Annotated in this window: 47 protein-coding genes and 1 tRNA gene (1 of these 48 running past the window's edge); 19 read left to right on the forward strand and 29 right to left on the reverse strand. The window is 69.2% G+C overall.

Translation table 11 applies throughout. The features are described 5' to 3' along the window. Positions 1–95 precede the first annotated feature (95 nt). The 5 genes from hslU to JGU66_26285 all read left to right on the forward strand — a co-directional run bounded on the left by hslU (position 96) and on the right by JGU66_26285 (position 6,848). A complete protein-coding gene (gene hslU, locus JGU66_26265; protein ID MBJ6764296.1) occupies positions 96–1,493 on the forward strand; it encodes an ATP-dependent protease ATPase subunit HslU in 1,398 nt (465 codons plus the stop codon). Between the two features lie 45 nt (positions 1,494–1,538). Then, positions 1,539–2,753 (forward strand): aspartate aminotransferase family protein, encoded by a 1,215-nt coding sequence (locus tag JGU66_26270; GenBank protein MBJ6764297.1) that lies wholly within the window; start codon positions 1,539–1,541, stop codon positions 2,751–2,753. A gap of 100 nt (positions 2,754–2,853) precedes the next feature. Further along, a complete protein-coding gene (locus tag JGU66_26275; protein MBJ6764298.1) occupies positions 2,854–4,215 on the forward strand; it encodes a DnaJ domain-containing protein in 1,362 nt (453 codons plus the stop codon). 17 nt (positions 4,216–4,232) lie between these two features. After that, complete coding sequence (gene dnaK / locus JGU66_26280; GenBank protein ID MBJ6764299.1) at positions 4,233–6,077, forward strand: molecular chaperone DnaK; 1,845 nt, start codon at positions 4,233–4,235, stop codon at positions 6,075–6,077. Next, positions 6,078–6,848, forward strand: a complete 771-nt coding sequence (locus tag JGU66_26285) for a tetratricopeptide repeat protein (protein MBJ6764300.1) — start codon at positions 6,078–6,080, stop codon at positions 6,846–6,848. A gap of 9 nt (positions 6,849–6,857) precedes the next feature. On the opposite strand, the gene JGU66_26290 is transcribed toward JGU66_26285, so the two are convergent. From JGU66_26290 to JGU66_26320, 7 genes are all read right to left on the reverse strand, one after another. Next, on the reverse strand, positions 6,858–7,337 hold the full coding sequence (locus tag JGU66_26290; protein MBJ6764301.1) for a MaoC family dehydratase N-terminal domain-containing protein: 480 nt from the start codon (positions 7,335–7,337) through the stop codon (positions 6,858–6,860). A gap of 2 nt (positions 7,338–7,339) precedes the next feature. Then, complete coding sequence (locus JGU66_26295; protein MBJ6764302.1) at positions 7,340–7,738, reverse strand: MaoC family dehydratase N-terminal domain-containing protein; 399 nt, start codon at positions 7,736–7,738, stop codon at positions 7,340–7,342. 88 nt (positions 7,739–7,826) lie between these two features. Next, a complete protein-coding gene (locus tag JGU66_26300) occupies positions 7,827–12,413 on the reverse strand; it encodes a myxosortase-dependent M36 family metallopeptidase (GenBank protein ID MBJ6764303.1) in 4,587 nt (1,528 codons plus the stop codon). 679 nt (positions 12,414–13,092) lie between these two features. Further along, positions 13,093–14,019, reverse strand: a complete 927-nt coding sequence (locus tag JGU66_26305; GenBank protein MBJ6764304.1) for a hypothetical protein — start codon at positions 14,017–14,019, stop codon at positions 13,093–13,095. A 1-nt stretch (position 14,020) separates the two neighbouring features. Continuing rightward, entirely contained in the window at positions 14,021–15,184 is a 1,164-nt protein-coding gene (locus tag JGU66_26310) for an SDR family oxidoreductase (GenBank protein ID MBJ6764305.1), read from the reverse strand. A 23-nt stretch (positions 15,185–15,207) separates the two neighbouring features. Then, on the reverse strand, positions 15,208–15,804 hold the full coding sequence (locus tag JGU66_26315; GenBank protein MBJ6764306.1) for a dephospho-CoA kinase: 597 nt from the start codon (positions 15,802–15,804) through the stop codon (positions 15,208–15,210). Between the two features lie 2 nt (positions 15,805–15,806). Beyond that, positions 15,807–16,274 carry a hypothetical protein gene (locus JGU66_26320; protein ID MBJ6764307.1) on the reverse strand — a complete coding sequence of 156 codons (468 nt, stop codon included), beginning with the start codon at positions 16,272–16,274 and terminating at the stop codon, positions 15,807–15,809. A gap of 130 nt (positions 16,275–16,404) precedes the next feature. On the opposite strand from JGU66_26320, the gene JGU66_26325 reads away from it, so the two are divergent. The 7 genes from JGU66_26325 (at position 16,405) to JGU66_26355 (ending at position 24,922) form a co-directional block, all read left to right on the forward strand. Beyond that, complete coding sequence (locus JGU66_26325) at positions 16,405–16,911, forward strand: hypothetical protein (GenBank protein ID MBJ6764308.1); 507 nt, start codon at positions 16,405–16,407, stop codon at positions 16,909–16,911. 6 nt (positions 16,912–16,917) lie between these two features. Beyond that, positions 16,918–17,538, forward strand: coding sequence for a YihA family ribosome biogenesis GTP-binding protein (locus JGU66_26330; GenBank protein MBJ6764309.1), 621 nt, complete (start codon positions 16,918–16,920; stop codon positions 17,536–17,538). A 44-nt stretch (positions 17,539–17,582) separates the two neighbouring features. Continuing rightward, positions 17,583–19,244 (forward strand): hypothetical protein, encoded by a 1,662-nt coding sequence (locus JGU66_26335; protein ID MBJ6764310.1) that lies wholly within the window; start codon positions 17,583–17,585, stop codon positions 19,242–19,244. Positions 19,245–19,403: 159 nt separating this feature from the next. Continuing rightward, positions 19,404–20,690, forward strand: coding sequence for an O-antigen ligase family protein (locus tag JGU66_26340; GenBank protein MBJ6764311.1), 1,287 nt, complete (start codon positions 19,404–19,406; stop codon positions 20,688–20,690). Continuing rightward, on the forward strand, positions 20,680–21,837 hold the full coding sequence (locus JGU66_26345; GenBank protein ID MBJ6764312.1) for a glycosyltransferase: 1,158 nt from the start codon (positions 20,680–20,682) through the stop codon (positions 21,835–21,837). The genes JGU66_26340 and JGU66_26345 overlap by 11 nt, the downstream gene beginning before the upstream one ends. A gap of 545 nt (positions 21,838–22,382) precedes the next feature. Continuing rightward, complete coding sequence (locus JGU66_26350) at positions 22,383–23,780, forward strand: hypothetical protein (protein ID MBJ6764313.1); 1,398 nt, start codon at positions 22,383–22,385, stop codon at positions 23,778–23,780. A gap of 236 nt (positions 23,781–24,016) precedes the next feature. Then, complete coding sequence (locus tag JGU66_26355) at positions 24,017–24,922, forward strand: YXWGXW repeat-containing protein (protein ID MBJ6764314.1); 906 nt, start codon at positions 24,017–24,019, stop codon at positions 24,920–24,922. 9 nt (positions 24,923–24,931) lie between these two features. Here the strand turns inward: JGU66_26355 and JGU66_26360 are convergent, their stop codons facing one another. The 9 genes from JGU66_26360 to JGU66_26400 all read right to left on the reverse strand — a co-directional run bounded on the left by JGU66_26360 (position 24,932) and on the right by JGU66_26400 (position 36,818). Then, on the reverse strand, positions 24,932–25,975 hold the full coding sequence (locus JGU66_26360; GenBank protein ID MBJ6764315.1) for an LLM class flavin-dependent oxidoreductase: 1,044 nt from the start codon (positions 25,973–25,975) through the stop codon (positions 24,932–24,934). Between the two features lie 131 nt (positions 25,976–26,106). Continuing rightward, positions 26,107–26,472 carry a VOC family protein gene (locus JGU66_26365; GenBank protein MBJ6764316.1) on the reverse strand — a complete coding sequence of 122 codons (366 nt, stop codon included), beginning with the start codon at positions 26,470–26,472 and terminating at the stop codon, positions 26,107–26,109. A 35-nt stretch (positions 26,473–26,507) separates the two neighbouring features. Next, complete coding sequence (locus JGU66_26370) at positions 26,508–27,317, reverse strand: AraC family transcriptional regulator (GenBank protein ID MBJ6764317.1); 810 nt, start codon at positions 27,315–27,317, stop codon at positions 26,508–26,510. A gap of 48 nt (positions 27,318–27,365) precedes the next feature. Then, positions 27,366–30,233: a PAS domain-containing protein gene (locus JGU66_26375; protein ID MBJ6764318.1), complete on the reverse strand. Its 2,868-nt coding sequence runs from the start codon at positions 30,231–30,233 to the stop codon at positions 27,366–27,368. A gap of 237 nt (positions 30,234–30,470) precedes the next feature. Continuing rightward, positions 30,471–32,279 (reverse strand): ABC transporter ATP-binding protein, encoded by a 1,809-nt coding sequence (locus JGU66_26380; protein MBJ6764319.1) that lies wholly within the window; start codon positions 32,277–32,279, stop codon positions 30,471–30,473. Beyond that, positions 32,276–34,069, reverse strand: a complete 1,794-nt coding sequence (locus JGU66_26385; GenBank protein ID MBJ6764320.1) for an ABC transporter ATP-binding protein — start codon at positions 34,067–34,069, stop codon at positions 32,276–32,278. Before JGU66_26385 ends, JGU66_26380 begins: the two co-directional genes overlap by 4 nt. Positions 34,070–34,078: 9 nt before the next feature. Further along, entirely contained in the window at positions 34,079–35,353 is a 1,275-nt protein-coding gene (locus JGU66_26390) for an acyltransferase (protein ID MBJ6764321.1), read from the reverse strand. Between the two features lie 56 nt (positions 35,354–35,409). Next, on the reverse strand, positions 35,410–36,408 hold the full coding sequence (locus JGU66_26395; protein MBJ6764322.1) for a hypothetical protein: 999 nt from the start codon (positions 36,406–36,408) through the stop codon (positions 35,410–35,412). 5 nt (positions 36,409–36,413) lie between these two features. Then, positions 36,414–36,818 carry a DUF2089 domain-containing protein gene (locus JGU66_26400; protein MBJ6764323.1) on the reverse strand — a complete coding sequence of 135 codons (405 nt, stop codon included), beginning with the start codon at positions 36,816–36,818 and terminating at the stop codon, positions 36,414–36,416. Positions 36,819–37,068: 250 nt separating this feature from the next. On the opposite strand from JGU66_26400, the gene JGU66_26405 reads away from it, so the two are divergent. Further along, complete coding sequence (locus JGU66_26405) at positions 37,069–39,066, forward strand: S8 family serine peptidase (protein ID MBJ6764324.1); 1,998 nt, start codon at positions 37,069–37,071, stop codon at positions 39,064–39,066. A gap of 60 nt (positions 39,067–39,126) precedes the next feature. Here the strand turns inward: JGU66_26405 and JGU66_26410 are convergent, their stop codons facing one another. Beyond that, positions 39,127–39,396, reverse strand: a complete 270-nt coding sequence (locus tag JGU66_26410; protein ID MBJ6764325.1) for a GlsB/YeaQ/YmgE family stress response membrane protein — start codon at positions 39,394–39,396, stop codon at positions 39,127–39,129. A 153-nt stretch (positions 39,397–39,549) separates the two neighbouring features. Between JGU66_26410 and JGU66_26415 the strand changes: the two genes are divergently transcribed. After that, a complete protein-coding gene (locus JGU66_26415) occupies positions 39,550–40,239 on the forward strand; it encodes an HAD family hydrolase (protein MBJ6764326.1) in 690 nt (229 codons plus the stop codon). Between the two features lie 3 nt (positions 40,240–40,242). On the opposite strand, the gene JGU66_26420 is transcribed toward JGU66_26415, so the two are convergent. The 4 genes from JGU66_26420 to JGU66_26435 are packed head-to-tail and all read right to left on the reverse strand — an operon-like array spanning position 40,243 to position 43,912. Beyond that, entirely contained in the window at positions 40,243–41,319 is a 1,077-nt protein-coding gene (locus JGU66_26420) for a quinone-dependent dihydroorotate dehydrogenase (protein MBJ6764327.1), read from the reverse strand. Between the two features lie 5 nt (positions 41,320–41,324). Next, the gene (add, locus tag JGU66_26425; GenBank protein MBJ6764328.1) at positions 41,325–42,320 is read right to left on the reverse strand and encodes an adenosine deaminase; all 996 of its coding nucleotides are present in this window, start codon (positions 42,318–42,320) and stop codon (positions 41,325–41,327) included. Between the two features lie 36 nt (positions 42,321–42,356). Beyond that, on the reverse strand, positions 42,357–43,067 hold the full coding sequence (locus JGU66_26430; GenBank protein MBJ6764329.1) for a Smr/MutS family protein: 711 nt from the start codon (positions 43,065–43,067) through the stop codon (positions 42,357–42,359). A gap of 26 nt (positions 43,068–43,093) precedes the next feature. Continuing rightward, positions 43,094–43,912: a J domain-containing protein gene (locus tag JGU66_26435; GenBank protein MBJ6764330.1), complete on the reverse strand. Its 819-nt coding sequence runs from the start codon at positions 43,910–43,912 to the stop codon at positions 43,094–43,096. Positions 43,913–43,989: 77 nt separating this feature from the next. On the opposite strand from JGU66_26435, the gene folD reads away from it, so the two are divergent. Next, positions 43,990–44,838: a bifunctional methylenetetrahydrofolate dehydrogenase/methenyltetrahydrofolate cyclohydrolase FolD gene (folD, locus tag JGU66_26440; GenBank protein MBJ6764331.1), complete on the forward strand. Its 849-nt coding sequence runs from the start codon at positions 43,990–43,992 to the stop codon at positions 44,836–44,838. A gap of 21 nt (positions 44,839–44,859) precedes the next feature. On the opposite strand, the gene JGU66_26445 is transcribed toward folD, so the two are convergent. From JGU66_26445 to metF, 4 genes are all read right to left on the reverse strand, one after another. After that, positions 44,860–45,072 (reverse strand): hypothetical protein, encoded by a 213-nt coding sequence (locus JGU66_26445; protein MBJ6764332.1) that lies wholly within the window; start codon positions 45,070–45,072, stop codon positions 44,860–44,862. Between the two features lie 256 nt (positions 45,073–45,328). After that, positions 45,329–45,943 carry a DUF2378 family protein gene (locus tag JGU66_26450; GenBank protein MBJ6764333.1) on the reverse strand — a complete coding sequence of 205 codons (615 nt, stop codon included), beginning with the start codon at positions 45,941–45,943 and terminating at the stop codon, positions 45,329–45,331. A gap of 199 nt (positions 45,944–46,142) precedes the next feature. Then, on the reverse strand, positions 46,143–46,565 hold the full coding sequence (locus tag JGU66_26455; protein ID MBJ6764334.1) for a hypothetical protein: 423 nt from the start codon (positions 46,563–46,565) through the stop codon (positions 46,143–46,145). Then, complete coding sequence (gene metF / locus JGU66_26460; protein ID MBJ6764335.1) at positions 46,562–47,434, reverse strand: methylenetetrahydrofolate reductase [NAD(P)H]; 873 nt, start codon at positions 47,432–47,434, stop codon at positions 46,562–46,564. Before metF ends, JGU66_26455 begins: the two co-directional genes overlap by 4 nt. 94 nt (positions 47,435–47,528) lie before the next feature. On the opposite strand from metF, the gene gcvT reads away from it, so the two are divergent. The 3 genes from gcvT (at position 47,529) to gcvP (ending at position 52,042) form a co-directional block, all read left to right on the forward strand. Continuing rightward, positions 47,529–48,614 carry a glycine cleavage system aminomethyltransferase GcvT gene (gene gcvT / locus JGU66_26465; protein MBJ6764336.1) on the forward strand — a complete coding sequence of 362 codons (1,086 nt, stop codon included), beginning with the start codon at positions 47,529–47,531 and terminating at the stop codon, positions 48,612–48,614. Between the two features lie 40 nt (positions 48,615–48,654). Then, on the forward strand, positions 48,655–49,044 hold the full coding sequence (gene gcvH / locus JGU66_26470; GenBank protein MBJ6764337.1) for a glycine cleavage system protein GcvH: 390 nt from the start codon (positions 48,655–48,657) through the stop codon (positions 49,042–49,044). A 97-nt stretch (positions 49,045–49,141) separates the two neighbouring features. Continuing rightward, the gene (gene gcvP / locus JGU66_26475) at positions 49,142–52,042 is read left to right on the forward strand and encodes an aminomethyl-transferring glycine dehydrogenase (GenBank protein ID MBJ6764338.1); all 2,901 of its coding nucleotides are present in this window, start codon (positions 49,142–49,144) and stop codon (positions 52,040–52,042) included. 79 nt (positions 52,043–52,121) lie between these two features. On the opposite strand, the gene JGU66_26480 is transcribed toward gcvP, so the two are convergent. From JGU66_26480 to JGU66_26495, 4 genes are all read right to left on the reverse strand, one after another. Then, positions 52,122–53,033, reverse strand: coding sequence for a cation transporter (locus tag JGU66_26480; protein MBJ6764339.1), 912 nt, complete (start codon positions 53,031–53,033; stop codon positions 52,122–52,124). Between the two features lie 79 nt (positions 53,034–53,112). Then, the gene (locus JGU66_26485; GenBank protein MBJ6764340.1) at positions 53,113–54,363 is read right to left on the reverse strand and encodes an energy transducer TonB; all 1,251 of its coding nucleotides are present in this window, start codon (positions 54,361–54,363) and stop codon (positions 53,113–53,115) included. Positions 54,364–54,486: 123 nt separating this feature from the next. Beyond that, the gene (locus JGU66_26490; GenBank protein ID MBJ6764341.1) at positions 54,487–56,268 is read right to left on the reverse strand and encodes a SpoIID/LytB domain-containing protein; all 1,782 of its coding nucleotides are present in this window, start codon (positions 56,266–56,268) and stop codon (positions 54,487–54,489) included. Positions 56,269–56,362: 94 nt separating this feature from the next. Then, positions 56,363–56,434, reverse strand: a tRNA-Cys gene (locus JGU66_26495). 136 nt (positions 56,435–56,570) lie between these two features. On the opposite strand from JGU66_26495, the gene JGU66_26500 reads away from it, so the two are divergent. Continuing rightward, positions 56,571–57,671 carry the 5' portion of an acyl-CoA dehydrogenase family protein gene (locus JGU66_26500; protein MBJ6764342.1) on the forward strand. 51 nt of this gene lie beyond the right edge of the window, so only the first 1,101 of its 1,152 coding nucleotides appear in the window; the start codon lies at positions 56,571–56,573; the stop codon falls past the right edge of the window.

Here is a 57,671-nt window from a genome sequence, read left to right on the forward strand (position 1 = left end):
CGCGACGTGTGCACGCATGCCATGGCCATTGCCGCGGACATCTGCGTGTACACCAACTCCAACGTCACCTACGAAGAGCTCTGAGAGGTCTCCCCGTGGCAGAAACGCGCAAGTTGTCCGCCTTCACGCCCCGCGAGGTCGTCAGCGAGCTGGATCGCTACATCGTCGGCCAGAACGCCGCCAAGCGAGCGGTCGCCATCGCGCTGCGCAATCGCTGGCGCCGTCAGCAGGTCCCCGATGACCTGCGCGATGAAATCTATCCAAAGAACATCATCATGATCGGGCCCACGGGCGTGGGGAAGACGGAGATCGCCCGCCGCCTGGCGAAGCTCGCGCAGGCGCCCTTCGTGAAGGTGGAGGCCTCCAAGTTCACCGAGGTGGGCTACGTGGGCCGCGACGTCGAGTCGATGATCCGCGACCTGGTGGAAGCGGCCCTGGCGCTCGTCCGCGAAGAGGAGACGGAGAAGGTCAAGCCGCGCGCGGAGGAGCTGGCCGAGGACCGGCTGATGGAGCTGATCCACAACGGGGGCTCATCCCCGCGTCCCGCCTCACCGCCGCCGTTTGGCTTTGCTCCCCCGGATCCGCCCCCGCCCTCGCGCCTGGGCGAGTCCGAGCGCGAGAAGCTGCGCGCTCAGCTCCGCGCGGGCACGCTGGATGATCAGTACGTCGAGGTGGAGACGAGCGAGTCCTCGCCCACGTTCCTCAAGGGCTTCTCGGGGCAGGGGATGGAGGAGATTGGCGTCAACCTCCAGGACCTGTTCAAGAACATGCCGGGCATGAAGAACACCCGGCGTCGTCGGGTGCGCGTGCCCGAGGCGCTCCAGGTGCTCAAGGCCGAGGAGGCGCAGAAGCTGGTGGATCCGGACCGCGTCCAACGCGAGGCGGTGGCACGCGCGGAGTCCAGCGGCATCGTCTTCATCGACGAGATCGACAAGATCGCCAGCCGAGAAGGCTCGAAGGCGGGCGGGCCGGACGTGTCGCGTGAGGGCGTGCAGCGCGACATCCTGCCCATCGTCGAGGGCTCGACCGTCAACACCAAGTACGGCCAGGTGAAGACGGACCACATGCTCTTCATCGCGGCGGGAGCGTTCCACGTCTCCAAGCCGGCGGACCTCATCCCCGAGCTGCAAGGGCGCTTCCCCATCCGCGTGGAGCTGGAGCCCCTGTCTGGCGATGACCTGGTGCGCATCCTGCGCGAGCCGAAGAACTCGCTCTTGCGGCAGTACACCGCGCTGCTCGCCACCGAAGGCGTGCGCCTGTCCTTCACCGACGACGCCGCGACGGAGCTGGCGCGCATCGCCCAGCAGGCGAACGAGCGCACGCAGAACATCGGCGCTCGGCGTCTGCACACCGTGCTGGAGCGACTGTTGGACGAGGTGTCCTTCACGGCCAGCGAGATGGGGCCACGAGATTTCCAGGTGGACGGAAACTATGTGCGCGAGCGGCTGGCGGCCATCGTCCAGGACGAGGACCTGTCGCGCTACATCCTCTAGCGCGCTAGCTTGCGCGCCTTCCCGTCCGCACCGAGGAACGAAGCCTTGTCGCAAGCCGAAGCCACCGCCAACGACTCCCTCATCCAGAAGGCGAAGCGTCACCTGCTGCAGAACTACAAGCAGCAGCCGCTCGCCTTGGTGCGTGGCCAGGGCACGCGTGTCTGGGACGCCGATGGGCGCGCGTACCTGGACTGCATCGGTGGCATCGCGGTGTGCGCGTTGGGGCACTGTCATCCGGAGGTGACGGCGGCGGCGAAGGCGCAGCTCGACACGCTCTGGCACGTCTCCAACGCGTTCTATTCGCAGCCGCAGATCGACCTGGCCGCGCTGCTCACCGAGTTCGCCGGCCTGCCGCGCGCCTTCTTCTGCAACTCAGGCGCGGAGGCCAACGAGGCGCTGCTGAAGCTGGCGCGCAAGGTGATGAAGGACCGGGGCACGCCCGAGCGCTTCGAGGTCATCTCCTTCGAGAAGAGCTTCCATGGCCGCACGCTGGCCACCGTCACCGCCACCGGGCAGGCCAAGTACCACGCGGGCTTCGAGCCCCTGCCCGCGGGCTTCCGCCACGTGCCCTATGGCGACCTCGAAGCGGTGCGCCGCGCCGTGGGGCCCAGCACCGCGGCCATCCTCGTGGAGCCCATCCAGGGCGAGGGTGGGGTGCGGGTCGCTCCTCCTGGGTTCCTCGCGGAGCTGCGCGCGCTGTGCGACGCGCACGGGTTGCTGCTGCTCGTGGATGAAATCCAGACGGGCATGGGCCGCACCGGCAAGCCCTTCGCCTTCATGCACGAGGGCATCCAGCCGGACGCCATCAGCGTGGCCAAGGCCCTGGGCAATGGCCTGCCCATTGGCGCGATGCTGTGCAAGGAGTCCCTCGCGCCGAGCCTCGCGCCGGGGACGCACGGCACCACGTTTGGCGGCAACCTCGTGGCCGCCGCCGCCGCGCAGGTCGTCGTCCGGGCGCTGCGCGAGCCGGCGATGCTCCAGTCCGTCGCGGAGAAGGGCGAGTACTTCCTGGCGGGGGCTCGGGCCCTTCAGGCGCGCCTGCCCACCGGCCGCATCCAGGCGGTGCGCGGCCGGGGTCTCTTGATGGGCGTGGACGTGGGCCAGGAGTCGGGCCCGATCATCGCTCGCCTGCGCGCCGAGGGCCTGCTGGTGAACGCCGCGGGCGAGACGACGGTGCGCTTCGCGCCGCCCTTCATCATCACCCACGCGGAGTTGGACGAGGCCCTGGGCATCCTCGAACGCGTCCTGGCGGCCCTCTGAGCCGGCGGGCACGTCCTCGGGGGCGAGGGCCTGGGTGTTTGACGCCCTGCGTTCCGGACTCCTACACTCTGCGACCCGGCAAGCAGCCTTGGATCGTCACTTGAGCGAGCCCAACTCGATCGTCGGCCTGGGGGCCCGAACAGACCACGTCGCCACGGCGCCCCACCTGGATACCGCTCGCCTCCAGCTCACGCAGGAGGAAGGGGTGGTGCTCGGGCTGGTGGGCCGCGTGGAGCGCATCGACGCGGTGTTGTCGCGCTCCAGCCTGGGCGAAGCACGCACCATCGCCGCGCTCCTGTCCCTGCGCGCCAAGGGGGCCATCCTCCCCGCGCGCATCGTCCCCCGGGCCCAGCCCGCGCCCGCGGTGGATGCCGCCATGGCCGAGCAGGTGGACCTGGAGCCCGAGCGGAAGAAGGAGATCATCGAGTTGGAGCGCTCGCTCGACGCGATGGATCACTTCACCGTGCTCGGCATTGCGCCCTCCGCCACGGCCGCGGACGTCAAGCAGGCCTACTACACGGCCTCGCGGCGCTTCCACCCGGACCGGTACTTCGGCAAGAACCTGGGCAGCTTCCGCGCGCGGATGGAGCGCATCTTCCGGCGCCTCACCGAAGCCCACAACGTGCTCAGCCAGGATGAGCGCCGCGAGGCGTACCTGCGCGCGAATCCCGCCCTCACCGCGCCTCCTGCTGCGCCCGCGCGTCCCGCCGTAGCCGCCGCTCCGGTGGCCACGCCTCCGCCGGCGCGAGCCTCTGCCGCGCCGGTGGCCACGCCTCCGCCGGCGCGAGCCCCGGCCGCGCCCATGCCTCCGCGCCCCGCGCCTGCGCCCGTGCCGCCTCCGGAGCCGCCGCGCGCCGAGGTGTCACCGCTCTCCGAAGCCGAGTCCGAAGCCCGCAAGGCCGAGCGGCAGGCCCGCCTCGCGCGCCATCCCTACATGGCTCGCACCCATCGCCTGACCGAGCTGGTCGCGCGCGGCAAGGCCTTCGCCGCGAAGGGAGACTTCGAGCACGCCTATCAAGACTTCCACCAGGTGATGACGCTGGACCCGAAGAACCGCGAGGTCCCGGCGCTGCTGACCGAGGCGCGGCGGCGTCACGACGAGCAGCGCGCCAGGTCCGAGGTGGAGCGAGGGCGAGAGCTGGAGATGCGCGGCGACTTCACGGCCGCGCACGCGGCCTATCGCTTGGCCACGACGCTGGATGGTCACAGCGCGGAGGCCGCCTATCTGGCGGCCCGAGTGGGGCGCGAGCTGGGCCAGGAGCCCGGCGAAGTGCGAGCCTTGGCGCAGCGCGCCGTGGATGCACATCCCAGCCGGGCGGACTACCAGCTCTTGCTGGCCCAGTCCCTGTTGGTGGGTGGCGCGAAGAAGCTGGCCAAACGACACTTCGAGGAAGTGGTGCGGTTGGACCCTGACAATGCGGAGGCGCGGGCGGCACTGAAGAAGCTGCGCTGGACCTTCTAGGATGTGTACGGTTTCCCATGGCTGAGTCCGAACCTCTCATTGGCATCGACCTGGGGACGACGAACAGCATCGTCGCCACGGTCCAGGACGGCCAGCCGGTGGTCATCAAGAACCGCACCGGACAGGCGCTCACGCCGTCTGTCGTCGCGGTGGCGAAGAATGGCAAGCGGCTGGTGGGCAGCATTGCCAAACGTCAGGCCATCACCAATCCGCAGGAGACGGTCTACGCCGCCAAGCGCCTCATCGGGCGCAAGTTCTCCTCGCACCCGGTGCAGGACGCGCTGCGCACGCTCGCGTATCAGGTGGTCTGTGGTCAGCACGACGACGTCCGGGTTCGCCTGGCGGGAAGGGACCTGGCCGTCCCCGAAGTCAGCGCGATGATCCTCCAGGAGCTCAAGGCCGACGCCGAGGCACACTTCGGCCGGCCGGTGAGCAAGGCGGTCATCACCGTTCCCGCGTATTTCAATGACGGGCAGCGGCAGGCCACCAAGGACGCCGGGCGGATCGCGGGCCTGGAGGTGCTGCGCATCATCAACGAGCCCACCGCGGCGGCGCTGGCGTATGGCTTTGGCCGCACCGTCAACGGGAAGATCGCCGTGCTGGACCTGGGCGGCGGCACGTGTGACGTGTCTGTGTTGGAGGTCAACAACGGCGTCTTCGACGTGGTGGCCACCGGCGGCGATACCTTCCTCGGCGGCGAGGACTGGGACAATCGCATCATCGAGTGGCTGGTGTTTGGTTTTGCGAAGGAGCACGGCATCGACCTGCGCAAGGACCGCATGGCCTTGCAGCGGCTGAAGGATGCCGCCGAGAAGGGCAAGGTGGAGCTGTCGTCCGTGCGCGAGACACAGGTCAGTCTGCCATTCATTTGCACACCGCCGGGAGGCGGCGCCGCGCTGCACCTGCAAGCCGCGCTGACCCGCGACAAGCTGGAGGACCTCTCGGCGGACCTGTGCGAGCGCGTGGTAGGCATTACCTCCGAGGTGCTGGGCGAGGCCAAGGTGCGCCCCTCCGAGCTGAAGGAGGTCATCCTGGTGGGCGGCATGTCTCGCATGCCTCGCATCGTGGAGCAGGTGCGCCAGTACTTCCGCCGCGAGCCGTGCAAGGGCGTCCACCCCGAAGAGGTCGTGGCCCTGGGCGCCGCCATCCAGGCGCATGCCCTGGTGGCCCAGCAGGGCGAGCTGCTCCTGCTCGACGTCACGCCCCAGAGCCTGGGCGTGGCCATCGCGGGCGGCTACGTGCGGCGCATCATCCCCAAGAACACCACGGTGCCCACGTCGGCGACGGAGACGTTCGCCACGTCCAAGGACTCACAGCGCGTGGTGAAGATCATGGTGCTCCAGGGCGAGCACGACCTGGCGCACCAGAACGAACTGCTGGGCGAGTTCCTGCTGACGGGCCTGCGCGACGCGCCTCGCGGCAAGGTGGAGATCGACGTCACCTTCGACATCAACGCGGAGGGCATCGTGTCCGTCTCGGCGAAGGACCGCGAGACGGGCCAGCGGCAGTCCATCATCGTCGCCGCGTCGGGCGGGCTCACCGAGGAGGAGCTGCGCCGCATCATGGACGAGCAGCGCGACTGGCTCGTGGCCGCGCGCGCGAGCGAGGAAGTGAAGGCGCGCCGGGTGGAGCTGGACACGCTGGCGCGGGACGTGGTGGACGCGCTGACGCGCGCGCGCCTGCTGCCGGGCGGCGGCGGACTGGGGCCGGACGTGGTGCCTCGCGCCGAGCAGGCATTGGAGCATGCTCGACAGGTGCGGGCAGGGGAGGAGCCGGCGGCGATGGCCCGCGCGGTGGCTCTGCTGGCACAATGTCTCACGCAATTGCGAGGCGCCTCGCCTCGCGCGACCCCGGGGGGCTAGATGCCGCAGCACCGCGCCAACCAGCTCGTCGAGGCAGGACTGTGGTTGCGCTTGAGCGGGGACACGGACGGGGCGGCGCGCCTGTTCGATCGAGCCCTCCAGCTCGATCCGGACAACGGCAGGGCCCGCGATCTGATGGCGCAGCTCCAGGCTCGACTGGCCGCCTCCGACGACGCCCTCGCGGGTGACGGTCCGCCGCCCGCGGGGCTGGAAGGGGACTGGGGGGCCTGGGCGGAGCTCTCCGCGCCCGAGTCGGGGGATCCGCTGTTCGTTCCGGATGCCGTGCTGTTGCCGGACGGGGTGGGGGCGCCGAGGGACGCGCTGGACCTCCTGGCGCAGGACCATCGCCGCCACGAGGGCGAGCCGGTGCGGATGGGCCGCGATCGCGGCTCCGAGCTGGATGTCCTCCTGCGGGGCGCGGAGGATCTGCTGGAGCTGGATGACCACTCGGGCGCGGTGGACCTGCTGCGCCGCGCGCAGGAGCTGGCGCCCGAAGAACCCCGCGTCGAGGCCCTGCGTGACCGCAGTGAGCGCACGCTCATCGCCATGCTCGAGGCCAAGCTGGGAGACCTGGGGCGCGTGCCGCGCGTGCGCCTGCGGCCCGACGACATCATCTGGCTCAACCTGGACCACCGCGCGGGCTTCGTGCTCGCGCAGATTGACGGCACGGTGAGCTACGACGACCTCTTCTCGCTGTCCGGGATGACGCGGCTGGATACCGCGCGCATCCTGGCCCAGCTCCTGGACGAGGGCGTCATCGTCGCGGGCTGAGCCTGGACGTCATTGGCGGATGATGGCGGTCCACACCCCGCGCAGCACCGTCTGGCCTTGGGGGTTCTTCGACTCCGTCGAGACGACGAGGAAGTCGAGGCCCGCCTTGTCGTAGAGGGCGGTGATGCTGCCCGTCGTGGTGAGCACGTCGCCGGGCCTCATCACGTCCAGGAACTCCAGCTCCTGTTCGCCGTGGACGAGCTTGACCATGTCCACGCCCAGCTCTGGGTCCGCGATGGCGGCGCTGAAGGGTTGAATGGCGAACACCACGGCGAAGCTGGGCGACGCGATGACGTCGCCGTAGGGGCCTTCCTTGGCCGCGGCCTCGTCATACAGGAGGGGGCTCAGGTGCGCGGGCGGGGCGCCGGGCGTGCCCGCGCGCGGCGTGGAGCCCGCGAGGATGAGCGAGAACTCGCGCATCTTCTCGAGCCCCAACTGGTACGTGAACGGTCCGTAGCTACGGCCGATGAAGCGCTTGTCCAGGGGCATGGCTATCCGATGGCGGCTTCGACGACGGCGCCCTTGAGGACGGGCTCGCCGCGCTGGTTGGTGGCGGAGACTTCCGCGGTGATGCGGTCCGACGCGAGCGCCGTGACGCGGCCCTTGAACGTGACGGTGTCCTCGGGGAGCACGGGGCGCGAGAAGCGCACGCGAACGCGGCGGATGCGGCCCGGATCTCCCACGAAGAGGGACACGGCCTCCACGGCCCAGCCCAGCGTGCACAGGCCCTGGAGGATGATGCCGTTGAAGCCCGCGAGGCGTCCCACCTCGGGGTCGATGTGGATGGGATTGAAGTCACCGGACGCGCCCGCGTAGTAGGCCGGCCGGTACCGGTCGCACACGCGCACGTGGGTGAAGGTGTCGCCGACCTGGAAGGTTCGTGAGGGCATTCGCCCGCGAGACTACCTCTCCTGGAAAGAAAGAGGGGCGGCCCTCCAACCGGAGGACCGCCCCTGGTGCTTTCAGCCCACTGCGAGACTACGCGACCTTGCGGCGGCGGCTCAGCGCCAGCCCGGCGACCATCGCCAGGATGGGCAGCATGCCACCCAGCGAGCCGCCCGTCGCGGAGCAGCCCGACGAGTCGTTCTTCACCGACACGGAGAACAGCACCGGCTGCGAGGCCGCGCCGTGCGAGTCCTTCACGACCAGCGAGAAGGCGATCTGCGTGTCCTCATCCACCTCGGGCGCCGTGAAGACGAGCTTCGCGCCGTCCTGGGTCGGCTTGATGTTCGGACCGCCCACCTGCGTCCAGTGGTAGGTCATCTCGTCGCCGTCCGGATCCGTGAAGTTGGAGGCGTCGAAGACGATCTCCGTGCCTTCCTTGCGGGTGAACGCGCCGGGCGACTTGCCGGTGGGGGCGTGGTTGGGCGCCGCGTCCACGTTCTTCACCGTCACCGCCACCTCCTCGGTGGCCTCGGCGGTGCCGTCCGAGACGGTCAGCCGGAACACGAGCTGCGTGTCCGCATCGACCTCGGGGGCCGTGAAGGTCGCGACCGCCTTGTCCGCGCCCGTGAGGGTCGCGTGGACGCCGGTGTCATCCACCTGCTCCCACGTGTACTCCAGCTCCTCGCCGTCCAGGTCGGACGAGCCCGAGCCATCCAGCGACACCTTCGTGGTGGAGCGCTCGTCCACCGTCTGCGGCGCGGTGGCCGAAGCGGTCGGAGGCTGGTTCACGTTGGCCACGAGGACTTCCACCGTCTGCGGCGCGCTCGTGTCCTGCCCGTCGCTGACGACGAGCTGGAACATGAGCGTGGAGTCCGTCGGAACGTCGGCCACGAACTTCGGGGTCGCGGTGTCCGCGCCCGTCAGCACCACCGGCGTGCCGCCGCCCACCTGCGTCCACTGGTACGTCAGCGCGTCCCCATCCGGGTCCATGCTGGCCGTGCCGTTGAGCGTGATGACCCGGCGCGTGAGGACGCCGTTCTTGAGCACGCCCTCGGTGAAGCCCGCGGAGAGGCCCGCGTGGGCGATCGGCCGGCGGTTGCACGTGCCGCCGTTGTTCGGCTCGCTCACCAGGGCCGCGAACGGCGTGCCCGTGATGTTGGTGAACTTGACCTCGTCGATGTCCATGCCGTTGCCGACAGAGTTCTCGTCACCCGCGATCCGGATGCGGAAGCGGACATCCATCCCCGCGAGGAACGTCTTGAAGTTCGTCTTCGACGCGTTCCAGCTCGGGAAGTTGGTGTTCGTGCCGAGGAAGCCCGGGCGCTCGCTGAGCGGCGTGTTGCCGGCTTCCGTCACCTGCAGGTTTCCGACGCTGTCCTTCGTGTAGCCCGGGTCGAAGCCGAGGTCGATCACATCGAACCACTCGACGCCATCCACGGTCAGCTCGAGCACGGCGCTGTCGTAGAACGGAGCCAGCGGGCCGCTGTTGCTGAAGTCGGCCTCGAAGGAGTGCCGCTCGTAGAACGACAGGATGAAGTCTCCCGTGTCCTTCACGTGCACCCACGGCGACGTCAGCGTGATCTGCCCCGACTTGTCCGGGTTGAAGCCGTGGACGAAGCCGTCGCCGTCTTCCTCGCCGTGCGTCCAGTCATTGCCGCCGAGGACGTAGTTGGCGCTGGACGTCCAGCCCGCGAAGCCCACGTCGAACGTGTCCGTGGCGGACTGGCCGTAGGCGATGTCGTAGTTGATGCGCGGGTCGTACTCCGCCGACTTGCTCGAATCGGGCAGCTCCGCCGAGGTGAAGTCGACCTTCAGCCCCGCCGTGGCAGCCGGAGCACTGACGGCCTCCAGGGACACCTTGACGCTGACCGTGGCCGACGCGCCGCGCGCCAGCGACGGGATGCTCACCGCGCCGGAGTCGGGGAAGACCACCGTGGCGGTGGTGCTGGCGGAAGAGACAACGCCCGTGAACGAGCCGATGTCCGCCGCGCCCACGTTGGTCACCGTGAAGTGCAGCATGCCGGTCTCGCCGACGTCGAGCACGCCGTCCTGATCACACCCGACCTGCGAGTCGTCGATGCGGAAGCCCGAGACCTGGATGTTGTTGCCGGCCTCGAAGCTCTCCACCACGCCAATGTGGTCCGCGGAACCGCGGTCCGGAGCAATGGCGCCAAACCCGGCGCCGCGCTTGGCGAACGCGTTCACGAAGCGCTGGTAGTCCGCGGGGTCGCTCGCCTTCGTCACGGCGAAGAGCGCGTCGCGGGCCTCCAGCAGGGTGGGGGAGTTCGGCGTCGCCTTGTAGCCAGCGACGATGTAGCGCTTCATCCGGTCCTGCGCCTCGGCGAACGGATGCGCCTTGAGCAGCTCGACGTAGCACTGCCACAGCATGGTGGCCCAGACCTCGCCGCCGTTGTGGACCTCGGCGTTGCCCACGCCGGTCTGTCCCGACGCGGCCTGGTTCTTGGGCAGCGGGTTGCCGTTGGCGAAGTGCTTGAACGTCAGCGCGTTCTTGGTGAAGTCCGTGCTGTAGGGGATGCGGCGGATACCGTAGTAGTAGCCGTTGTTCGCGCCACCGCTCGAGGTGTAGCCCGCGACCGAGTACACGCCCTGCCACTGGTCGTTGCCGGCCTTGGTGACGTCGCTCTCCTTCACCTGCATCAGCATCGCGTGGAAGTCGGCCCAGCCCTCGCCCATCGCGCGGCCCTGGTTGTTCACCAGACCCGCGGCGTTACCGACGAGGCGGTTGCTGATGTAGTGACCCCACTCGTGCGCGATGATGCCGTTGTCGATGGTGCCGTCGCGATCCAGGTCCGGCGAGCGGCGCATCTTGAGGGTGAGCGTGTCGCCCTTGTCCGTCTCGGTCTTCCAGGCCGCGGCCGTGGCCTGGCTGACAGACTGGACGGGGATGGTGACCTTGGGCTCTTCGCCGCCGAGTCCAGGGGCGTCACCGGGCGCGTTGTTGCCGATGATGACGCCGATGGCGCCAGCCGTCTGGGCGTTCAGCGCCTTGGTGGAGAAGTTACAGCTGCCGCGCGTGATGATCGCGATCTTCCCCTTGAACGCATCCGCCGCGAAGGCGGTGCAGCCCAGCGCATTGTCCGCGGGGGCGAACAGGGCCGTGCCCTCAATCTCGAACTTGGACGCACCGAAGGGCGCCGAGTTGGAGTCGTAGAGGCCGGCGATCGACGCGGGCGTCTGGACGCGCACCTCGGGCCGGCCGTCGAACACGTACATCTGCATGCGGGGCGAGGCGCCGTCCGCGGGCGTGCGCATGTTCGCGTTGTTGCGCGAGGTGGAGTCCTGCCCCTCGGCGCGCATCTGGTCGCCTTCGACGCCGCCACGGCCGAAGTTGAACGCCTGGGCGTTGCCCGCGGCTTCGTCGAAGCCCGCGTCGTAGTACCAGTCGTGCAGGAAGTTGGTGACGTAGAACAGGTTGACGATGGACGCCTTGATCTGTTCCCGGCTCGTCTGCGGCGACTTGGTCGTGTCGTAGACGTAGTTGAACGTGTTGGGCGCGGTCACGTCGGCGCGGAAGTCGGTGGAGGGCTGGAAGCCGTCACCGCCGCCGAGGTCGGCGTACGCGTCCACGTTGTTGCCGGTGGTCTGCGTGGCGTTCGCCGGCAGCCAGGGGTCGTTCCGGCTGAACGGGCTGTTGGTGATCTCCACCACGTTGGGCGGCAGCGTCAGCGGCGCCTGGAACCGGTTCGGCGTCCCCGTGGGGTGCGGGGTCGCGTCATTGCCCTGCGGACCGTCGTAGGGGATGTACGGCGGGAAGGTGTCCGCCCAGACCGTGTACTTGTACGGCGCCGCGGCGTGCGCGGTCAGGTCGTTGCGGAACAGCACCGCACCGGACGCCGCCGACACCACGTAGGAGAAGTAGGTCGAGCTGCTCGAGGCCTTGGGCCCGGCGTTGACCTCGACGTAGTACGCGGGCTCCAGGCGGCCAGCGAGCGTGAAGAAGACCTTCTTCGCGCGGGCCGGGGACACCAGCTTCTGGGGGAGGGCCGAGGTCGCGCCCTCGTCCATCTCGAAGAAGGTGTAGTCGCCCTTGGTCCCGGCGTTGGTGAAGGCGCGGGGGGCCGCGTCGGAGCCGGTGCTGTTCTTGAAGGCGGCGGCGACGGCGTCCGCGGCGCTCAAGCGGAAGGCGCCCGTGCGAGCGCTGGTGCGCGCGGCCAGGGACATCTCGGTGGGGGCCAGGTAGCCGGACACCGCGACGAGCCCGAGGTTCTGGTCCATGACGACCTTGACCTCGTTGCGGAACACCTCGACGCCGTCGATGGACTGGTTGAAGGTCGCGACGACCGCGCCCTGACCCGTCTGGTGGATGGCGCGCAGGTTCGCGCCGGCCACGTCATCGCGGGTCAGCCGGTAGGCATCCGCGACGTTCTGCAGGTGCGCGCGCGCGGCGGTCTCGGGACGCATCACGGCCTGGGTCTGGATGACCGACCGGCTCGCCGAGCCATTCGAGTTGGCCCACACGAACGTGGGCACGCCGAGCCGGGCCTCGGTCTGCTCGATGCTGATTCCTCGGGCCGCCGCCGAGGATGCATCCACGGCGAGGGGACGAGAATCACGCTGCTCCAGGAACGCGTCGTAATTCGACCGCTCCTTGGCCCACGCGCTGGTGCCGGCCACGGGCACCAGCAGCAGGCTGGTCAACAGTTTTTCCCTGAGACGCATGCGCCTTCCTTCTGGGGGGTGAGAACCACTGCGTACTGCGTTGCTGCACGACGGCAGGCGCACCCCAGCCGGGGGTGGCGAGGGGGCGCCTACGGGTCCGGGCTGAGAAAAGTCAGCCGGAATGAGAACGCCCCCAAGCCTGTCTTGTCGCAGTGTCGCGACACATGTGACGGGCGGGGGGCGGCGTGAAACATGAGAGGTGTAGCGGGCGGCCCAGGGTGCTCGCGCGAAGCCGTGCGAGCTCTGACGGTCGGTGTATCACTTGCGACGGTCTGTGACTGGTATCCGCCAATCGACTGCGCTCCACGGCCGAGCCTTCAGCCGTGCTGTTCACGGCAATTCGTTCTAGTGAAGGCGCATGCTAACCAGGACGCTGGAACGTTGAGAAGAGGGGGCCCGCAACATTCCGTCTGGGTATTCGTGGAATCACGATGAATCGGGCTTTGTTTCTGGTGCTGCTGTAACAAGGTGAGTTCTGGTTTCGTCGCAAACGCGGTCGGCCCAAATCGAAATTCGAGAAGGGCGTGGCTTGATGTCTTGTTTTGGGGGGATGTCTCGGAGTCGCGCGTGGGATGTGTGGATTTGATGGGCGCGTGGTGCCCAGGCGGAGGCCGGGCGGTGCCGCGGCTCCTGGCTTCACGCCTGGGGTGGGCGGGGAGGCTTCGGGTGAGGGCGGAGGTCAGCCCTCGTAGATGTGGAACCCGTAGCTGCCCTGTCCGCTGGGCAGATACATGCGCAGGTACACGGTTCCGCTGGTAGGCACGGTGAAGTCGATCGTCGGGTTCTGCTCCGTGAAGAGCGGATTCTTGGTGTCGCCATTCCCAAACACGGCGACCACGGGCAGGACGCGGTCCTGCGGGCCCTGGAAGGTGATCCGGTAGTGGCGCGTGCTGCTCGCGCTGAAGCGGAACCAGTCGTCGTCGTACTGGTACTCGAAGCGACCGAAGTGATCTTGCGGGCTCGTCGTGTCGAAGCTGTCCGGCGTCAGCGACGTGGCCTCACTCGGGAGGTCGCCGTGGTCATCCATTCCCACGTCGGTGAGCGTCAGCGCGTACGCGCCGACGGCGGCCGAGATGTCCACGGGCGAATGACTGACACGGAGGAAATACGGCGCGGCGCTCCGGGCCTTGAATCCAAGCACCGCCTGCCCCGTGCTCTCGTGCGTGCCGAGATACTGGCCGCCCTGATCGAACGCATCCACGCGCGGCATCAGGCTGCCCGAGGGCTTCACCGTCACGCTGTAGATGTGTCCCAGCTGGCCATCCACCCGGAAGAAGTCGAAGTCGCCAATGGGCTCGATGGTCTGTTGATGCACCGCGGAGCCCGGCGCCAGGGTCCGCGCTCGGGCCTGACAGTCATCCGGCTCCGCGGCATCCCCGAAGTGTTCGGCGCAGTTGGCCGCGCTCACGGGCTCGCAGGTCCCGTTGGGGCGCGCCACGAAGCCCGTGTCACACAGACAGCGGGCCTCGTTCGACTCGACCACGCATTGGCCTCGGTTCGCGTCCCGGCAGGGATTGGGGGAGCACGGATCCGACGCGTCCTTCACGGTACATCCCGCGCCGCACAGGAGCGCGGCGGCGAGCAGGGCAGGGGAGCGGAAATTCATATCAGCGTCCCGGACGCGGAGTGGGGCCGGTTTCTTCAACCGCCGCGAACGGTCCGTGATCCAGCGGATCCTCCACCTCCGCGCCCTCACGCCGCTGCTTGTATTGCTCGCGCACGTAGGCCACCAGCTGCTCCAGATAGGAAGACAGCGGGGGACACCGCACGCCCGTACCGTCCAGCAGCTCGAGCGTGTTGTGGCAATTGTAGATGGCCAGGTGATTCACATAGCTGATGGCCGCGCGCTGGGGCCGCGCGAGCTTTTCAAGCAAGGGCAGACGAAGCATGACGTCCGCCGCGCGCGCCGACAGGTTGAAGCGAGGCAGGCGCTTGTTGGCCTTCTCCGCGATGAGTTCGTACACGCGCCGCGCGCTCATGGGGTTGGGGTCCACCAGGTGGAACGTGCGGCCCGCCGCGCGCGGATCCTTGGACAGCCGCCAGACCGCCTCGACGACGAAGTCCACCGGCACCACGTTGAGCGGCGCCACGCCATTGCCCGGCAAGGGCAGCGGCACCACCAGCGGCGAGGTGACCAGGAGGATGCCCAGGTAGTAGGGCCCCTCGAATCGATCAATCTCCCCCGTGCGCGAGTCGCCCACCACGCTGGACGGCCGGTACACCGTCACGGGCAGGGTGGCCGCCGCGCGCTGTACCAGCCGCTCCGCCTGGAACTTTGATTCCTCATAGGCGTTGCGGAAGCCCTGGGCGCGATCCAGCTCGTCCTCGGCGATGACGCCGACCCGGTCGCCGGACACGTAGCAGGTGGAGAAGTAGTTGAAGCGCGCGAGGTGCTCGCAGTCGCGCGCCAGCTCCAGCATGTTGCGCGTGCCGTCCACGTTCACGCGCCACGCGGTCTCCTTGGCCACGCCCAGCTGGGACACCGCGGCGAGGTGGAAGACATCCGTCACCCGCTCGCACAGGTGCTGGTACTCCTCGCCGGACAGGCCCAGGTGCATGTCCACCACGTCGCCGGTGAGCAGCTCCACCCGCGCGCCTTGGATGTGCGCCGCGTGCTTCTGCGCTTCCTTGAGCACCTTGGGCTGGACCAGCGCGTAGATGTGCGCCTTGGGGTCCTCCCTCGCGATGTGCTCCACCAGCCGCTTGCCGATGAACCCCGGGTAGCCCGTGATGAAGTACGTCGCCGAGCCCTTCTTCCGCGTCTCGCTCATTCGGCGCGCAGCATACCCGCCCGTCAGCCGCGCGCGAGCATGGCGCGCCACATCGCTTCCACCTGTGCCCGGGTGGCGTCCAGGCCCGCGCTGTTGTCGAGGACCCACGTCGCGTGCACGCGCTTGTCGTCGAGGGGAAGCTGAGCGGCCAGCCGAGCCTCGGCCGCGCTTTCGTCCAGCCCATCACGCGCCATCAACCGCGCCTTCTGCACGTCCCGAGGCACCCAGACGAGCGCCACGCCCTCCATCCACGCGTGCATCCCGCTCTCGATGAGCAGCGGCACGTCGTAGATGACGCGCTTCTCGCCCTGGGCTTCCAGCGCCTGCACCCGGCTGAGGAAGGCATCGCGCACGAGCGGGTGGATGATGGCGTTGAGGGCGGCGCGCTCGGAAGGGGTGGCGAAGATGTGCGCGCCCAGCTTCGCTCGGTCCAGGCGTCCATCCGGGCCCACCACGCCGGGGAAGCGCGCGGCCACCGCGGCGAGGCCCGGGGTGCCTGGCTCGACGACCTCGCGGGCGAGCACGTCCGCGTCCACCACCTGCGCGCCCAGCTCGCGGAGCATCCGCGTGACGGTGCTCTTGCCGGACGCGATGCCGCCCGTCAGTCCAAAGACGTGCACGGCTACTTCGCGGCCTTCTGCGTGGTGAAGATGAACGAGTGCACCGTCTTGCCGTCCTCGTTGAAGAAGATGGCCAGCCCCAGCTTGGGGTAGAGGAAGTAGGTGCGGAAGTCGTCCGTCAGCTTGCGCAGGTAGCAGGGCGTGGCCGGCGCGGGGCCCGCGGGGCAGGCCGGGCCGTAGCTGTTCTCGATGGTCTCCTTGTCGATGACAGGACCGGGGAACACGTCGATGCGCTCGACGAACTGCGTGGCGGGATCCACCTTGAACTGGGTCTGCGTGGTGCCCTTGATGGCTTCCTTCGAGAAGTAGGCGATGACCTCCTTGCCGTCCTGGGTGACGGTGCGCGAGGGCTCACCGAACTTCTTGAGGACTTCCTCGCGCTTGGAGACCCCGGGCTCGATGCCCTGCCAGGGCTTGGCGGCGGCGGGCACGGCGGCGAAGAGGATGGCGACGAGGGCGAAGGTACGCATCACGGCTCCCCTAACGGATCGGACCGGCACGACTCAAGGCCCTTCCCTGTAAACGTGCATGGGCATCGGACATTCAATCACGAACGAGACGCCTTGCCCCATCCGGAGCCCTCTGCTACGTCCGACGGCCATGCGCGTGCGTACCCTCCAGGTCCTCCCCGTCCTCCTGCTGGCCGTCTGCGGCGCGGCCGGGGCCGCCGACTTCGTGGGTCCCGATAGCTGCAAGGGCTGCCACCCCGAGGCCTATGACGCCTGGATGCAGTCCAAGCATGCGCGGGCCACCGACTCGCTGGGCGAGCAGCAGAAGAAGGATGCGCGCTGCCTGTCCTGCCATGCCCCGGACCAGACCGAGCAGGGGTCGGCCGCCGTCACCTGCGAGACGTGCCATGGCGGTGGGCAGTACTACTCGCCCTCGTACGTGATGAAGGACGCGGAGCTGGCGCGGCTGGTGGGGCTGGTGGACCCGTCCGAGAAGATGTGCCGGACGTGCCACGACGCCTCCTCGCCCTCCCTCCGACCGTTCGACTTCAAGGACGCGCTCAAGGCCATCGACCATTGGTCCGCTGAGCGCACCCGCAAGGCCGCCCGGGCCGAGGCGCCCCCCTCCACGCCGCCCCCCGCGAGCGCCAGGAAGTAGCCCCGCTTGATCAAGATTCTCGACGCCCGCTTCGTCACCACCGCCGTGGAGCTGAAGGGCTTGCCCACGGACCACGCCGCGGAAGTGGCCTTCGTGGGCCGCTCCAACGTGGGCAAGTCCTCGATGATCAACACGCTCACCCAGCGCAAGAAGCTGGTGCGCGTGTCGAACACCCCGGGCCGCACGCGCACGCTGAACTTCTTCGACGTGGACCTGGAGCGCGACGGCGTCCGGCACACGGTGCGGCTGGCGGACCTGCCCGGCTACGGCTTCGCCAAGGCGAGCAAGACGGACAAGGCGCAGTGGCAGCAGATGATCACCTCGTACCTCCAGAACCGGCACCGGCTGGAGGTGGTGGTGAGCATCATCGACGCGGAGGTGGGTCCCACCGAGGATGACCTCCTCACGCTGGACTACCTCCAGGCGCACAGCCGCCGCATCCTGGTGGTGGCCACCAAGGTGGACCGGCTCACCAAGGCGCAGCGCAAGCCCCGCTTGCATGCGCTGGCGGAACAGCTCGCGCTGCCTCGCGAGGCGGTGATGCCGTTCTCCTCCACCGAGCGGCTGGGCGTGGATGAGGTGTGGGGCACGTTGCTGGATACGTTTGGCAAGGCAACGCGGCGTTGAGCGTTCCCCTCCCGGGCGAGGAGGGGCTGTGGTAGGGACCGCGCGTGTCCCAAAACGGCAAGACGAACGGTGCTTCCTCGCCCCTCGCCCCGCGTGAGCTGCGCCAGCGGTTGATGCAGCTTTCGCCGCGGCAGCGCATGGACGCGATCCTCGACTCCCCGGATACGCGTGCGCTCGTGCGCTCGCTGCCGGCGGAGGACCTCTACGTCACCATCCAGGAAGTAGGGCTCGCGGACTCCACGGAGCTGGTGCAGCTGGCCGCGCCCGCGCAGTTCCGCACCTTCGTGGACCTGGGGGGCTGGAAGAAGGACGCGCTCGCGCCCCACGACGTCCTCACGTGGCTGCGCGCCGCGCGCGGGGACGAGCCGGAGGACTTCCTGCGCAAGGTCCACGCCCTGGACCTGGAGGTGCTCGAGTACCTGCTGAAGGAGTTCAGCGTGGTGCACGACCTGGAGGAGAACCCGGACGTCAACCCCGAGGGGATGACGCTGGAGACTCCCGAGGGGCGCTACCTCGTCGAGATCAAGGCCGAGGGCGTGGAGATGTCCGCCATGCGCGCCTTGCTCAACGACCTCATCGCGGAGAACCCCTTCGAGTCCGTGCGGCTGATGGAGGCCGTGCGCTGGGAGCTGCCCTCGGAGATGGAGGAGGCCGCGTTCCAGTTCCGCCGCGCGCGCCTGTCTGATTTGGGCTTCCCCTCGCTGGAGGAGGCCATGTCGCTGTTCAGCCGCGTGGAGGTGGGCCCGCGTCCCCAGGGTGGTCCGGGGACGGCGCTCGTGGCCACGGGGGGCCACCTCGACTACCTGGAGGCCGCGTTCCGCGAGCTGAGCGACGTGGAGCGGATGAACGCGGAGGACGAGCTGCGTGAGGTGGCCAACGCCGTGCTCGTGGCGGAGTTGGAGGACCCGGGCGACCTCGATGCCGTGCGCCGCGTGAGCGAGACGGTGCGCGACTCGCTGTCCCTGGGGCTGGAGCAGCTGTCGGGGTCGGATCCGGCGCGGGCGGGGGATGTGCTCCGCGACACGCCGATGCGGCGGGTGTTCCAGACGGGCTTCACGCTGACGCTTCAGCTCAAGTTCCGCGCGGATCGGCTGTTCAAGCAGCCGCTGGCGCGCGTGGAGGACGTGCCGCTCCTGCTGCCCGAGGAGACCGCGGCGTTGGAGGCGCTGCGCCGCAAGCGACCGCGCCGTGCGCTGCGCGTCGCGGGGGCGGAGCCGGTGCCGTTCCGCTCGCTGCGTGAGCTGGCCTCGTCCGAGGCAATCCTGGCGCGTGCCGAGGGACAGGTCGCCGTGTTCGCGGCGCTGTTGGGCGGCGCGGAGGACTCGGCGCGCGAGGTGGTGGCTCGCTTCGGCGTGCCGCTGCCCATCCTCGGCGTCGAGCGGCTCTTGGCTGCCGCGGTGGCCATGGCCGTCTTGGAGGAGCGGGTGCATGTGCGGCCCGTGCCCCAGGGGCGCGTGGTGGAGCTGGGGCAGCGCCTCTTCGAGGGCACCCCGGACGCGCCCCGCCTGCGACCGAGCGCGGCCGAGCGTGCACTCGCGGGCCTGGAGCCGGCGGTCCCCGTCGAGGCGCGGCAGGAGCTGCGCCGCATGGTGGGTGTCGCGCTCGAGCGATTGTTGTCCGAGTTGGGCACGGCCTGGCTTCTGGAGGGCCGGCTGGACCCCATCGCCTCCGCGGTCCTGCCCATGGAGGGCGGCGCGGTTCCGTAGGTTTTTCAGTCCCGCGCCCGGCATGGGCGCGCGACTTCCGTGCAAGGCCCCGGAGATACAGGGCTTTGCACGGCGCCTCTCCGTGGCACGGCCTTCGCTTTCCGAACCACCGCGCAGTGCCGGGCAGTTCGACAGGCGACAGGCGGGGAGGACGAGGGCATGGGGCCGGGCGGGCAGGAGCAGCGCCGCGACGTGGTGGCGTTCTGCATGCTGGTGTCGTTCGCGGCGGTCATGTACGCGGTGCCGGGGGAATGGCTGCCTGTCTTGGAGCCGCTGCGACTGGCACTGGTGACATCCGGTCTGGCCGCGGGGCTGGTGGTGATGCGGCGGCTGGGGCGCGCCGAGCCGCTCTACCTCGATGGCGCGCGCGGCTGGGCGCTGCTGGCGTTCGCCACGCTGGCCTTCTGCTCCATGGCCTGGTCCGTGGATCCCGAGGTGACGCGCGCGCAGGGCATCGAGCTGCTGAAGCTCACCGCCATCTACCTGACGCTCGTCAACGTCATCACGAATGGCCGGCGGCTGATGGCCATGTGCATCGCGATGGTGCTGGCGTCCATCGTGACGTCCATCGGGGTCATCAACTGGTTCCGCGTGGGCGAGAACATGGTGGAGGGCTTTCGCTCCCGCTGGGTGGGCGTCTACGCGGACCCGAACCACATGGCCATGAACATGGTGGTGGTGGTGCCGCTGGCGGTGGCGATGCTCGCGCGCAAGGGCAGCCCGTGGCTCTTCCGGTTGGCGTGCGCCGCGGCGGCGGTGCTCGCGGTGGTGGCCATCGTGTTGAGCCACTCGCGCGGCGGGTTCATCGGGCTGTCGGTGGCGATGGTCCTGTGGGCCATCCGCGAGAAGCGGCGCATGCAGGCCATCGTGGTAGGCCTGATCTTCATCGCCGGTCTCGCGGTGTTCGCGCCCAAGAGCTTCTGGGCTCGCAACGAGACGGTGGCTGACTTCCATGAAGATGCCTCGGCGATGGGCCGCGTCTACGCGTGGCAGGTGGCCAGTCGCATCAGCCTGGATCAACCGCTGCTGGGCGTGGGGGCGGGAGGCTTCCGCTACGCGTGGCCGCTCTACGCGCCCCCCGAGGCGCATCGGGCCTACGTGGCCCACAACATCTTCTTGGACGTGATTGGCGAGCTGGGCTGGATAGGCCTGCTCTTCTTCCTCACGTTCGTGGGAGGTGCCACGGGCGGCGCGTTCGCGGCCTCGCGCGATGTCGAGTTGGGGTGGCTTGCCCGAGCGCTGTCGTCGTCGATGGCGGGCTACCTCATCTGCGACCTGTTCTCCGGCTACATCCTCTCGGCGCACCTGTATGTGTTGTTCGGGTTGGCCGCGAGCGTTCATCGAATCGTCCTGGCGGGAGAGCGCGCTCGGGCGCCGCAGTACGTCCCCGTCGTGGACGGCGAGCCCGTGAGGGGGGCGTGGGAGGGATCCGGCCATGCGGCGTGAGGAGTCGCGGATGGGGCGAGACCAGCCGCTCCGGCTGGTGCAGTTCACGCGCTCGTTCCACATTGGAGGCACCGAGGTGCAGGTGCTGGAGCTCTTGCGCGGCCTGCCGCCGAGCTACCGGCTCCAGGTCTCGGTCCTCGAGGACGTGGGCCCGTTGATGGGCACGGTGTGGAAGCTCGGCTATGCGCCGCAGGTGTTCTCGCTGCGCGGCTCGCTCGCGCAGCCCAATACCGCGCGGCAGGTGTACCGCATGGCCCGCTGGCTCAAGCAGCAGCGCATCGAGCTGGTGCACGTGCACGACTTCTACTCGAGCATCGTCGCCGTGCCGGCCGCGAAGCTCGCGGGCACCAAGGTCATCGTCGGGCGTCTGGACTTGTCGCACTGGCAGGGCAGCGCGCGCCGCGCCATCCACTCACGGATGACGCGATTGGCGGACCACGTGGTGGCCAACGCGGAGGCCATCCGGAAGATGCTCGTCGAGCGCGAGGGGCTGTCCGCCTCACGCATCTCCGTGATTCACAACGGCCTGGACCTGACGCGCTTCGATGCCCGCGTCGCCGAGGGCCTCAAGGGGCCGCTGCCGGACACGGGCGGCGCCCCGGTGGTCGTCCACGTGGCCAACATGAACCACGCGGTGAAGCGGCAGGAGGATCTGCTGCTCGCGCTGGCCATGCTTCGCCACAGCGGGACGCGCCTGCATGCGTACCTGGTGGGAGACGGTCCCCGTCGTCCCGCGCTCGAGCGCACGGCGGCGGAGCTGGGCATCGCCGACACGGTGCACTTCCTCCGACATCGCACCGACGTTCCCGCCATCTACGGCAAGGCAACCTTCGGCGTCCTGTGCTCGTCCGCGGAGGGGATGTCCAATGCCGTCATGGAGGGCATGGCGTCCGGCTTGCCCATGGTGGTGACGCGGGTGGGGGGGAACACGGACCTCATCGTCGAGGGAGAGCGCGGGCGTGTCGTCGAAGCCGAGCGGCCCGCCCAACTCGCCCAGGTCTTCCGGCAGCTCCTCGCAAATCCTCGGAAAGCGAGCGAAATGGGAGCAGCCGCCCGAGCCTTCGTCGCGCGGGAGCTCTCCCTGGAGCGGATGGTGCGGCTGCACGACGCGCTGTACCGGCGGATCGCCCGGGGGCCGGACGCCTGATCGCCGCATGTCAGACCGGCGTGGATACTTCCTCCCCGCCGGCGCAATGGGGGGCCTGCTCACTCGTTTGAAGATCTGGAGCCTCGTCCGTTGTAGAGGCGCGCCCGTGACTCCCACCCTGTATTCAGATGGGGCAGAGTGGAAAAACGAGATTTTCGTGATGTTTGACGCAAGAGTGTGGTAAGGGCGCGTCACGCGTTGCAGGAAACAGCCTCCGTGCCCAGGGTGTTGGTTGCTGGGGAGTGAGGGGCGGGGTGGCCGGGCGCGTGCGGCTGGAATCGTACCGGGTGGGAAACGGTTCCAAGAGGTGTCCGCGAGCGAGGGCAGCGAATTGGACCCACGCGCGGGCATCCAGACATGATGGCGGCACCGAGAGCCTCGGCTCACGGTTTCTGCCTGCGACTTTACGAGGCCCGGCCGACCAGGTCAGAGGCCCGGGGCGCTCGCCGGTAAAACTCCAAGGTACCGGCGAGCGCTCTCTTTTTTTGTCCAAGGCGCGGAGCCGAGGGCGAGGTCCATCGCTCTGCTAGGGTGCTCGCCCTCGCATGCCGCGCGCGTCTCTCTTCCGTGATCCGATTGTCCTGTCGATGACGCTCCGGCCTCGCGCTGTCGCGACCGTGCTGGCGGGCGTGTTCGTGTTGCTCGCGCTGCGACTGGGGCACTTCGTCGATCGCTTCGCGGTCAACCTCGTGTTCTGGGACCAGTGGGACTTTCTCCAGGGTCTCTTCGATGGCTCCGGCGCCTGGACGCTCTTTCGTTGGCAGCATGGCCCGCATCGGCAGGGGCTCGCGCAGTGGATCATCGCGGGCGTGTACCGCGCGAGCGACTGGAACGGACGCGCGGATGCGGCCTGCGCCGCGGTGGTGATGCTGCTCGCGGGAGTGCTCGCGCTGCTCCTCGTGCGCCGCGCGGGTGGGCCGCTTCGGGTGGTGGACGCGGTGGTGCCGCTGCTCTTCCTCACCACGCAGAACGCGGAGACGTACGCGGGCACGCCCAACCTGGCGCATGGGGCCCTGCCGTGCCTCATCCTCGTCTCGGTCGGTTGTGCGCTGACGCTCGAGTCCCCCGTGCCGCGCGCGGTGCTCCTCGCGGTGCTGTCCGTGCTGGGCGTCAGTGGCGGCTTCGGCATGGCGCTGGGCGGAATCATCCCGGCGATGCTCGGGGTGTTCGCCCTGGGCCCTGGGCTCACCGTGCGCGAGCGCGTGGTGCAATTGCTGGCCGCCGTGGTCTCGGGCGCGGGGGTGCTGCTCTTCCTGCATGGCTACACCTTGCAGCCCGCCGTGGAGTGCTTCGCCTTCCCGCATCCCCGTCCACTGGAGTACCTGCCGTTCGGGGCCTTCGTGCTGGCGCGTCCTTTCGGCGTGCTGCCGGGGCACGGCGCGGCGGCGGGGGTGCTCGCGGGTGCTCTCGGGCTCGGCGTGCTGGGGGCCGCCGTGGGCGCGACGGTTCAGGTGCTGCGCTCGCGTGGCGGGACGGCTCGCACGCGGGCCGTGAGCGCGCTCGCGGGCTTCGCGATCCTCTTCGCGGCCCAGAGCGCGGTGGGGCGGGTCTGCACGGGGTTGGAGTTCGCCGCGGCCAGTCGCTACGTGCCCTATGTCGTGCCCGGGCTGCTCGCGCTCTACCTCATGCTGCGCGACACGCGGCTCTCACCGCCCGTGGCGCGCGCATTGCCCCTGTGCTTCCTCGTGCTGTGCGTGGCCAAGGAGCTGCGCATGGGACCCAGCCTGGACGAGGCGCGCGCCTATTCCTCGGGCAAGCGGCACTGGCGTGACTGCTACCTGCGCGAGCACGACATCGCGCGGTGCGATCGCGAGACGGGCTTCTCGGTGTACCCCGATCCCTCGTGGACCCACCTGCAGGCGAAGCTCGACTGGCTGGAGGCGCGCGGGCTGAGCTTCTTCCATGGCCGAGCGCGACCCCAGGTGGCTGCGCCGGAGCGATAGCGCGCGGGTGTGGATGCGTCGGCTGGCTTGCCTCCCTGCCTGTATTCCAGGGTGAGGACCCAGGCGATACGACGTCCCGTGTCCTGGCCCGTGTCGAGCATCGAACACAGTGCGCTGTTGTGAATAAGTCGGCGGCGATGGAGTCTCAGCGCGAGTGTTGAACGCCCTGAAGGTCCGTCGTGCCAGCGCGGATGTGGCTGGCGCGGCTCAGGCGGCAGTCCGCGTGGAGATGGGTCATGGCTTCTTCTCGATGGTGGGTGTGTCTGGCGGTGGGCTTGGCGACGCAGGGCGCTTTCGCGCAGACGGCCCCGGTGGCCGCGATGGAGCCCGCTTCCGAGTCCTACGACGACTCGGACCAGGATGACGACTCGGGGCCGGTCGCTCCGTCGCCGCCCCCCGAGCTTCCGTCCGAGAACCCCACGGCGCGCCCGGACAACGACTCGGTGTGGGCGTCGGGCTTCTGGTTCTGGGATGGCGGCCAGTGGATCTTCAAGTCCGGCGGCTGGGTGGAGCGCATGCCGGGCTACCAGTTCGTCAACGGCTACTGGGCGCAAGATGGAGACGTCTGGCGCTGGGTGTCGGGCGGCTGGGCTCGGCCCGGCTCGACGGATGTCGAGATCCCCATCGCGGTGGACAACGAGGAGGTGACGACCGCTCAGGCGCCGCCTCCGCTGCGCCAGGAGTCTCGCCCGCAGCCGCCTGCTCCGGAGTACGTCTGGGCTCCCGGTTACTGGTACTGGGGCATCGGCGGCTGGGAATGGGTGACGGGCGACTGGGTCGCTCCGCCTCGCGCCGGGCTCGTCTTCGTCACGCCCCGCTGGGTCCGCCGAGGCCCGTCCTGGGTCTTCATGGGCGGTGGCTGGGCGTCGCGCGGGACGCTGAGCGTGTCCATCCCCGTCTATCGCCACGCCAGCATCGCGGTCTCACTGGGGCGCCCCAACGTCTTCCTGCGCAGCTGGTACCGCTACCCCATGGTGTCCTGGCGTCATGTGCCCGAGCCGCGCTACCGCTACCACGAGGGGCGCTGGACGCACTACGAGAGCCACGTGCGTTCGCCGCCGCCCTCGCGCTACCACTCCGCGAGCCCCGGTCCGCGCTCGGGCGGGCACGGGGGCGGGCGGGGTGGCGGCCACCGCCACTGAGTCCAGGGCTCACTCCGCGGAGGCGCGCGAGCCCTCCGCGGGGCGAGGCAGGTGGAAGGCCTCGGCCAGCAACTCGTAGGAGCGAACCCGCTCGGCGTGGTTGTGGATGTGCGAGGTGACCATCAACTCGTCGGCGCCCATCTGCTCGGCGAGTTCGAGGAGCCGGGCCCGGACGCGACCGGGCGACCCGCACACGAGGATGGAGCGCGCGACGCCGACCTGCTGCCGCTCCATCGGGGAGTACGCGTAGGCGCGGGCCTCCTCGGGGCTCGGAATGGGGCCGTTGCGTCCGTTGCGGAAGTTGACCCACAGCAGGTCATGCGTGCTGGCGAGCATGTCCGCGCGCTCGTCCGTCTCCGCGCACACCACCGAGACGCCCAGGATGGCGTAGGGCCGCTCCAAGTGCGCCGAGGGGCGGAACTGGTTCCGGTAGGTGTGCATGGCGGAGTGCGCCGCCTCGGGGCTGAAGTGATAGGCGAAGGCGAAACCCCGGCCTTGCTCCGCGGCCAACCGGGCACTGAAGCCGCTGGAGCCGAGCAGCCAGATGGGCGGCAGCGTGATGTCCGCCGGTGACGCGCGGATCCGCTGGAAGGGGTGATCCGGCTCCGAGAAGGCCTCCTCGCCAGCGAAGGCGCGCAGCTGGGAGAGCTGCTCGGGGAAGTCGTCCGCGGTGAGGGCCTCCATCGAGCGACGCAGCGCCAGCGCCGTGAGCTGATCCGTCCCCGGCGCGCGCCCCAGTCCCAAATCGATGCGCCCGGGATAGAGCGCCTCCAGCGTGAGGAAGGTCTCCGCCACCTTCAGGGGCGAGTGGTTCGGCAACATGATGCCGCCCGAGCCCACGCGCAGGTGCTCCGTCTCCCGCGCGATGGCGGTGATCATGATCTCCGGCGCGGAACTCGCCAGCCCTCGGGAGTTGTGGTGCTCGGCGATCCAATACCGCGTGAAGCCGAGGCGATCCGCGCGGCGCGCCAGGTCGAGGCTGTTGCGCAAGGCCCGAGGCCCCGTCGAGCCCGTGCCGACGGGGATGAGGTCGAGAATGGACAGGCGAGGCAGGGGCATGGAGGTCCTCGGGGAGACTTCCTTGCTAACGGCGGATGCCTCCGCTTTTCAAGTCACAGTGGTGATGACGCGTGTCATTCCCGGGTTTGGGAGGCGAGGGCCCCCCTGTCAGTCCCCTGCGAGGCTCAGGGCTCGGTCCACACGGCGAGGCGGTGGCCGCTCGGGTCGGTGAACTCGAAGCGCCTGCCGCCCGGGAAGCTGAAGATGTCCTTGGTGATGACCCCACCGGCCTTGCGCACGCGGTCGAGCGTTGCTTCCAGCTCGCGGGAGTAGAGGACGATGAGCGGTCCGCCGGGAGTGACCGCGCCGTCCGTCGTGAAGCCACCGCTCAGCCGGCCATCGTTGAAGGCGCTGTAGGCCGGGCCGTAGTCCTCGAAGCTCCAGCCGAACACGGTGCCGTAGAAGCGCTTCGTCGCGGCGAGGTCCGTGACGTGGAACTCGATGTAGTCGATGCGGTGGTGCTGCGCGGCCTGCTGCGATGCGGACGACATGGGGACTCCGGTGCTCGTGAAGGAGGCTGTGGACTCTAGAGGGCTTCCACCGAGGGGGATTGTACGAATCCGACAGGGGCGAGCTCGCGGGCGTAGGCTCCCGGAGACACACCCACCAGGGCGCGGAACTCCCGCACCAGGTGGGCCTGGTCGAAGTAGCCGGCGGCGAGCGCGAGCTGCGCACCAGGGAGCGTGGGCGTGCGCTTCAGCCACTCCACCGCGTGTTGCATCCGAGCGATGCGGCACAGCACCTTGGGCGCCAGTCCCACCGCGGCCTGGAAGCGGCGTTCGAGCTGCCGCGCGCCCACGCCGAGCGTGCTCTCCAGGGACTCCACCGTCACCTGTCCCCGCGAGGCCCAGATGCGCTGCACCGCGTGGGCGAGCGCTGCATCGGGCTTCAGCAAAGGCAGTCGCCCCAGGAGCAGCTCCTCCATCACCTCGAGACTCGCCTCGGGTCCCGGTGCTTCGAGGAGCCGCTCCGTCCATTCGTCCGCCAGCGCCCTGGGCCACAGCGTGTCGAGGCAGAGCTGCGTTCCGGTCAGCTCGTTCAGCGCGACGCTCAGGAACGGGCGTGCACCTCCGGGCCGAAAGCGGATGCCGACGAAGCGAGCGCCCTGCTCCAACGGGACGACCTCGGCGGTCCGCATCGTGCCGATGACCTGAGGCCGCGCATCCGCGGCGCGCTGGCTGGGGCTCAGGTTGACGAGGATGTCGAGGCACCCGTCCGGCAACACCCGGTTGTCCGGCGGCGAGGCCACCTGTGCCGACAGGGCCCAGAAGCACTGGACGTAGGGCGCGAGCGCGGCGCGCGGGCGACGCTCGACGTAGAGGGACGCGGGGGACATCGGCCGCGATTCTGCCCGAGCCGGGTGGGGCGGGCGCGGCAGAAAGACTCAGGGGCTCCGGGAATGCGGCGGAGGACCTTGGCGAGGGAGGCTCACTGAGAAGAGCGCGCCGCGGCCGGGGGCGCTCTCCACGCGGACCGTGCCGCCCAGCGCTTCCACGACTTGCCGCGTGATGTAGAGCCCCAGGCCCAGCCCGCCGTAGTGGCGGTCCGACACGGCGCGCTCGAACTTCTCGAAGATGCGGCGCTGCGCCTCGGTGGGGACCCCGATGCCCTCGTCGCGCACGGTCAGCAGGGCGGTGGACTCGGTGGTCTCGACGCACACCTTCACGGGCCGGCCCGCGCCGTACTTCACCGCGTTGGAGAGGAGGTTCGTCACCACCTGCTCCAGCCGGAGTCGATCCCACCAGCCCAGGGCATGGCCCTCCGCGCACAGCTCCAACGAGGAGCCCGTCTTGGCCGCCTCGTTCGCGAAGGTCGCAAGCACCTCGTGCACCACCGTCGCCAGGTCCACCTGCTCCAGGTTCAGTTCCAGGCGACCCAGGCTGATCCGCGACACATCCAGCAGGCCATTCACCAGGCTCGACAGCTTGCGGGCCTGACCCGCCACTGCGTCCAACACCTCCGCCACCTGACGGGCGGGCAGCGCCCCAGTGGGCTCGGCCGCGATGCGACGCTGCAGCGCCTGCACCTTGAGCTGGATGGGCGTCAGGGGTGTCCTGAGCTCATGGCTGGCCACGGACAGGAACTCGTCGCGCAGCTGCACCGCTTGCTGCGAGGCCGCATACAGCCGCGCGTTGTCCACCGCGAGCGCGGCGCGCCGGGCCAGGTCCTCGGCCGTCTGGAGATCCGACTCGGTATAGCGACGCCCTGACTCCGCGTAGACGAGCGTGAGCGCGCCCAGCACCTTGCCGCGCGCCACCAGCGGCACGACCAGGTACGACCTCAGCCCGAGCTTCTCGATGAAGTGTCGCTGCGCGGGCTCGGTCGTGGCGTCCATCTCCAGGCGCGTGATGTCCGCCACCCAGTCGGAGCGGCCCGTGCGCAGCACCTGCGGGATTCCTCGCGCGGCCTGGGGATTCAGGGGGTAGCGACGCGTGAGTTCCCAGGCCGCGCGTGTGCGCTGGGGGTCCACGTGCGCGAGCGCGAGCCGACGGATGTCGCCTCCCTCATCCAGCACATCCACGGCACAGGCGTCCGCGAGCGTGGGCACGGCGAGCTGCACGAGCTGGTCGAGCGTCACCTCGGGGTTGAAGGACTGGCCGAGCACCGCGCTGGCCTCGGCCAGGAAGCGGCTGCGATCCTTGCTGCGCTTGGTGGCGTCGATGTCCGTCGAGGTGCCGAACCACTTGGCGGGGCGCCCCAGCTCGTCGGGCATGTGCGTGGCACGGGTGAGGAACCACCGATAGTCCCCGTTCTTGTCCACGATGCGGAACTCGGTCTCGTACTGGTCGCCGGTCTCCACGGAGTGTTGCCACGCGGCGACCGCGCCCGGGACGTCGTCCGGGTGGAGGACGGTCACCCAGGCCGTCCCCATCGCGGCCTCCACGCTGCCCCCGCTGTACGTCGCGAAGACTTGATTGATGTAGTCGATGTGCCCGTCCGCGCGCGCGGTCCAGACAATCTGGGGCATGGCATCCGCGAGCATGCGGTACTCCTGCTCGCGCTTCTCCAGCGCGCGCTCCACCACCTTCAGCGGAGAGATGTCCTGGAAGGTCACCACGCACGTCGAGGGCAGGGCGCCCACCGCGGGGACCCGCGCCGAGTCCACCAGGATGGAGGTGCGGCCTCGCGGCGTGGACAGCTCCAGCTGCTCCTGGCTCACCTGCTCGCCTCGGGCCGCGCGCATGGAGGGCATGTCATCCACGGGTACGGGGTCGCCTCGCGTGTCCGTGACGTAGAACGTTCGTGAGTGCTCCTCGCGCGACGAGGACTTCGGGAAGCGTCCGCCCCAGAGTTGATCCGCCGCCGCGTTGGCGAACGTCATGCGCGCGGTGCCCGGCTCCACGAGGATGAGCGGCACGGGGAGTCGATCCAGGATGGACTCCAGCCACTGCTGTTGATCCGCGAGCGAGGCATTCAGCTGCTCGACATGCTGCCGCGCCAGGGTCTGCTCGGTGACGTCCAAGGCGATGGCGCCCACCGCGACGACGGCGCCGTCGGCTCCCTTCACCGGGTAGTAGTTGAAGAGGAAGTCGCGCGTGGGGCCGCGGCCTCCGGGCGCGGGCAGCGAGGTGGCCATCCCGAGCAGTGGGGCCCCTGTCGTCCAGACGCGCTCGACTCGCTCCCTCAGCAGGGGCGCGAACGTGGGTGTCACCTCCCAGGCACTGAGGGAGCGCGCGGCCTCGGGGTCCACCCCATGCGCGCACGCGAGCAGCGCGTTGAGGTGCAGGTAGCGGAGCTGGCGATCAAACAGGGCCATGCCCAGAGGCACGGTCTCGGTGAGCTCATCCAGGTCCTGGGCAGGACATCCGGGACCCTCGGGCGCGGGCGCGGCTCTCTCCCGCTGCAGGACCGCGGCCTCGCGCCGCGCCACGGCCACCCGCCGCTGATGCAATGCGGTGAAGACCTGCACCCGAGCGCGCAGCAGCTCCGGGGCCATGGGCTCGACGAGGTAGTCGACCGCGCCCGCCGCATACCCCTCGGCCATCCGGCTCGCGTCTTGGGGCGAGGTGGCGTGCAGGAGAATGGAGGTCTCTGCGCCCCGCGGGTGACGCTGCAGGCGGGCCAGGGCCTCTCGCTCGCCCGTGCCGGGAAGGTCCACGGACAGGAGGATGGCCGAGAACGTCGTGTGCTCGAGCGCATCGAGGGCGGCATCCAGCGAGCGGACCTTCACCATCGGCCGCCCAAGCGGTGCCAGGACATCTTCCAGGGCCCGCGAGCGGGCGATGCAGTCATCCACCAGGAGGAGGGGCACGAGCGGAGCAGGGCAGGGGACAGACGAACCGTTCAGGGGGCCATGGAAGATCTATCCCACGGGCGTAGGAGTGATCCGAGGACGCGCGGCCGTCCTGTTGCCCGGCCAACGCGAAGCACGGTGCTGCTCCTCGAAACATCCCACTCGCCCCCCTCGCTTCCCTGCGGTGGGCACCGGGTGCCATCCGACTCCGCGAGGTGGGAGCGGGGACCCGGCGACCACTCGGCCCTTCCTCCGCTACCCCGTGCTGCGCACCCGCTGCGGCTCGCGGAACTGCCGCTGGTACAGGTCCGCGTACAGCCCGCCGCGGCGGATCAGCTCGTCATGCGTGCCCTGTTCCGCGACCCGACCCGCGTCGATGACGAGGATGAGGTCCGCGGTCCGGATGGTGCTCAAGCGGTGCGCGATGACGATGCTCGTGCGTCCGGCCAGCAGCGTGGCCAGGGCCTGCTGGATGAGCGCCTCGGTGCGGGTGTCGATGTTCGCGGTGGCCTCGTCCAGGATGAGCACCCGCGGATCCGTGATGACGGCGCGCGCAAACGCGAGGAGCTGCCGCTGGCCCTGACTCAGCGAGGCGCCTCCCTCCCCGAGCATGCTGTCGTAGCCCTTGGGCAGCGCCGCGATGAAGTCGTGCGCGTACACGGCGCGCGCAGCCGCTTCAATCTCCTCACGCGTCGCGTCCGGCTTCCCGTAGCCGATGTTGTCCGCGATGGTCCCCGAGAAGAGCACGGGCTCCTGAAGCACCATCGCGAGCTGCTGGCGAAGGCTCGCGCGCGTCACCTGGCGCACATCGTGGCCATCCAAGCGGACCACGCCGGAGGTGACGTCATAGAAGCGGGGGATGAGGCTCGCGACCGTCGTCTTGCCCGCCCCCGTCTTTCCGACGATGGCCACGGTCTGTCCGCGGCGGACCTGGAAGCTCACGTCGCGCAGCACCGGGTTCGCCGCGTCGTAGTGGAAGGACACCCGGTCGAACTCCAGGTTCCCCTCGACGCGCTGCAGGACGCGCGCCCCGGGGACGTCCGCGGGCTCGCGAGGCTCGTCGAAGATGGCGAACACCCGCTCGGCGCCCGCGAGCGCGGACTGCATCAGCGTGTAGACCGAGGCTGCGAGCTGCACGGGCCGGAAGAACTGCTGCACGTAGAGCAGGAACGCGGCGAGCATTCCCACGCTGAGGCGCCCCGCGAGCACGAGCGAGCCGCCATACCCGATCACCAACGCGGTGGAGAGCGCGGACAGCACGTCGATGGCGGGAGAGAACGCGGAGGTGACTCCCACCGCGGCCACGTTCGCGTCCCGGTTCGCGGCGTTGCGCTGACGGAAGCGCTCGATGTTCATCGCCGTCCGGTTGAAGGCCTGGGCCTGCCGCACGCCGACGATCTCCTCCTGGAGTTCGGCCGTCACATCGCCCACCGTCTCGCGGGTCTTGCGATACGCGCGCCGGGCCCGCGCCGCGAAGAGCCAGGTCGTGGCCAGCATCACGGGGATGATGGTGAAGCACGCGAGCGCCAAGGGCGCGTTGAGCAGCAGCATGGTCACGAGGATGCCCACCAGCCCGATGAGCGACCCCAGCAACTGCGTCAGCCCCTGCGAGAAGAACTGGTTGAGCGTCTCCACGTCGCTGGCGACTCGACTCATCAGGTCGCCCAGGGGGCGCTTGTCGAAGTAGGCGAGCGGGAGCGATTGGAGCTGGGTGAAGAGTCGCACGCGCAGCGCCGCGAGCACGCGCTGGCCCATCGCGCCCACGCGGCGGGTCTGCGCCCGCTGGGCGAAGGCCCCGACCACATAGACGACGAGCAGCGCGCCCATGGTGCCCGCGAGCCCCACGAGGTCTCGGTTGCCGATGTCCCGGTCGATGGCGCGGCTGACCAGGTAGGGCGCGAGGGCCTGGGCTCCGGCTCCCACCGCGATGAACACCATGGCCACGGTCAGCATGCCGCGGTACGGCCGCAGCTCCGTCAGGAGTCGCCGCGCGACCGCCCCGCGTTGGGCGGCGTGCTGGACCTCCATCTCCGCCATGGACTCGATGCTTCCCGGGCGCCTCATGACGCGGCCTCCATGGCTGCGGCTGGCTGCAGCTGCGAGCCGAGAATCTCGTTGTACAGCTCACTGGTCGCGATGAGCTCCTCGTGCTTGCCGCTCGCCGCCACGCGCCCTTCGTCGAGCACGATGATGAGGTCCGCGTCGCGCACGGTGCTGATCCGCTGCGCGATGACGAGCGAGGTGCAGCCCGCCTTGCGCATCAACCGGTCCAGCGCGCCCTGGATGGCAGCCTCCGTCTCCGCATCCACCGCGGAGGTGCTGTCGTCGAGGATGAGCAGGCGAGGCTCGGTGAGCAGCGCCCGCGCGATGGCGAGCCGCTGGCGTTGTCCTCCCGACAATCCCACGCCGCGCTCGCCCACCACCGTGTCATAGCCGCCCGGCAGGGCTTCGATGAACTCCGCCGCCTGGGCTGCTTGCGCCGCCGCACGGACCTGCTCCTGGCTCGCGTCGGGCCGGCCGTAGGCGATGTTGTCGCGCACGGTGCCCGAGAAGAGCAGGGCGTCCTGGAGCACCACGCCAATCTGCCCGCGCAGGCTGGCGAGCGTGACGTCGCGCACGTCGTGGCCGTCCACGAGCACGCTGCCGCCCGTCACGTCGTAGAACCGGGGCACCAGGTTGATGATGGTGCTCTTGCCCGCGCCCGTGGTGCCGAGGATGGCCACCAACTGCCCGGGCTCCGCGACGAAGCTCACGCCGCGGAGGATCTCCCGCTCGCTGCCGGCATAGCGGAAGTGGACGTCGCGCAGCTCCAGCCGCCCCTCCAGCGGAGGCAGCGTGCGCGCCCCCGGCGCGTCCGCCACCTCCACGGCCGTGTCGAGCAGCTCGAAGACGCGGACCGCCGAGGCGCCCGCGCGCGCCAGGTGCGCCGCGAGGAAGCCCAGGGTCATGATGGGCATCAGCAGGAAGCCCAGGTAGCTGTTGAAGGCGATGAGCTCGCCCAGCGTGAGCCGGTCCTTGAAGATCAACACCCCGCCCAGGCCCACGACCACCAGCGTGCCCAGGTTCGCGAAGAGGCCCACGAAGGGGAAGTTGGTCGACATCGCATCGATGGCCTGGAGGCTCTGCCCGAGCAGCTCGTCATTGAGGGCCGAGTAGCGGGCGGTCTCTCGTGCCTCGCCGGAGAAGGCGCGCACCACGCGCAGCCCGCGCAGATCCTCCTGGAGCACCGTGCTGAGCTTGCTCAGGAGAATCATCCCCTTGCCAAACAGCGGGCCCACCTTCGCGACGAAGCTCTTGAGCACCCACATGATGGGCGCGATGGCGCCCAGTGCGCCGATCGCCAGGATGGGATTGAGCGCGAGCAGCAGCACTGCGCAGCCCACCAACATCGCCGCGGAGGCCACGACCTGCACCACGCCCGAGCCCACGAACGTGCGCACCTGCTCCACGTCGTTGGTGAGCCGGGTGAGGAGCTGCCCCGTCTGCGCCTGGTCGTAGTAGCTGAAGCTCAGGCGCTGGATGCGGGCGAACAGCGCGTCCCGGAGGTCGAACGCGACGCCCTGCGAGGCCCGCTCCGCGAGGTACCCCTGGAAGAAGGTGAACAGGCCGCGGGCCGCGGCCAGCGCCACCATGCCCGCCACGGCGAACACCAGGACCCGGTGCTCGCCCTTGGCGAGTCCGCCGTCAATGGCGCGCCGCACCAACTGGGGCGCGGCGAGGTTCGCCGCGGAGAGAAGGAGGATGGAGAGGAGGGCCCCTCCTGTATCCCACCGATAGCCGCGGAGGTAGCCGAGGGCCCGCCACACGGCTTTGACACCTGCCTTGGACTGCGCGGGCCGTTGCCTGTCTGTCATGAGATTGAACTAGCGTTGCGATGCTCGCTTCGCAGCGCCCGTTCCAGGAAATGCCTGGAGCTGGCCCATGGCGAGCTTGCCGAACCACGTGGAGAGCCGCACCGAACGCGCGTCGACGAAGCGTGCGAAGGGAATCGCGACGAGCAGGGTGCCTGCGATGACGGAGAGGGACGCCGCGCTCGCCCGTGTCAGATAGGACAGGTGCGTGGGCAATCCCATGTAGACGAACACGCCCAGCGACGACAGCACCGCGCTGTGCAGGAGATAGATGGCGAAGGACTTGTCCCCCAGCCACACGAGCGGACGCAGCGAGAGGAACCGCGAGACGGCGTTCTCCCGCACGATTCCCCAGACGAGCAGCACCGCACCCAGCGCGGGGAAAAACAGCGGCCACTCCGCGGTCTTGCCTCGGGCCTGGAGCCAGTTGGCCAGTGTGACGAGGTGAGTGTACGAGGCGCTGTTCCAGTGGTAGCCGCCCAGGTAGAGGCCCGCGAGCACCGCGACCGCCAGCAGTACAGGCCGACGGCCGATGTCGGGCCAGCGGTGCATGTATGCCCCCACGAAGAACATCGCAACACAGAGGCCGTTCACCGGGAACTGCTTGATGAGGATCAGCGAGGTGGCCGCGGCCAACCACCCGCTGCCACGGAAGCGGCCGAAGAGGGCTAGGAAGGCGAAGAGTGCGATGGACCCGATGAACTCCGCCTGAATAGTCCACAGCACGTAGTTGTACTGGGCTTCGCCGAGGATGAGCGCCCGGTAGAGGCCCTCCTTCGTCGCGGCGAGCAATGACGCCTCATGCTGATAGGCCCCAGCCAGGAACGGGCCCAGGTCGCTCTTTCCCGCCGGGAACAGGCCCGCCTTGAGCAGGACATAGCCGAACAGGACGGAGCCGAGCACCGGTGGCGCCAGTCGCAGGTAGCGCTTCACCGCCGCCTCTTGCAGGGGCTCGACCTCGCCTTGCGCGAAGAACTTTCGCGTCAACACGTAACCGCTCATCACGAAGAACACGCAGACGGAAAACGTGCCGTTGTAGAGCGCGCAGAAGGGGCTGTTGAGGATGACGGGCTCCCACGGCGCCTGGAGCTGCGTGGCGGCACCCTCGTGCAGGAACGGATAGAAGCCGAAGACGCAGTGCGAGAGGATGACCGTGAAGGCCGCCAGCCCACGCAATCCCTCGAGGGAGAGGGTCTTTCCCGAGCCGCGCGCCGCATCGTGGGGGAGCGGAAGTGCGGACGGCTCGGGAGCCGTGGCGATGGGTGCGGAGGGCTGCGTGAGTGACATGTGGCGCGGACCTTACCGGAGCCGGAGCGGTGCGCGCGCGTCTTCTCTGCGGAGACTCAGCGCTGCATGGCGCGCAGCAGCTTCTGCGCATCCTCGGCGCTGACCTTGCCGTCCTGCACGAGCTGCAACACGCGGCGCAACTCCTCGTCCGGGATGCCAGCCGTCCCGGGCTCGGCGTCGCGGGGCTGTGCGTCGGGCTCGCCACCCCAGTGCCCAGCGCGCTCCCAGGCTCGGGCCCAGCGATGCGCATGGCGGTCCGCGCGGCGGTGCCAGCGCTCGGCCTGTCGCTGCCAGCGCTCGGTGTCACGGCGCCACGGGTCGTGGGCGTCGCACTCGTGGTCCTGCTCGCCACCTTCGGCCCCCCGCACCCGGACCGAGCCCAGCTCGGTCATCAGTCGCAGCGTGGCCGCGGCACCGGGGTGGGGCGGATAGCGGTTGCGCACCGACCCCAGCGTGGTGCTCGCCTCCACGCGGACGTCCAGGTTCGGCGCCAGTCGAACCTCCAGCGCGCCCAGCTGTGAGCTGATGAGGTGCTCGCCCGGCGTGAGGCTGAGGATGTCCAGCTTCACGGTGCCCGCGCCCGTGTGCGCTTGGATCGCGCCCGCGAGTCGCTCTCCGAAGATGGCGCCGGCTCGCGTGCGCAGGGCCAATCGCCCTTCCACGCCGCGCAAGCTGACTGCGCCCGCGTTGGTGGCCACGTCCAGGTCGCAGCCCTGGAGCCCGGCGATGCGAATCGCACCCGCGTCGAGCTTGAACTTGCCGCGCACGTTGTTGGGCAGGAAGAGCTGCACGTGAGGGGAGGCGCGCAGGAAGAAGGAGAAGAAGCCCGAGGGCTCGCGCGCCTCGAACACCACCTTCGTCACCTTGCCGAGCTCACGCACCGAGGCATCCACGCCTCCGTGCACGAGCATATAGGGCGTGGCGCTCTCGGCGAGGGGCGCGACGGTGAGGACCGCGGCGTCCGCCTCGATCTCCAGCATCGCGTCCGTTCCCCACGGCAGCTCGTGGCGCGTGGGGCCCTCATGAGATAACGGCTTCGTTCCGGCTTCCATCATGGGCATCACTCCTGGGATCTCTTCAGTCGACGTGCGGCCTCGTCTGCGTCGATGAGCCCGGCCGCGAGGTCATCGAGAATCTGGGCCCGGCGCTGGGTGCCACGCGCGGACTGGAGCGGGGGCGACGGAGGCGGCGGGGGAGCGGGCGGGAGCGGTCCGGCGCCACCGAGCGCCGCCACCAACTCGTCCAGCCGCGCCACCACCGTGGGGTACGAGACGCCCAGCACCTGCTCCACGTCTTTGATCTTCCCGCGGCAGCTCAGGAACACCCGGGCGAACGCGAGCTGCTCGGGCGCCAGCTGCTGCACCCAGCCCGTGGAGAACCGACCCTCCACGGCGGTGTCGCAGGCGCCACAGCGGACGCGCTCAATGTGGGTGCGATCACCACAGATGGGGCACCGGGTCGGCATCGGATGAATTGATGTCTTGATGGTCATTGGCTCGCGAAAATCAATTTCGACATTGAGAATATTGATTCCGGGCGACTTTGCAAGCGAACCGCCCGGACTTTCAGAGTCCGCCGCGGCACTGAAGCGTCCAGGAATGCTTGATTTACTCTGATTTCTTGGAGGTCAGTGTTGACCGGCTTGAGATAGGGCGGCTAATTCCTCCGGGCCCGCGCATGAGCGCGAGCGAAGTCCTTGCCCCGAGAGGACCCTCATGATCCGGAGCCTGACCCAGGCGGTGCTGGCCGCCTCGCTGCTCGCAGTGGCGTGTGGACCGCAGTCCGATTCACCTGAACCGACGTCGAACGCGGAAGAGGTAGGGCACGTGGCCCAGCTCCTGCGCAGGCCGCAGGCGCGTCCTGGCGAGTACATCGTGGTGCTGCGCGATGGCGCCCCGGATGTCCGCCTGCGTGGCGCCGCGGACGTCGGTCAGGAGCTGACCGCGCGGCATGGCGGCAAGGTGCTGCGCACGTATCAGCACGCGCTGCAGGGCTTCCTCGCGAACATGAGCGAGGCCCAGGTCCAGGCGCTGCTCGCGGATCCGCGCGTGGCCTATGTGCAGGAGAACGGCCGGCTGCACGTGGTGGGGACCCAGACGGGCGCCACCTGGGGCATCGACCGGATTGATCAGCGCAACCTCCCGCGCGACAGCTCGTACACGTACAACGTCGATGGCACCGGCGTGCACGCGTACATCATCGACACCGGCATGCGGCTGAACCACACGGAGTTCACCGGTCGCGTCGGCGAGGGGCATGACTCCATCGACAACGACGCGGACCCGAGCGACTGCCATGGCCACGGCACGCACGTGGCGGGCACGGTGGGCGGCACCACGTGGGGCGTGGCGAAGAAGGTGACGCTGCATGCGGTGCGCGTCCTGGACTGCACGGGCTACGGCGACGACGCGCAGGTCGTCGACGGCATGGACTGGGTGACGGCCCATCACATCAAGCCCGCGGTCGCCAACATGAGCCTCGGAGGAGATCCCTCGCAGGCGGTGGATGACGCCACGGAGCGGATGATCGCCGCGGGGGTCGCCACGGCGGTTGCCGCGGGAAACGACTCGGCCAATGCGTGCAGCTACTCGCCGTCGCGCACGCCCAACGCCATCACCGTGGGCTCCACCACGAGCAGCGACGCGCGCTCCTCGTTCTCCAACTATGGGACGTGCGTGGACATCTTCGCGCCGGGCTCCAGCATCACCTCGGCCTCGTACTCCAGCACCACCGGCAGCACGTCCATGAGCGGGACGTCCATGGCGTCTCCTCACGTGGCGGGCGCCGCGGCCCTGTACCTGAGCGCCAACCCCGGAGCGACACCGGCGCAGGTGCGCGACGCGCTCGTCGCCAACGCCACCTCCGGCAAGGTGACGAGCCCCGGCACCGGCTCGCCCAACCTGCTGCTCTACACGCTCTTCATCACCGGCGGCCCGGCCGACACCACCGCGCCCACCACCTCCCTCACCGCTCCCTCGGGCGGTGCCGTTCTCAGCGGCACCTCGACCGTGAGCGCCACGGCGTCCGACAACGTGGGCGTCTCGCGCGTGGAGTTCTACGCGGGCACCACCTTGCTGGGCACCGACGCCACCGCGCCGTACGCGCTCGACTGGAACACCGCCTCCGTGGCCAACGGCGCCTACGTCCTCACCGCGAAGGCGTATGACGCCGCGGGCAACGTGGGCACGTCCTCCAGCGTGTCCGTGACGGTGGACAACGTGGTGGGCAGCTGCGCCATCTCTGAGCAACTGCTGGCCAACCCGGGCTTCGAGAGCGGCAACACCGGGTGGAGCCTGAGCACGGATGTCATTGATGGCACCACGTCTGGCAGCGCCCCGCGCACGGGCACGTACAAGGGCTGGCTCAACGGGTACGGCTCCAGCCACACGGACTACCTCTATCAGCAGGTCACGATTCCCTCGACGGCGTGCTCAGCCTCGCTGAGTGTCTGGGTGAAGATCACCACCTCGGAGACCACGACGACGACGGTCTACGACACGCTGGCCATCCAGGTGCAGAACAGCGCGGGCACGGTGCTGGGCACGCTGGCCACGTACAGCAACCTGGACAAGGGGACAGCGTACGTCCAGCGCACGTTCGACCTGAGCGCCTACAAGGGGCAGACCGTTCGCATCTACGTCAAGGGCACGGAGGACGCGGCGGACGCCACCAGCTTCTTCCTGGATGACACCGCGGTGAACGTCACGCGCTGAGCCGTCTCGAGGGGGCACGGCGGAGGAGTCCTCGCCGCCGTGCTCCATCCCCGGAACGGCTCAGGTGCGCCTCATCGTCGTCGAGTGGATGGCTCTCAAGACGAGCAACAAGGCCACCGCTCCGATGAAGGCCACGAAGATGGTCCCCGCCAGTCCGCCGAACGGGGCCCCGGCGTGGAGGGCTCGGAAGATGAATCCGCCGAGGAACGAGCCCACGATTCCCACGACGATGTCTCCGACGAGGCCGTAGCCACCGCCAACGACGGCGGAGGCCAGCCACCCGGCGACGAGTCCAATCACTGCCCACAGCAGCAGTGTCTCCAGTGACATGCCACTCCTCCTCTCGGACCTCAGGCCCGAAGATGAGGATGTGCATGTCGCAGGGCGGATGCACGGTCGGCCACTCCCAGGGCGAAGGGGCGGGCCTCGCATTGTCGAGGCCGCCGCGTGCGCTCAGGTTTCCCCATGTCTGGATTCAGCGGGATGGAGGAGCCCATGCATCGTCCTCGGGTCGCGTTCCTGTTCGACCTCGATGGGACGCTCGTCGACAGCGTCTATCAACACGTCCTCGCCTGGCGCGAGGCGCTCGACGCCGAGGGCATTCCCCTGTCCGTGTGGCGCATCCACCGGCGCATCGGCATGAGCGGGGGCTTGTTCACCAACATGCTGCTGCGCGAGACGGGCCTCACCCTGACGCCGGAACGCATCGAGCGGCTGGCTCGGGGCCACGCGGTCGCCTACCGCCGCTGGATGAAGGATGTGCGCCCCTTGCCGGGCGCGCGCGAGCTGCTCGCCGCGCTGACGGAGGCGGGAGTCCCCTGGGCCATCGCGACCAGCGGCCGCATGGAGAGCGCCAGTCCCATCATCGACCTGCTCCAGGTGGACCGCGCCCGGGTGCCCATCGTCACGAGGGATCAGGTGAAGTACGCCAAGCCGGATCCGGACCTGTTCCTGGAGGCCGCGGAACGGCTGGGCGTCGCCATCGAGACGAGCACCGTGGTGGGGGACAGCGTCTGGGACATGCTCGCCGCCCAGCGGGCCCGAGGCCTGGGGATCGGGCTGCTGTCGGGCGGCTATGGCCCCGACGAGCTGGAGCGCGCCGGGGCCTATCGCGTGTTCGATGATCCCTCCGACCTCCTCGTCCACCTGGACGAAGTGGGCGGCCGGAGGTGAGGCTCAGCGCCCGGCGTCCACCCCGATGGCGGCGCGCGCCGACGTGAAGCCGTCCTTCGCCAGCAGCCCGCCCAGCTCACCGAGGATGCGCGCCACCATGCCCGGGCCCTCGTAGATGAAACCCGTGTACACCTGCACCAGCGTGGCGCCTGCGCGCAGCTTCTCGTAGACGTCCTGCGCGGTGAAGACGCCGCCCACGCCGATGATGGGCAGCGCGCCGCCGCTGCGTTGATACGCCCGCCGGATGACGGCGTTCGACAGCTCGCGCACGGGGGCGCCGGAGAGGCCGCCCGCTTCCTTCGTCAGGGGATGCTCGATGGGGCGGGTGATGGTGGTGTTGGTGGCGATGAGGCCCGCGAGCCGGCACGCACGCGCCACGTCCACCACTTCGTCCACCGCCTCGGGCGTCAGGTCCGGGGCAATCTTGAGGAACAGCGGCTTGCCCGGGGCGACCGCCTGAAGGCGCTCCTGCACCGCGCGCAAGAGGGCGGAGAGCTGCTCGGGCTCCTGGAGCTTGCGCAGGCCCGGCGTGTTGGGCGAGGACGCGTTGACGACGACGTAGTCCCCCCATGCGCCGAGCTGATCCACGCACGCGACGTAGTCCTCCACGGCGCGCTCCAGGGGCGTGTCCTTGTTCTTGCCGATGTTCACGCCCAGCGGCGCGGGCTTCCACGTCCGGGCGCGGAGGCGCTCGGCCGCGGCCGTGGCGCCGTGGTTGTTGAAGCCCATCCGGTTGATGACGGCCCGGTGCTCGGGCAGGCGGAAGAGGCGAGGCTTCGGATTGCCCGGCTGGGGGCGCGGCGTGAGCGTGCCGATCTCCACCGCGGAGAAGCCGCAGGCGAACAACCCATCCACCGCCTCGGCTTCCTTGTCGAGCCCCGCCGCCAGCGCCACCGGATGCGCGAAGGTGAGCCCGGCCAGCTCCACCGACAGGTCTCCCGTGGCATGCGCCAGGTTGCGCGCGCGCATGGACTCGCAGCGCGCGCGGGAACGTCCGAGGAAGCGCAGGCCCGCGATGCCCAGGCGGTGTGCCCGCTCGGCGTCGAGGCGGAAGAGGAATGCGCGCGCGAGTCCGTACATGCGCGTCAGCTCGGGATGAAGGACGCCTGACGCGCCCACGCGAGCGTCTGGTCCACCTGCTCCGAGGTGAGCAGGCCATTGGACTCGATGAGCTCAATCTCCCGCCGCATGTCCGTCTCGAGCAGGTACGGGCCATCCGTGTTGATGGTGAACTTCACCTTGCGGTCCCAGAAGGTCCGCATGATGTGCTTCAGCTCGTCCAGACCCTCCACCGCCTTGGTGTGCAGGTTGGAGGTGGGGCACAGCTCCAGCGTGATGTCGTTCTCGCGCAGGAGCTTCATGGCGGCCTCGTCATACGCGGCGCGGATGCCATGCCCGATGCGGTGCGGCTTGAGCTTGTCCACCACGGACATGACGCCCTCGGCGCCCGTGCCGGCCGTCTCGCCCGTGTGCACCGTGCACTTGAGCCCCGCCTTGCGCGCGCGGGCGAACAGCTCCTCGTACTGCGCCACCACCTGGGGACGCAGCTCCATGGCGTCCTTCTCCGTGCCGGCCAGGTCGATGCCGTAGACACCGCGCGTGCGGTACTTGATGGCCTTGTCCACGATGATGCTGTTCATCTTGTGGTCGAACTCGCGGGCCAGGCAGAAGATGAGCCCCACCTTCACGCCGTACTCCAGCACTGCCCGATCCATGCCTCGGAGCGCGGCGTGGATGATGTGGTCCAGGTCGAGTTCGGAGTTGAGGTTGCGCTTCATCGGGTTGAAGCGCAGCTCGATCTGCGTCACGCGGCTGCCGCGGTACTCCTTGCCAATCACCTCGTAGACCGAGCGCTCGATGGCGCTCGGCGAGGACTGAATCTTCTCCGTCCACGTGTGGAGAATCTTCAGGTAGTCATCCAGGCTGCCCACCTTGCCGGGCCGCGAGGTGATGAGCTCCACGAAGTCGAAGTAGTTCTTGACGGGGAGCTTGAAGCCCTGCTGGTGGGCGATGGACCAGAGGATGTGGGGCGCCACGGCGCCGCCCACATGAATGTGCAAATCGATGAGGTCGCGAACCATGGCGGCATGTATGCACAGTGCCGGCCGGGCGTAAAGCTAACGGCGCAGCAACACGTACACCGCTCCCTGGCCCCCGTCCTGAGGGCGTGCGGTGGCGAACGCGAGCACCATGCGGCCCACGCGCTTCTGCGAGAGCCATGACTTGAGGCCCTCCTTCAACACGGGAACCTCATTCTCCGAGTGCAGCCCCCGCCCATGGACGATGAGCACGCAGCGCTTGTTGGCGCGGCGACTGTCCGAAAGGAAGCGCTCCACCGCGTCACGCGCCGCGGTCTGCGTCAGGCCATGCAAGTCCAAGCGGCCCTGCACGGAGAAGTCTCCGCGGCGCAGCGCGCGCATCAGGTTGCGATCCAAGCCCGGCGACGCGCCCTCGATGAAGTCGTTCGAGTCCGCGATGTCGAACGTGCCTTCGCCCGCCACCATCTCGGAGAGCTGCGCGAGCGCCTCGGCGTTCTCGTCGATGATCTCCGGCAGGCGCGGGTTGGGCACCGGCGCCTCGCCGCGGTTGGAGATCTGCTGCACCCCATCCATGGCGGAGAAGAAGAGGGAGACGTCGTCGTCCTCCGGCCGAGGCTTCGCGGCCTTGGGCGCCTTGGGCGGTGCCTTGCGCTTCGCGGCCTCCTCGGCGGCCTGCTTCTGCTGGGCCTGCTTCGCCTCATCCTGAATGGACTTGATGGCGGACTTGAAGGGGTTGTTCTGAAAACCCGCTTCCTTCTTGGGCGGCGGACCGCCTCGCTGCTTGCTCATGGTCGTTCCCGGGTTCTATCGCGAGGCTACAGTCCGCGCAGCTTGCGGATTTCCTCATAGGCGTCGCGGATCTCCTGGAAGCGGTGGGCGGCCTGCTCGGCGGCCTGGGCGCCCTGGTGCGCGACCTTGTCCGGATGATGCGCGGCCGCGAGCCGGCGGAAGGTGCTCTTCACCTGGGAGTCGGTGGCTTCGGGCGTGAGGCCCAGCAGGGCGAAGTGCTCCAGGCCGTTGCCCAGATGCTGCGTGGCCAGCTCCTGGGCCGTGTCCTCGGGGATGTCCAGTCCTTCGGCCACGCGGCGCAGGGACTCTCGCTCCGAGCGCTGCAGCGGGCCATCCGCGAGCGCCAGGTCATAGAGCGCATCGAGCAGCGCGTAGCGCTCGTCGTCGGACAGGTCCGCGCGGCACGCCTCGAGCGAGGCCTGGAGGTTCAGCGAGGCGGGGCGGCTGAGGAGGGCCTTGAGCTGGCGGCGGACGACCTCCATGTCCCGGGCATCCGCCTGCACGGTGGTCTCGAAGTGGCGGCGCACCTCGCGCACCTCCTCGCGGCGGACATCGCCATCCGCGCGGGCCACCTCGACGAAGAGGGCGCAGCGATGGCGGATCCACTCCGCGCGGGTGTCGTCCTCGCGCGTGTCCTCCCGCATCACGGCGTCTGAATCCACCACGGGGGGCGCGGGGAACTCTTCGAACAGCTCGGGGAGGTCGGGCGGGGGCGCGTGCTGCTCGTCATAGACGTGGCCCGCGGCGAAGCCCCCGAGGATGCCGAGCACGATGGCCCACGGTCCGCCGACGAGCAGTCCGCCCACCAGGCCCACCATGACTCCCAGCACTTTTCCTGCGCCCATGCGCGCGCGTCCCTCCCGGCGTGCCTCGGCAGTTTCGCCGTGGTTTCGCCGCAGTTTCTCATAGAGTCCGCCGAGCCATGGCCCAGTTGATTGACGGAAGTGCGATCGCGGCGAAGGTGCGAGCGGAGGTGCGAGCCCGTGTCGACGCGCTCCGCGAGACGAAGGGGTTTGTTCCAGGGCTCGCGGTGGTGCGCGTGGGGGAGGACCCCGCGTCGCGCATCTACGTGAATGGCAAGAAGAAGGCCGCCGCCGAGGTGGGCTTCCAGTCCTGGGAGCTGCACCCGGACGCGGACATCACCCAGGACGCGCTGCTCGCGCTCGTGCGGCAGCTCAACGAGGACCCTCGGGTGCACGGCATCCTCGTGCAGTTGCCACTCCCCAAGCACCTGGATGCGGACGCCATCCTGGCCGCCGTGGCGCCGGAGAAGGATGTGGATGGCTTCCATCCGCTCAACGCGGGGAACCTGATGCTGGGCCGCCCCGGCACGCGCGCGTGCACGCCGCTGGGCGTGATGCGTTTGCTGGAGGAGGTTGGCTGCAATCCCGCCGGCAAGAAGGCGGTGGTGGTGGGCCGCAGCAACATCGTGGGCAAGCCGCAGGCGCTCCTGTTGCTCCAGCGCGACGCCACCGTGACGCTCTGCCACAGCAAGAGCGACCTTGTCCGCGAGGTGCCCCAGGCGGACATCCTCGTCGTCGCGGTGGGCGTGCCCGAGCTGATCCGCGGCGAGTGGATCAAACCCGGCGCCGTGGTCATCGACGTGGGCATGAACCGGCGCGCCGATGGGAAGCTCGTGGGCGATGTGGCGTTCGCCAGCGCTTCGGAGCGCGCCAGCTTCATCACCCCGGTGCCCGGTGGCGTGGGGCCGATGACCATCGCCATGCTGATGCGCAACACGCTCGACGCCGCCCTGCGCTCGGGGAAGTGAGGGCGGCGCCGGGGCGGAACGTCAGTCCATCGGACAGACGATGGCGCCGCCGTGGCCCGAACAGACGTCGCGGTTGATGCACCAGCCATCCGGCGTGTTCCACGCGTACATGATGATGCCGTCGCCGCATCGCAAGTACTGCGAACTCACGATGCAATCCGTGGCGGGATCGCAGTCCGGGTAGGCCTGCGCGGAGACGGGCCGCTCGTCGCGGGGGGCGCTCTCTTCATCCAGGGGAGCACCACAGGCAGCAAGCGCGAAGGCGGAGAACATCACGACGAACGTCTTCCTGCGGAGGACCTTCTTCATGGGCATGGCTCCTGGTACGCACGCGGCGCAAGGAATGCGCTCGGGCATCGCGCATGATGCCGCCCCTCACTGGACGAGCGACAGCACGTAGCGCGTGCGCACCGGGGGGCAACCCACCGGTTTGGCCAGACACCTGAAGCGCGCCGCGCGTGGGCTCATGCGAGCCTGACGCGCCGCGGCCTCATTCCCACGACATCGAATAGTCGCAGTCGAGCAGTCCGGTCGCCTTGCCGTGCACCATGGGGCTCTGGGTGCCGATGGCCTCCAGCACCGCCTGGAGCACACCCTCGTGGTAGGTGTGCGGCATGAAGTCGCGCGCCACGCGCAGGCACCCGCTGGAGGGCCCGCTCCACGTGACGTGGCGCTCGCCATAGCTCACCACGGTGCGATAGCCAGACGGCAGGTTCGTCACCAGACGTCTCGGGTCCGACGCGGCGAGCATCAAGAAGCTGCGCCCCACCAGCGAGGACAGGAAGTCCGAGGTCGCCTGCGCCCCAATCGCTCGCATCGCGCGATCAAACCCGCCCTTGCGAGGCGCCAACATCGACGCGGCGCGGAACGACATGTGCAGGAATGCCGCCACGGGATACATGAGGAAGGGCACGAAGCGCCGCTCCCCCGTGCATGCGAGACATTCCTCCGCGGCCTCGATGCCCACCGAGTTGCGGATGACCTCGAGGACCCCGAGGAAGAACATGCCTCGGACCCGGTCCTCGGGTGTCGTCAACGCCCACCGCATCTGCAGTTCTTCGGCCGGCCCGCTGCTGACGGCTCTCCGGGCTGCATAGACTGTCATGAACCCATCCCCGAGATGAGGGCGGAGCGCTCACGTCACGACACATCGCCGTGGGGAGCGCCTCGCCGGGCCTCACGAACCAGACAGGGATAGTAGGGACGACCTTTTCGTGATGACTGTGATTCGTCTCGGACGGAGGTGCGTGAAGGCTGTCTTTGCCCAGACGTTCTCCGCCATCCGCCCGAGAGGCGCCCAGGACTCAGGGCGAGAACGCCTGACGCACACCCTCACGGCGCAGGGTGAACAGCATCCACACCGCCACCGGAGTGGCCGCGAAGCACACGGGGAAGGTGGGGAAGATGGCGGTGATGGCGCCCACGGTGGCCAGCCCGTACCCCTTCAGGCGCATGGCACTCAGCGCGCCCCAGATGGAGAGGGTGCCGCAGATGAGCCCCACCAACACCGTGAGCACGAAGTACCACGACAGCGTGAACATGGACGGGTCCGTGCCCTGCTGCGCGAAGGGGGAGGGGATGTGCAGCGCGAACAACACCACCTGCAAGACATTGTAGAAGATGGACAGCGTCCCCACGCACATGAGGAAGAAGGCGGGCGGCCTCACCATGTTGAGGAACTTGGTGCGCGGATCGTCCGATTGAAGCTGCAGGCCCGGACCGCTCATGAGCGAGCCCTCAGCGCGCTCACGATCATCCGCGTCGCCGGTGACTTGTTGAGGGTGTAGAAGTGCAGCCCCGGCACCCCGCGCGACAGCAGCTCCATGCACTGCACCGTCGCGTGCGCCACGCCGAGCTGCACCAACGCGTCGGGTTGATCCTTCACGCGCTCCAGCTGCAGCGCCAGCCGCATGGGGACCGTCGCGCCGCACATCCGCGTGAAGCGCTGCACCTGCTCGTAGTTGGTGATGGGCATGATGCCGGGGACGATGGGGACGTTGATGCCCACGCGTCGCGCCCGCTCCACGAAGTCGAAATAGAACGCGTTGTCGAAGAAGAGCTGCGTCACCACGAAGTCCAAGCCCGCGTCGACCTTCGCCTTGAGGTGCTTCAGGTCCTCGTCGCGCGAGCTGGTCTCCGGGTGCCCCTCCGGATAGCACGCACCTCCCAGGCAGAAGTTGAAATCCTCTTCTTGGATGAATTGGACCAGCTCTTCGGCGTAGCGGAAGCCGCCCGCGGTGGGCTCGTACGCGGTCTGCCCTTGCGGCGGATCCCCGCGCAGCACCAACACGTTCTCCACCTTTGACGCGGCAAGCCGTCCGAGCAGATCACGCAGTTCGTCACGCGTGTGTCCCACGCAGGTCAGGTGGGCCATCGCCTCGATGCCGGTCTGTTGCTTGATGCGCGTGACGAGCTCCACCGTCCGGTCGCGCGTGCTGCCGCCCGCTCCATACGTCACCGAGACGAAGCCCGGCTCCAGCGGCGCCAGGTCCTCCAGCGTCCGCAGCAACGAGGCCACGCCCTCGTCTGTCTTCGGTGGGAAGAACTCGAACGAGAAGCACGGCTGGGACGGATTCAACCGATTACGAATCTTCATGTCAGGACCAGTGTAGACCGTCCCCGACGGCCTTGATTGGAGAAGGTGCGCGGCTATAGTCCGCGCGCCTTTCCACCCCCTTCAGGAGAAGAAGATGGCCCGGCGTACGCCCCTCAATGAGGCCCACCGCAAGCTGGGGGCCCGGATGGTCGACTTCGCGGGATGGGACATGCCGGTGCAGTACTCGTCGGTCATCGCGGAGCACGAGGCGGTGCGCACCGCCGTCGGCCTCTTCGACGTCTCGCACATGGGGGAGATCGAGTTCAACGGCCCCGGTGCCCTGCAGACCGTCAATCGACTCATCTCCAACGATCTCGCCCGCTGCGCGGACGGCCAGGCGGTCTACGCCGGCCTGCTCAACGACCAGGGCGGCTTCGTCGACGACATCGTCGTCTATCGCTTCAGCCCCGAGCGCATCCTCATCTGCGTCAACGCGAGCAACCGCGACAAGGACTTCGCCTGGATGCGCGAGCGCGCCCAGGGCGTCCAGCCGGTGGACCGCGGAGATGACTTCGCGCAGATCGCCGTGCAGGGACCCAAGGCCCCCGGGCTCGTGCAGCGCCTCACCCGCGTGGACCTGTCTCGCATTGGCACCTACCGCTTCGCCGAGGGCGAGGTCGCGGGCGTCAAGTGCATCGTGTCCCGCACGGGCTACACGGGCGAGGACGGCTTCGAGCTGTACTGCCCGCCCGATGCCGCGGAGAAGCTGTGGAACGCGCTGCTCGCCGAGGGACAGGCGGACGGCGTGAAGCCCGCCGGTCTGGGCGCGCGCGACTCGCTGCGCACCGAGATGAAGTACGCGCTCTACGGCAATGACATCGACGACGCCCACACCGCGCTGGAGGCGGGGCTCGGGTGGATCGTCAAGCTGGACAAGCCCGAGGGCTTCATCGGGAAGGACGCGCTCGTGGCGCAGAAGGCCGCGGGCGTGAAGCGCAAGCTCGTGGGCTTCGAGATCACCGGCAGCGGCATCCCGCGCCACGGCTACGCCATCCACAAGGACGGCAGCCCGGTGGGCGAGGTGACCAGCGGCACGCAGGGTCCGACCGTGAAGAAGCCCATCGGCATGGGCTACGTGCCCACCGAGCTGGCGGCCGAGGGCTCCACCTTCGACGTGGACATCCGTGGACGCGCCGTGCCGGCGGTGGTGGTGAAGACCCCTTTCCTGAAGAAGTCCTGAGACCCCTTTTCAGACCCCAGGCATCCCGAGGTTCATCGACATGTCCGAGAAGATTCCGAGCGAGCTGAAGTACACCCAGGAGCACGAGTGGGCCCGCCTCCAGGGCTCGAGCGCCGTGGTGGGCGTCACGGACCACGCCCAGGGCTCCCTGGGTGACGTGGTCTACGTGGAGCTGCCCAAGGTGGGCGCCACCCTCACCAAGGGCAAGCAGTTCGGCGTCATCGAGTCCACCAAGGCGGTGTCCGAGCTGTACGCCCCGCTCTCCGGCAAGGTCCTCAAGGTGAACGCGGCGCTGAGCGACAACCCCACCCACATCAACACGGACCCCTACGGCGACGGGTGGATTGTCGAGCTCGAGCTGACGGACACCCAGGAAGTGAGCGGGCTCCTGTCCGCCGAGGCGTACGCCGACCTGCTGAAGAACGCGTAGCAGTGAACCGGGGCGGCCTGGGTGTTAGGGACGCTCCCTGATTTCGGAACGCGTGTCGGATACCGACACCTTCGACTCGAACGCGAGCCTTCCCACCATGTCCTTGAATTGGAAGTACCAGGAGCCCTTCGCTGGTCGTCACATCGGTCCGGATGCCCGGGCGCTCCAGCAGATGCTGGCCACGCTCGGCGTGGACTCGATTGACGCCATCATCGAGCAGACCGTGCCTTCGGCCATCCGCGCGGCAGGTCCGCTGCGGTTGCCGTCGGGGCGTGCTGAGTCCGAGGTGCTCGCGCAGCTCGAGGGCATCGCCGCGAAGAACCAGGTCTTCAAGTCGTTCATCGGGATGGGCTACCACGACACCCACACCCCGAACGTCATCCTGCGCAACATCTTCCAGAACCCGGGCTGGTACACCCAGTACACGCCCTATCAGGCGGAGATCGCGCAGGGGCGTCTGGAGGCGCTGCTCAACTTCCAGACGATGGTGATGGACCTGACGGGCATGGAGGTGGCCAACGCCTCGCTGCTCGACGAGGGCACCGCCGCCGCCGAGGCCATGTCCCTGTCGCTGCACGGCAAGGGCGACGTGGCGGGCGGGGCGTTCTTCGTCTCCGAGGCCTGTCATCCACAGACGGTCGATGTCGTGCGCACCCGCGCCCAGCCGCTGGGCGTCGAGGTGGTCGTGGGGGACCACCGCACGGTGGACCTGGCGTCGCGGCCCTTCGTGGGCGCGCTGGTGCAGTACCCGGCCACGGACGGCGCGGTGCATGACTACCGCGCGTTCGGTGAGAAGGTGCACGCGGCGGGCGCGATGTTCATCGTCGCGGCGGATCTGCTGAGCCTCGCGCTCCTGACGCCGCCGGGCGAGTTCGGCGCGGACGTGGTGGTGGGCAGCGCGCAGCGGCTGGGCGTGCCCATGGGGTACGGCGGTCCGCACGCGGCCTACTTCGCCACGAAGAACGCCTTCACGCGCATCATGCCGGGCCGGCTCATCGGCGTGTCCGAGGACGCGCAGGGCCGCCCCGCGCTGCGCATGGCGCTCCAGACGCGCGAGCAGCACATCCGCCGCGAGAAGGCGACGAGCAACATCTGCACCGCGCAGGTTCTGCTCGCGGTCATGGCCGGCATGTACGCCGTCTACCATGGGCCCCAGGGCTTCAAGTCCATCGCGGAGCGCGTGCACGGCCTCACGGCGTTGCTCGCGGCGGGCCTGACGAAGCTGGGGCTGAAGCCGCGGCATGAGCAGTTCTTCGACACGCTGCGCGTGGAGCTGACGCCCGCGCAGGTCCGCGGCGTGCTCGCGGCCGCCGAGGCGGGCCGGATGAACTTCCGCCGCATCGACGACAAGTCGGTGGGCGTGACGCTGGACGAGACCACGCGTCCGTCAGACGTGGAGGAGATCCTGGCCGCGTTCGTCACGGGCACGGGCAAGTCCGCCTCGGTGTCCCTGGAGGACGTGGGCGCCGCGCTGGAGAGCCCGATCGAGTCGGGCCTGCGGCGCAAGAGCGCGTACCTCACGCACCCTGTCTTCAACACGTACCACTCCGAGACGGAGATGCTGCGGTACATCAAGCGGCTGGAGGCGAAGGACCTCTCGCTGACGCACTCGATGATTCCGCTGGGCAGCTGCACCATGAAGCTCAACGCCACCGCGGAGATGATCCCGGTGACGTGGCCTCAGTTCAGCAAGCTCCACCCGTTCGCGCCCACGTCGCAGGCGGCCGGCTACAAGGTCATCTTCGAGCAGCTGGAGCACGCGCTCGCGCAGGTGACGGGCTTCGCGGGCACGTCGCTGCAGCCCAACGCGGGCAGCCAGGGGGAGTACGCGGGCCTGCTCGTCATCCGCGCCTACCACCAGGCGCGCGGGCAGGGGCACCGCGACGTGTGCCTCATCCCGTCCTCGGCGCACGGCACCAACCCCGCGTCGGCGGTGATGGCCGGCTACCAGGTCGTCGTCACCAAGTGCGATGACAACGGCAACATCGACCTGGCGGACCTGCGCGCCAAGGCGGACGCGCACAAGGACAAGCTCGCGGCGCTGATGGTGACGTACCCGTCCACCCACGGCGTGTTCGAGGAGGAGATCAAGGAGATCTGCTCCATCGTCCACGAGCGCGGCGGTCAGGTGTACATGGACGGCGCGAACCTCAACGCGCAGGTGGGCCTCACCGCGCCGGGCCTGATTGGCGCGGACGTGTGCCACATCAACCTGCACAAGACGTTCTGCATCCCGCACGGCGGTGGCGGCCCGGGCATGGGCCCCATCTGCGTGGCGAGCCACCTGGTGAAGTTCCTCCCCGGCCACCCGGTCATCCAGACGGGCGGGGCGGAGGGCATCGGCGCCATCTCCGCGGCGCCGTGGGGCAGTGCCAGCATCCTGCTCATCTCGTGGATGTACATGCAGATGATGGGCGGCGAGGGCCTCACCCAGGCCACGCGCATGGCCATCCTCAACGCCAACTACGTGGCCCACCGACTCCAGCCGCACTACCCGGTGCTGTACCGGGGCAAGCAGAGCCGCGTGGCGCACGAGTGCATCGTGGACCTGCGCCACCTGAAGAAGACGGCCGGCGTCGAGGTGGAGGACGTGGCCAAGCGCCTCATGGACTACGGCTTCCACGCTCCCACGGTGTCGTTCCCCGTGGCGGGCACGCTGATGATCGAGCCGACGGAGAGCGAGTCCAAGGCCGAGCTGGATCGCTTCTGCGACGCGATGATCTCCATCCGCCAGGAGATTCGGGACATCGAGGAGGGCCGCGCGCCCAAGGACAACAACGTCCTGAAGAACGCGCCGCACACGGCCCGCGTCCTCACCGCGCCGGAGTGGAACCGGCCGTACACGCGCGACCAGGCCGTGTTCCCGGCCCCGTGGGTGCGCGACAACAAGTTCTGGCCCACGGTGGGCCGCCTGAACAACGTGCTGGGTGACCGCAAGCTCGTGTGCTCGTGCCCTCCCATGGAGGACTACATGACGCCGGAGCCCAAGGGCGCCTGAGCGCCGTCCGCACCGTGACGTGACGAGGGCCGTCTCCCGCTCGCGTGGGAGGCGGCCTTCGTGTTGAAGGGCCTTGTGCCTACGAAGCGGCCACCGCGGCGTGCGCGGGCTCCACGTGCACCACCACGTCCACCACCTGCGGGTAGTTGGCGTGGAGCTTCTCTTCCACCTGGTCCGCCACCTCGTGGGCCTGGGCCGTGGTGAGGTGCGGATCCACTTCAATCTTCAGGTCGACGTAGACGCTGTCCTCCATGCCGCGGCTGCGCACGTTGCGGCACGAGCGCACGCCGGCCACGGACAGCGTGTGCTGCGTCACCTCGGCCGGATCCAACCGCACCGTGTCCGAGAGGATGCCCACCGCCTGGCGGACGATGCCGTAGGCCACGTAGGCCACGAAGACCATCACCACCAGCGCCACGATTCCGTCCGCGCGCGGGTAGCCCAGCCACACCAGGCCCAGGGAGATGAGCACCGCGATGGTGACGAACACATCGGACAGGGTGTGGCTCGCGTCCGCGAGCAGCAGGGCGCTCTTGTACTTCTCGCCGTAGTGCCGCTCCACGCGCGTCACCACCAGGTTGATGACGAGCGTCGCGGCCATCACTCCGGCCATGAGGCCCGTCACCTGCGGATGTCGGTCATGGAGCAGCGAGTCGAGCGCCATGCGCCCCAGCTCCAGCATGCCGATGCCAATCATCGCGCCGATGCCCAGCGACGCGAGCGCCTCGAACTTGCCGTGCCCGTAGGGGTGGTCCTCGTCCGCGGGCCGCGAGGCAACCCACATGGCGACGAGGCCCAGCACGTTCGAGCCGCCGTCGATGAACGAGTGCAGTCCGTCCGCGGTGACGGAGGCGGATTGCGACAGCAGGCCGAAGCCGAGCTTGGCGGCGGCGACAATCCAGTTGGCCACGAGGATGGCCAGCAGGACGATGCGGACGTTCCGATTGCGCTCCTGGAGCGCGAGGGTGCGGTCTGTCGCGGGGGTGTTCACGCCCGTGACGCTAGTGCCGTCGCGGCGCTGGCGCGAAGGGCAAAGTCACGCGGCGCGCGGACTCAGTTGGGCTCTCGCTTCAGTTGGGCTCGCGGAAGAGGCGCATGCGCGGGCCGCCGCCCATCTCGAGGAAGAATCCGAACTGGAAGCGCACCGTCGCGTCCTGGCCCAGCAGGCCCGACGGCGGGTTGGGGAAGGGCTGCGCCCGCTTGAACGAGGACACGGCCTCCATGTCCAGGAACTCCAGGCCGCTGCTCTTGTCCACCTGGATGTCCTTCACCTGGCCCTTCTCGTCCAGGGTGATGCTCAAGAGCGTGTAGCGATCCTTGCCCGAGTAGGTGTTTCCCGTCGGATCGCGCATCTGCATCTGCTGGTTGGGGTTCCAGTGCATCCCCACGCTCTGCTTCACGCGGTTGAAGAAGCTCGCGTACTTCCACTCGCGCGTGTTGAGCATCGTGCCGTCGCCCTCGTCCACGTCGCGCAGGTTGTCGTTGGGGGCCGCTCCAATCACGCGGTCCATGGCCGCCTGTGACGGCATCAGCGCCTGCATGCCCGGCGAGCCGAGCCGCCCCTGCGAACCCTCCTGGTTGTCCTCGCCCTCACCGGCCTGGATGCGCAGGCGCTTGGCGTTGCCCACCATCGCGTCGCTGCCGTTCTGGTTCTCCACCGTGACGCCGGGGCCCGGCGAGGTGGGGTCCGTCTTCACCGCCACCTCTTGCTTGCGGCGCGTGTCGGGAACCTCGAAGGTGGGCTTGCGGCCACCTTTGGCCAGGGGACGGTCATCCGAGCCCAGGCCGTTGTTTCCACTGAGGCGCGGGGCCTGCATCTGCTCCTGGGGCAGGCCCTTCTGCTCCTGCGGCGCCGTGCGCTGGGGCATGGCGTTCCGGTAGAAGGGCGTCTGCTCGCGGGAGCGCGTCTCCTTCTTGACGGTGTTGTCGTGCTCCGCCAGGTACTTCGCGTCGTCGGGCCGCTGCTCGTTGCCCGGCGCGGTGTCCACGACCTGGCCCTTGGGCTTCGTGTCCTCGTCGGGCTTCTTCTCGTCCTTCTTCGTCTGGGAGCGAGGCCGCTCCGCCACCTGCGACTGGGGCGACGTCTGCCCCCGGTTCTTCGCCCACTCGCTGGAGGTGAGGGGACGGACGTTCACGGAGGTGGGACGCCGCACGGTCGCCCGCTCGCTCGCCGGCAGGTTCACCTGCACGTACGACAGCAGCACGAGCAGGCCCACGAACGCGACGTGGCCCAGCAGTGCCAGGAGGAGCGACAGCAGGAACCGGTTCGAGTTCCTCCGCCTGCGGCGCTCGCGCCAATCTGTCGATGAACCCTGGGCCACGGTGGGATGATAAACCTCCGAGCCGGCGCGCTATGCCCGAACGTGCGCCCGACGACACGCGATGGGGTCAGCGCCGCGCGAATCCTGAGGGCGCGCGAGCCGTCCCGATGAAATCAGATGAAATCAATAGATGGGGGCGACCTCGGCCCCGTTGAAGTAGTGGCGCAGGATGTCCCGGTAGCGCTGCCCGGCCTCTGCCCGGCCAATGGCCCCAGTCTGGCACATCCCCACGCCGTGTCCCCATCCTCCGCCGCGGAACAGCCACCCCGTCAGCTGGCCCTCGGCGCCTCGCTCCTCCTCCACCGTGGCCATGGTGCTGTTGAGCATCCCCAGCAGCCGGCGGATGTTCAGCTCGCCGCGCACCTGCGTGGTGCCCCGCGCGCCCGCCACGGTCAGCACGCGCGCCCGGCCGGACACGCCGCGCTCGGAAAGTCCGAGGGCCCGCACCGGCCCCACGCCCAGCCGCTCCGTGAGGGCGTCCATTTGCGCCGCGGAGAAGCGCTTTTCCCAGCGGTACTTGCTGGGCTGCGCGAAGCTGGACAGTCGGCACGCGGTGGGCAGGTCGGTCGCGGACAGCCACGCCCCCAGTGAAGCGGGCGTCGGGCGTCCCTCCATGGGCCCGAGCACGTCCGGTCGGCCGCGCAGGCTGGGATCCGGAGGGCCGCCCCACACCACGTCGTTGTCCTCGGTGTGTCCACCGCACACGGCGCTGTACACCGAGTCCACCAGCCGGCCCTCCGCGCTGAACAGGGCCTCGCCCCGCGTGGCCTCCACGGCCGCCGTGGTGCTGGCCGCCTCGCCCGTGCGCCCGCGGTACACCGCGCAGTGCTGCTCCGAGCAGAGCAGGTACGGATCCGCCAGGTGCTTGATGCCCACCTTCGCCAGCACCTCGCCCCGCGCGGTGACGGCCTGGGCCTTGAGCGCCTCCGGGTGCGCGCGGGCGAAGATCTCCGAGGGCACCAGCCCCTTGAGCAGGTCCTCCAGCGGCACCACGTTGACCACGGCCAGCTTGCCCTCGCGGTCCACCACGAACTGGAGCGCGCCCCGGAAGCTGCGGTCCTCGAAGGCGTGGAAGTCGTAGCCCACGCCGTACTCCACCTGCCGCACGTCGAAGCCCTCGCCGTCGGGCGTCTCCGCGTCCAGGCGGTCCTGCGCCAGCCCCACCACGTTGCCTTGCTCGTCCTTCACCTCGAGGATGGCGCGCGCCGGGCGGTGCACCTCTTCGAACAGGACGGTCCGGGTGGCGTAGCGACGCAGCAGCTCCGCCTGCCGCTCGGCCGCGGCCTCGGAGGAGAGGGCCTCCTCCGTGAGCAGCAGGTAGCGCCGGTTGTCGATGACCTTGCCCGCGATGCCGTACACCGAGCCGAGCACATGCGTGCGGACCGCCAGCCCGCGCGCGCGCCACTCGGCCTGCATCGCCGCCAGCCCCTCCTTGTCCGAGAATCGGAACTCGCCCAGCTGCACGCGCGCGGTGACCTTCGCGGGTTCCCCTTGCGTCGCCCGGACCGACCATCGCGTCCCAGCGGGCGCATCCAGCACCTTGTCCTCCGGGCCTCCGAAGCGCAGCCGCATCCGACTGCGCGGCGAGAACGTCACCTCACTGCGTCCCTCCATCAGCTTCACGGGGACGCGCGGCTCACCGCCGCGGAAGTCCAGGCGCTTGAGTTCCATGGGCCCCGGCAGTCCCAGGGACAGGTCCTGCGCGGGCTCGGGGGCGGGGGGCTGCGCTTCCGGCGCCGGCGGGCTGGGCTCGGGAGCTTGCTCGGCCACGGGGGGCTGCGCCTGGGGAGCAGGGAGGGGCGCGGGCGTTGGAGCTTCGGGAACGGGCGCCGGCCGCGGCGTGGCGCAGGCGGCGAACAACAGGACGAGCAGGAGTGGGCCGGCGGTTCTCACGGGGGGCGACACCGTAGCCCCCACGGGTCCAGGCGTCACGGACAGGCAGGCTCGGAAACGACAACGGCCCGATGCGGCTTGGAAGTCCGCATCGGGCCGGGTCGGAAGGCGCCACCCGGATTCGAACCGGGGAATGAGGGTTTTGCAGACCCTTGCCTTACCACTTGGCTATGGCGCCATGAGTCGGTGGGGCCGGCTTTATACGCAGCCCCCCACCATCGGGTCAAGGAAGCAACTGCGTCCGGGTGCGGGCCTGGCCCCGGTACCATGGGGAGCGGGCGCGAGGCTCGCGTCCACCCGGGAAAGGGACCGCGATGCTGCACGGGCAGGGATTGTTCCAGGAAGAGCACGAGGCCTTTCGTCGCACCGTGCGCGCAGTGGTGGAGAAGGAGCTGCGGCCCTTCGCGCAGGAGTGGGAGGCGAAGGAGGAGTTTCCCCGCGAGCTGTTCCGTCGCTTCGGCGAGCTGGGCTTCCTGGGGCTGAAGTACCCCGAGGCCTACGGTGGCTCGGCCGCGGGCGAACTCTACGAGGCGGTGCTGCTGGAGGAGCTGGGCCGGTGCGGCTCGGGCGGCGTGTCCGCGGGGCTCGGCGCGCAGTTCACGATTTCGACCGGACCGCTGCACCTGTTTGGCACCGAGGCCCAGAAGCACCGCTGGCTGGCGCCTGCCATCCGAGGCGAGAAGGTCGGGGCGCTGGGCATCACCGAGCCGGACGCGGGCTCGGACGTGGCGGGCATCCGCACCACCGCGCACCGGGACGGCGACCACTACGTCATCAACGGCTCGAAGACGTACATCACCAACGGCGTGCGCGCGGACTTCGTCGTCCTCGCGGTCAAGACGGATCCCTCGCGTGGGCACAAGGGCCTGTCCATGGTGGTGGTGGAGAAGGGGACGCCCGGCTTCTCCGTGGGGCGGAAGCTCCAGAAGCTGGGGTGGCGGGCCTCGGACACCGCCGAGCTCTTCTTCGAGGAGTGCCGCGTGCCCGCCGAGAACCTGCTGGGCGTCGAGGGGCAGGGCTTCTCGCAGATCATCGGCAACTTCCAGTGGGAGCGCCTGTCCCTCGCCCTGGGCGCGGTGGGCGCCATGGACGACATGCTGGAGACCGCGCTGGAGCACGTGAAGCAGCGGCGTGCCTTTGGCCAGACGCTCAGCGGCTTCCAGGTGGTGCGCCACAAGCTCGCGGAGCTGTTCACCTCCAGGGAGTGCGCGCGCCAGCTCACCTACCATGCGCTTCGACTTCACCTCGCCGGCGAGTACGCCGTGGCGCAGACGTCCATGGCGAAGAAGGTCGCCACCGAGACGTGCTGTCGCGTGGCCGACGAGTGTCTCCAACTGCACGGAGGCGCCGGCTACATGATGGAGTACGACATCCAGCGTCACTGGCGGGATGCGCGGCTGGGGCCCATTGGCGGA

This window comes from Myxococcaceae bacterium JPH2 (assembly GCA_016458225.1).
Taxonomy (GTDB): Bacteria; Myxococcota; Myxococcia; order Myxococcales; family Myxococcaceae; genus Citreicoccus.

Coding starts and splice junctions, on each gene's coding strand:
- JGU66_26390 (MBJ6764321.1), bottom strand. CDS start 35,353: ATGTCACTCACGCAGCCCTCCGCACCCATCGCCACGGCTCCCGAGCCG.
- metF (MBJ6764335.1), bottom strand. CDS start 47,434: ATGAAGATTCGTAATCGGTTGAATCCGTCCCAGCCGTGCTTCTCGTTC.
- JGU66_26325 (MBJ6764308.1), top strand. CDS start 16,405: ATGCGCGTGCGTACCCTCCAGGTCCTCCCCGTCCTCCTGCTGGCCGTC.
- JGU66_26310 (MBJ6764305.1), bottom strand. CDS start 15,184: ATGAGCGAGACGCGGAAGAAGGGCTCGGCGACGTACTTCATCACGGGC.
- JGU66_26305 (MBJ6764304.1), bottom strand. CDS start 14,019: ATGAATTTCCGCTCCCCTGCCCTGCTCGCCGCCGCGCTCCTGTGCGGC.
- JGU66_26295 (MBJ6764302.1), bottom strand. CDS start 7,738: ATGCCCTCACGAACCTTCCAGGTCGGCGACACCTTCACCCACGTGCGC.
- JGU66_26450 (MBJ6764333.1), bottom strand. CDS start 45,943: ATGACAGTCTATGCAGCCCGGAGAGCCGTCAGCAGCGGGCCGGCCGAA.
- JGU66_26340 (MBJ6764311.1), top strand. CDS start 19,404: ATGGGGCCGGGCGGGCAGGAGCAGCGCCGCGACGTGGTGGCGTTCTGC.
- gcvP (MBJ6764338.1), top strand. CDS start 49,142: ATGTCCTTGAATTGGAAGTACCAGGAGCCCTTCGCTGGTCGTCACATC.
- JGU66_26430 (MBJ6764329.1), bottom strand. CDS start 43,067: ATGAGCAAGCAGCGAGGCGGTCCGCCGCCCAAGAAGGAAGCGGGTTTT.
- JGU66_26350 (MBJ6764313.1), top strand. CDS start 22,383: ATGCCGCGCGCGTCTCTCTTCCGTGATCCGATTGTCCTGTCGATGACG.
- JGU66_26410 (MBJ6764325.1), bottom strand. CDS start 39,396: ATGTCACTGGAGACACTGCTGCTGTGGGCAGTGATTGGACTCGTCGCC.
- gcvT (MBJ6764336.1), top strand. CDS start 47,529: ATGGCCCGGCGTACGCCCCTCAATGAGGCCCACCGCAAGCTGGGGGCC.
- JGU66_26395 (MBJ6764322.1), bottom strand. CDS start 36,408: ATGATGGAAGCCGGAACGAAGCCGTTATCTCATGAGGGCCCCACGCGC.
- JGU66_26405 (MBJ6764324.1), top strand. CDS start 37,069: ATGATCCGGAGCCTGACCCAGGCGGTGCTGGCCGCCTCGCTGCTCGCA.
- gcvH (MBJ6764337.1), top strand. CDS start 48,655: ATGTCCGAGAAGATTCCGAGCGAGCTGAAGTACACCCAGGAGCACGAG.
- dnaK (MBJ6764299.1), top strand. CDS start 4,233: ATGGCTGAGTCCGAACCTCTCATTGGCATCGACCTGGGGACGACGAAC.
- JGU66_26290 (MBJ6764301.1), bottom strand. CDS start 7,337: ATGCCCCTGGACAAGCGCTTCATCGGCCGTAGCTACGGACCGTTCACG.
- JGU66_26420 (MBJ6764327.1), bottom strand. CDS start 41,319: ATGTACGGACTCGCGCGCGCATTCCTCTTCCGCCTCGACGCCGAGCGG.
- add (MBJ6764328.1), bottom strand. CDS start 42,320: ATGGTTCGCGACCTCATCGATTTGCACATTCATGTGGGCGGCGCCGTG.
- JGU66_26320 (MBJ6764307.1), bottom strand. CDS start 16,274: ATGCGTACCTTCGCCCTCGTCGCCATCCTCTTCGCCGCCGTGCCCGCC.
- JGU66_26455 (MBJ6764334.1), bottom strand. CDS start 46,565: ATGAGCGGTCCGGGCCTGCAGCTTCAATCGGACGATCCGCGCACCAAG.
- JGU66_26435 (MBJ6764330.1), bottom strand. CDS start 43,912: ATGGGCGCAGGAAAAGTGCTGGGAGTCATGGTGGGCCTGGTGGGCGGA.
- JGU66_26380 (MBJ6764319.1), bottom strand. CDS start 32,279: ATGAGGCGCCCGGGAAGCATCGAGTCCATGGCGGAGATGGAGGTCCAG.
- JGU66_26285 (MBJ6764300.1), top strand. CDS start 6,078: ATGCCGCAGCACCGCGCCAACCAGCTCGTCGAGGCAGGACTGTGGTTG.
- JGU66_26370 (MBJ6764317.1), bottom strand. CDS start 27,317: ATGTCCCCCGCGTCCCTCTACGTCGAGCGTCGCCCGCGCGCCGCGCTC.
- folD (MBJ6764331.1), top strand. CDS start 43,990: ATGGCCCAGTTGATTGACGGAAGTGCGATCGCGGCGAAGGTGCGAGCG.
- JGU66_26355 (MBJ6764314.1), top strand. CDS start 24,017: ATGGCTTCTTCTCGATGGTGGGTGTGTCTGGCGGTGGGCTTGGCGACG.
- JGU66_26365 (MBJ6764316.1), bottom strand. CDS start 26,472: ATGTCGTCCGCATCGCAGCAGGCCGCGCAGCACCACCGCATCGACTAC.
- JGU66_26415 (MBJ6764326.1), top strand. CDS start 39,550: ATGGAGGAGCCCATGCATCGTCCTCGGGTCGCGTTCCTGTTCGACCTC.
- JGU66_26345 (MBJ6764312.1), top strand. CDS start 20,680: ATGCGGCGTGAGGAGTCGCGGATGGGGCGAGACCAGCCGCTCCGGCTG.
- JGU66_26400 (MBJ6764323.1), bottom strand. CDS start 36,818: ATGCCGACCCGGTGCCCCATCTGTGGTGATCGCACCCACATTGAGCGC.
- JGU66_26385 (MBJ6764320.1), bottom strand. CDS start 34,069: ATGACAGACAGGCAACGGCCCGCGCAGTCCAAGGCAGGTGTCAAAGCC.
- JGU66_26300 (MBJ6764303.1), bottom strand. CDS start 12,413: ATGCGTCTCAGGGAAAAACTGTTGACCAGCCTGCTGCTGGTGCCCGTG.